General features: G+C 46.1%; 38 protein-coding genes (1 of these 38 cut by a window edge). 21 read left to right on the forward strand and 17 right to left on the reverse strand.

Going from position 1 to position 41,033, the window contains the following annotated elements; all coding sequences use genetic code 11:
- On the forward strand, positions 1-359 hold the final stretch of the coding sequence (locus tag AZI87_RS00345; protein ID WP_063204476.1) for an alkaline phosphatase D family protein. 703 nt of this gene lie to the left of the window's left edge; the window shows 359 of its 1,062 coding nt (coding positions 704-1,062); the start codon falls outside the window, past its left edge; the stop codon is at positions 357-359.
- Here the strand turns inward: AZI87_RS00345 and AZI87_RS00350 are convergent, their stop codons facing one another.
- The 3 genes from AZI87_RS00350 to AZI87_RS00360 all read right to left on the reverse strand — a co-directional run bounded on the left by AZI87_RS00350 (position 360) and on the right by AZI87_RS00360 (position 2,770).
- Positions 360-944 carry an alpha/beta hydrolase gene (locus AZI87_RS00350; RefSeq protein WP_063204477.1) on the reverse strand — a complete coding sequence of 195 codons (585 nt, stop codon included), beginning with the start codon at positions 942-944 and terminating at the stop codon, positions 360-362.
- A gap of 332 nt (positions 945-1,276) precedes the next feature.
- Positions 1,277-1,651 (reverse strand): group III truncated hemoglobin, encoded by a 375-nt coding sequence (locus AZI87_RS00355; protein WP_063204478.1) that lies wholly within the window; start codon positions 1,649-1,651, stop codon positions 1,277-1,279.
- Positions 1,652-1,810: 159 nt separating this feature from the next.
- Complete coding sequence (locus AZI87_RS00360; RefSeq protein WP_063204479.1) at positions 1,811-2,770, reverse strand: hydrogen peroxide-inducible genes activator; 960 nt, start codon at positions 2,768-2,770, stop codon at positions 1,811-1,813.
- A 200-nt stretch (positions 2,771-2,970) separates the two neighbouring features.
- On the opposite strand from AZI87_RS00360, the gene ahpC reads away from it, so the two are divergent.
- Complete coding sequence (gene ahpC / locus AZI87_RS00365; RefSeq protein ID WP_063204480.1) at positions 2,971-3,537, forward strand: alkyl hydroperoxide reductase subunit C; 567 nt, start codon at positions 2,971-2,973, stop codon at positions 3,535-3,537.
- A gap of 184 nt (positions 3,538-3,721) precedes the next feature.
- Positions 3,722-5,287, forward strand: coding sequence for an alkyl hydroperoxide reductase subunit F (ahpF, locus tag AZI87_RS00370; protein WP_063204481.1), 1,566 nt, complete (start codon positions 3,722-3,724; stop codon positions 5,285-5,287).
- Positions 5,288-5,341: 54 nt separating this feature from the next.
- Here ahpF and AZI87_RS00375 read toward each other — a convergent pair whose 3' ends face one another.
- The gene (locus tag AZI87_RS00375) at positions 5,342-5,698 is read right to left on the reverse strand and encodes a VOC family protein (protein ID WP_063204482.1); all 357 of its coding nucleotides are present in this window, start codon (positions 5,696-5,698) and stop codon (positions 5,342-5,344) included.
- 27 nt (positions 5,699-5,725) lie between these two features.
- On the opposite strand from AZI87_RS00375, the gene pepN reads away from it, so the two are divergent.
- Positions 5,726-8,344 carry an aminopeptidase N gene (gene pepN, locus AZI87_RS00380; RefSeq protein WP_063204483.1) on the forward strand — a complete coding sequence of 873 codons (2,619 nt, stop codon included), beginning with the start codon at positions 5,726-5,728 and terminating at the stop codon, positions 8,342-8,344.
- A 91-nt stretch (positions 8,345-8,435) separates the two neighbouring features.
- On the opposite strand, the gene folE is transcribed toward pepN, so the two are convergent.
- Both folE and AZI87_RS00390 read right to left on the reverse strand, forming a co-directional pair.
- Positions 8,436-9,152: a GTP cyclohydrolase I FolE gene (gene folE / locus AZI87_RS00385; protein WP_081112082.1), complete on the reverse strand. Its 717-nt coding sequence runs from the start codon at positions 9,150-9,152 to the stop codon at positions 8,436-8,438.
- Between the two features lie 62 nt (positions 9,153-9,214).
- Positions 9,215-9,886 carry a PilZ domain-containing protein gene (locus AZI87_RS00390; protein WP_063204484.1) on the reverse strand — a complete coding sequence of 224 codons (672 nt, stop codon included), beginning with the start codon at positions 9,884-9,886 and terminating at the stop codon, positions 9,215-9,217.
- A 128-nt stretch (positions 9,887-10,014) separates the two neighbouring features.
- Between AZI87_RS00390 and AZI87_RS00395 the strand changes: the two genes are divergently transcribed.
- A complete protein-coding gene (locus AZI87_RS00395; RefSeq protein ID WP_253696274.1) occupies positions 10,015-11,178 on the forward strand; it encodes a hypothetical protein in 1,164 nt (387 codons plus the stop codon).
- 8 nt (positions 11,179-11,186) lie between these two features.
- Complete coding sequence (locus AZI87_RS00400) at positions 11,187-11,843, forward strand: hypothetical protein (protein ID WP_063204485.1); 657 nt, start codon at positions 11,187-11,189, stop codon at positions 11,841-11,843.
- Positions 11,844-11,913: 70 nt separating this feature from the next.
- Here the strand turns inward: AZI87_RS00400 and AZI87_RS00405 are convergent, their stop codons facing one another.
- From AZI87_RS00405 to AZI87_RS00425, 5 genes are read right to left on the reverse strand one after another with little or no spacing between them, the layout of a single operon-like run.
- Positions 11,914-12,393 carry a YceI family protein gene (locus tag AZI87_RS00405; RefSeq protein ID WP_063204486.1) on the reverse strand — a complete coding sequence of 160 codons (480 nt, stop codon included), beginning with the start codon at positions 12,391-12,393 and terminating at the stop codon, positions 11,914-11,916.
- A gap of 45 nt (positions 12,394-12,438) precedes the next feature.
- Positions 12,439-13,458 carry a c-type cytochrome gene (locus AZI87_RS00410; protein WP_063204487.1) on the reverse strand — a complete coding sequence of 340 codons (1,020 nt, stop codon included), beginning with the start codon at positions 13,456-13,458 and terminating at the stop codon, positions 12,439-12,441.
- A 15-nt stretch (positions 13,459-13,473) separates the two neighbouring features.
- On the reverse strand, positions 13,474-14,184 hold the full coding sequence (locus tag AZI87_RS00415; protein ID WP_253696275.1) for a hypothetical protein: 711 nt from the start codon (positions 14,182-14,184) through the stop codon (positions 13,474-13,476).
- Between the two features lie 2 nt (positions 14,185-14,186).
- Positions 14,187-15,872 (reverse strand): DUF1501 domain-containing protein, encoded by a 1,686-nt coding sequence (locus AZI87_RS00420; RefSeq protein ID WP_063204488.1) that lies wholly within the window; start codon positions 15,870-15,872, stop codon positions 14,187-14,189.
- Positions 15,873-15,885: 13 nt separating this feature from the next.
- Entirely contained in the window at positions 15,886-17,439 is a 1,554-nt protein-coding gene (locus AZI87_RS00425; protein WP_063204489.1) for a hypothetical protein, read from the reverse strand.
- Positions 17,440-17,633: 194 nt separating this feature from the next.
- Between AZI87_RS00425 and AZI87_RS00430 the strand changes: the two genes are divergently transcribed.
- Both AZI87_RS00430 and AZI87_RS00435 read left to right on the forward strand, forming a co-directional pair.
- Positions 17,634-18,467: an outer membrane beta-barrel protein gene (locus AZI87_RS00430; protein ID WP_081112083.1), complete on the forward strand. Its 834-nt coding sequence runs from the start codon at positions 17,634-17,636 to the stop codon at positions 18,465-18,467.
- A gap of 11 nt (positions 18,468-18,478) precedes the next feature.
- Positions 18,479-20,149, forward strand: coding sequence for a BNR-4 repeat-containing protein (locus AZI87_RS00435; protein ID WP_063204490.1), 1,671 nt, complete (start codon positions 18,479-18,481; stop codon positions 20,147-20,149).
- Between the two features lie 7 nt (positions 20,150-20,156).
- On the opposite strand, the gene AZI87_RS00440 is transcribed toward AZI87_RS00435, so the two are convergent.
- A complete protein-coding gene (locus AZI87_RS00440; RefSeq protein WP_155722466.1) occupies positions 20,157-20,798 on the reverse strand; it encodes a hypothetical protein in 642 nt (213 codons plus the stop codon).
- Between the two features lie 237 nt (positions 20,799-21,035).
- Between AZI87_RS00440 and AZI87_RS00445 the strand changes: the two genes are divergently transcribed.
- The 3 genes from AZI87_RS00445 to AZI87_RS00455 all read left to right on the forward strand — a co-directional run bounded on the left by AZI87_RS00445 (position 21,036) and on the right by AZI87_RS00455 (position 24,310).
- Entirely contained in the window at positions 21,036-21,839 is an 804-nt protein-coding gene (locus AZI87_RS00445) for a S1 family peptidase (RefSeq protein WP_063204492.1), read from the forward strand.
- Between the two features lie 243 nt (positions 21,840-22,082).
- Positions 22,083-23,798 carry a DUF2785 domain-containing protein gene (locus AZI87_RS00450; RefSeq protein ID WP_063204493.1) on the forward strand — a complete coding sequence of 572 codons (1,716 nt, stop codon included), beginning with the start codon at positions 22,083-22,085 and terminating at the stop codon, positions 23,796-23,798.
- Complete coding sequence (locus tag AZI87_RS00455) at positions 23,795-24,310, forward strand: hypothetical protein (protein WP_063204494.1); 516 nt, start codon at positions 23,795-23,797, stop codon at positions 24,308-24,310. The genes AZI87_RS00450 and AZI87_RS00455 overlap by 4 nt, the downstream gene beginning before the upstream one ends.
- 64 nt (positions 24,311-24,374) lie before the next feature.
- On the opposite strand, the gene AZI87_RS00460 is transcribed toward AZI87_RS00455, so the two are convergent.
- Positions 24,375-25,880: a flavin monoamine oxidase family protein gene (locus tag AZI87_RS00460; RefSeq protein WP_253696279.1), complete on the reverse strand. Its 1,506-nt coding sequence runs from the start codon at positions 25,878-25,880 to the stop codon at positions 24,375-24,377.
- 31 nt (positions 25,881-25,911) lie between these two features.
- Between AZI87_RS00460 and AZI87_RS00465 the strand changes: the two genes are divergently transcribed.
- From AZI87_RS00465 to mgtE, 4 genes are all read left to right on the forward strand, one after another.
- Positions 25,912-26,541, forward strand: coding sequence for a 2OG-Fe(II) oxygenase (locus AZI87_RS00465; RefSeq protein ID WP_155722467.1), 630 nt, complete (start codon positions 25,912-25,914; stop codon positions 26,539-26,541).
- Positions 26,538-28,319 carry an ABC transporter ATP-binding protein gene (locus tag AZI87_RS00470; protein WP_063204497.1) on the forward strand — a complete coding sequence of 594 codons (1,782 nt, stop codon included), beginning with the start codon at positions 26,538-26,540 and terminating at the stop codon, positions 28,317-28,319. The genes AZI87_RS00465 and AZI87_RS00470 overlap by 4 nt, the downstream gene beginning before the upstream one ends.
- The gene (locus tag AZI87_RS00475; RefSeq protein WP_253696281.1) at positions 28,312-30,189 is read left to right on the forward strand and encodes an ABC transporter ATP-binding protein; all 1,878 of its coding nucleotides are present in this window, start codon (positions 28,312-28,314) and stop codon (positions 30,187-30,189) included. The genes AZI87_RS00470 and AZI87_RS00475 overlap by 8 nt, the downstream gene beginning before the upstream one ends.
- Before the next feature lie 77 nt (positions 30,190-30,266).
- Entirely contained in the window at positions 30,267-31,607 is a 1,341-nt protein-coding gene (gene mgtE / locus AZI87_RS00480; protein ID WP_063204498.1) for a magnesium transporter, read from the forward strand.
- A gap of 76 nt (positions 31,608-31,683) precedes the next feature.
- Here mgtE and AZI87_RS00485 read toward each other — a convergent pair whose 3' ends face one another.
- Positions 31,684-33,555 carry a S8 family serine peptidase gene (locus tag AZI87_RS00485; RefSeq protein ID WP_063204499.1) on the reverse strand — a complete coding sequence of 624 codons (1,872 nt, stop codon included), beginning with the start codon at positions 33,553-33,555 and terminating at the stop codon, positions 31,684-31,686.
- Between the two features lie 155 nt (positions 33,556-33,710).
- On the opposite strand from AZI87_RS00485, the gene AZI87_RS00490 reads away from it, so the two are divergent.
- Entirely contained in the window at positions 33,711-34,319 is a 609-nt protein-coding gene (locus tag AZI87_RS00490) for a DUF502 domain-containing protein (RefSeq protein WP_063204500.1), read from the forward strand.
- Positions 34,319-35,734 carry a hypothetical protein gene (locus AZI87_RS00495; RefSeq protein WP_063204501.1) on the forward strand — a complete coding sequence of 472 codons (1,416 nt, stop codon included), beginning with the start codon at positions 34,319-34,321 and terminating at the stop codon, positions 35,732-35,734. Before AZI87_RS00490 ends, AZI87_RS00495 begins: the two co-directional genes overlap by 1 nt.
- Before the next feature lie 6 nt (positions 35,735-35,740).
- Here AZI87_RS00495 and AZI87_RS18320 read toward each other — a convergent pair whose 3' ends face one another.
- Both AZI87_RS18320 and AZI87_RS00500 read right to left on the reverse strand, forming a co-directional pair.
- Positions 35,741-35,869, reverse strand: a complete 129-nt coding sequence (locus AZI87_RS18320; protein WP_301335605.1) for a hypothetical protein — start codon at positions 35,867-35,869, stop codon at positions 35,741-35,743.
- A gap of 126 nt (positions 35,870-35,995) precedes the next feature.
- On the reverse strand, positions 35,996-37,537 hold the full coding sequence (locus AZI87_RS00500; RefSeq protein ID WP_063204502.1) for a leucyl aminopeptidase family protein: 1,542 nt from the start codon (positions 37,535-37,537) through the stop codon (positions 35,996-35,998).
- Positions 37,538-37,593: 56 nt separating this feature from the next.
- On the opposite strand from AZI87_RS00500, the gene AZI87_RS00505 reads away from it, so the two are divergent.
- The 4 genes from AZI87_RS00505 to AZI87_RS00520 all read left to right on the forward strand — a co-directional run bounded on the left by AZI87_RS00505 (position 37,594) and on the right by AZI87_RS00520 (position 40,024).
- Positions 37,594-38,625 (forward strand): endonuclease/exonuclease/phosphatase family protein, encoded by a 1,032-nt coding sequence (locus AZI87_RS00505; RefSeq protein ID WP_063204503.1) that lies wholly within the window; start codon positions 37,594-37,596, stop codon positions 38,623-38,625.
- Between the two features lie 81 nt (positions 38,626-38,706).
- Positions 38,707-39,096, forward strand: a complete 390-nt coding sequence (gene apaG / locus AZI87_RS00510) for a Co2+/Mg2+ efflux protein ApaG (RefSeq protein ID WP_081112164.1) — start codon at positions 38,707-38,709, stop codon at positions 39,094-39,096.
- A gap of 81 nt (positions 39,097-39,177) precedes the next feature.
- Positions 39,178-39,486: a hypothetical protein gene (locus tag AZI87_RS00515; RefSeq protein WP_063204504.1), complete on the forward strand. Its 309-nt coding sequence runs from the start codon at positions 39,178-39,180 to the stop codon at positions 39,484-39,486.
- On the forward strand, positions 39,458-40,024 hold the full coding sequence (locus tag AZI87_RS00520) for a GNAT family N-acetyltransferase (RefSeq protein ID WP_063204505.1): 567 nt from the start codon (positions 39,458-39,460) through the stop codon (positions 40,022-40,024). Before AZI87_RS00515 ends, AZI87_RS00520 begins: the two co-directional genes overlap by 29 nt.
- Here AZI87_RS00520 and AZI87_RS00525 read toward each other — a convergent pair.
- The gene (locus tag AZI87_RS00525) at positions 40,021-40,911 is read right to left on the reverse strand and encodes a hypothetical protein (RefSeq protein ID WP_172795495.1); all 891 of its coding nucleotides are present in this window, start codon (positions 40,909-40,911) and stop codon (positions 40,021-40,023) included. The two genes, AZI87_RS00520 and AZI87_RS00525, sit on opposite strands and share 4 nt — an antisense overlap.
- Positions 40,912-41,033 lie beyond the last annotated feature (122 nt).

Below are 41,033 nucleotides of genomic sequence, written 5' to 3' on the forward strand. Positions count from 1 at the left end.
TGATCGCCAATGATCCGAAATACGAAAAATGGGGCAACTTCCCGAAAGAGCGTCAGCGCTTCTTTGATTTACTCAAGTCCACGCGGGCGAAGAATGTGATTTTATTAAGTGGCGATCGTCATATTGCTTCGATCTCTAAAATGGACCTAAAGAATTACGGTTCTCTCTATGAGATCACTTCAAGCTCAATCAATCGTGCAAATAAGTACGGCGACGCCGACTCTCACTACGTCGGACCGGTGTACAGCAAGGAAAACTTTGGTTTGGCTGACATCGATTGGAAAAAGAAGCTCGTCACCGTCGATATTCGCGGCTTCAATAACGAAGTTGTTAACTCCGTGAAAATCAAACTTCGTTAATTATTTGTCCGCGCGACTCCAATCCACTAACGGTGGATTGGGGTTTTCGGCGAACTTGCCGTTAAACAGAGTTCTTGCCCACATCACGGTTTCATCGATCGCTGAATCCAAGTGAGTTTCATCCACGACGACTGTCGGAATGTCCAAATCTTGCGCTTTGTTCTGAGCATCATCGTAAGGCCCTTGAATCATCACTAAGCCTTTACAGACATTGGATTCGCGACAGACTTGCGCCATGTATTCAGCCCCGACGCTGACCCCGACGCCGATGATTTTTTCTGGATTGATCGTGCCATGAGTTTGCATAAATCTTAAAGCCGCATGAATGTCTTCGGTGCGCTTGGATGGGGACTCCCAGGATTGCGCGGCACCTTCGTCTTCAGAGTAGTAGCTATGATCCATCACCAGGCAGGCGAAACCTTCTTCGCTCACTTCGCGTGCGATATAATGCGTGATTTGGTTCGTGGCTCCTGTCATTGAACCTTCAAATAACAATCCCACTAAATGCTCGGATGAATTTTTTGGTAGATAAAGACAGCCTTCCAACAAACGTCCTTGCGAAGCATAGGTGATGGTGAGTTTCATAGCGGACCTCCCCCGTTTCTATAAGGATAGAAAATCCTGTCCTTATTCGGAAATGAGGGTTTGTTTGGTTGAGGAAAAACAAAGGTTGTTGTGTTGCAAGACAATCGGGTCGCGTACAACAGGGACGATTTCACTGCCACGGTGGCAGTAAGCGATTGCGTCAAGAACAACTTTCAGATCAATCCGGAAGAATTACTTTAAGACATTTATTTTTGGGTCATTTTTTGGGCACTGATAACTAATAACTAAATTCTTAATGGCTTACGAAGTAACTTAAAAAATTCAGTGAATTAAATTCGATCAATCAACTCGACACCAACTCAATTAAATTTCTAGTTGTCCATCAAACTCAGATTAATCATAAAATTTCGCGCAATCCGCAATGCCCGCGACTTCGCCTCTGACGCTTTCAAGCCCACGAAGTTTTCATCCACAGTTTGCGTGAATAGGCGCAGCCATTGTTCAAAGTGTCCCTGTTGCAAATTCAACTTCATATGTGGAGGAAAAGGTCTGCCGCGATAGGTGTCTTCTCCCAATAACAAGTCCGCCCAGAAGTTGTAAAGCTTCGGCAGATGTTCTTCCCAATCTACTTTTGCTACGTCGGTGAATATCGGGCCGATATAAGGGTCTTGACGCACCTTTGAGTAAAACTCGTCGACTAACAACTTGATGTCTTCACGGTTCTCGATGGGTTTTCTTGTTTTCATAATATCTTTCTTTTGCTTTCGTGAAATTACTTCTCCACGAACTCTTCAAGTGCTTTGTCGCCAGCTCATTTCAACGACCTCAGCTACATTGTCGCGAACTTTATCACTATAAAAATATTCCAACCCCTCAACCGCCTCCGAGAAGAAGAATCTGGTACCTTAAGCGATGGGAAGGACGTCGAGATCTTTTTGGCGGATCTTGCGCAACTCTTCCGGAATACTTTTTAGAATTGCTTCGCCTAAAGCTTCAATCAATTCATTTTTGTAGTGCTCGCGGCGATACACCAAGCCGATTTCGCGGGCTGGGATCGGTCGTTCAAATTGCACTAAGTGACTTCGATCGCCAATGTGTTCGGCGGCTAGGTACGGAAGCAAAGTGTAGCCTCCATACAGATCGACGAGGTTCTTCAGCGTTTCTAAACTTCCGCTTTCGAATTTATAACGTCGACCCCCGCCTTTATTTTTTCTGACTGAACATAGATCCAATACTTGATTGCGCAAGCAATGACCCTCTTCGAGTAACCAAATATCTTCCATGCTGAGACTTTGATATTTGATCTTTTTCATCTGCGCATACTCGTGATTCTTTTCGCACAAGACAGAAAAAGGCTCATAGTACAAAGGGTACTCAAACATCTTTGCCATCTTCGTCGGTGTTGCCAAAATTCCCACATCAATTTCATCAGCATTCAAGGCTTCTAAAATCTGATCGGTTTGCAGTTCTTTGATGTTCAGCTCTACCTCGGGAAAAAGCTCTTCGCAAACCGGCAGCAGGCGCGGCAATAAATATGGAGCCACGGTGGGTATGACACCGACCACCAAACTTCCCTGCTTCGCCCCTTTTTTTTCGTGCTGAATCAGACTTTCGATTTTACGCGCCTCAAACAGGACTGTTTGCATTTGAGATATTAGCTTTTTTCCCATCTGTGTCAGAAGAACTGGTTTCTTCGAGCGATCGAAGATAACGACGCCCAAATCCTCTTCTAATTTCTGGATCTGCATACTCAACGTTGGTTGAGTCACAAAACAAGCCTCTGCCGCCTTCGCAAAATGCCCGTATTTATGCACGGCCATGACGTATTCGAGCTGCGTCAAAGAAAAGTTCGTTTTTGGCGTCATAAACTGCTCCTTTATGAGGCAATTCTATCAAGATAGAGAAAATCTATCAATGGATATTTATAATCGATTTCACCAAAAGGGGTTGATCCTCTATTCTGATCGACGAAAGATGTTCACTAACAGAAAGCTGCTAGTGGACCTCATAATTTTTTAGGCTCACGAGCCAATATAAAACAACCATTTTATTCGAAGGAGAATAAATGCTTACTCTAATCAACACGCAAGTGCCTGAATTCAAAGTTCAAGCTTATCATCACAATGATTTCAAAACTGTGACTCACAACGACCTTAAAGGTAAATGGTCTATCTTCTTCTTCTATCCAGCAGACTTCACATTCGTGTGCCCAACTGAATTGGGTGACATGGCTGATAAATATGCTGATTTCCAAAAATTGGGCGTAGAAGTTTACGGTGTTTCTACAGACACTCACTTCACACACAAAGCATGGCATGATGCTTCTGACACAATCAAAAAAATCAAATACCCAATGTTGGCAGACCCGACATTCCAATTGACTCGCGCTTTTGGTGTACACATTGAAGAAGAAGGTCTTGCTTACCGCGGTACTTTCCTTGTGAACCCTGCTGGTAAAATCGTACTAGCTGAAGTTCAAGACAACGGTATCGGCCGTAATGCTGATGAGTTGTTCCGTAAAGTACAAGCAGCTCAATACATCGCTGCAAACCCAGGCGAAGTATGCCCAGCTAAATGGACTCCAGGTAAATCTACTTTGAAACCAGGTCTAGACCTAGTTGGTAAAATCTAATTTAGGTTTTCGTTTTCTTCCCCGCTGGCAACGGCGGGGACACTTTTCCACCGGAACTTCTTGCACGGAAAAGTGTTTTTATAAGTGCCAAATTCAAGGCGCAAGAAGGAAGCTGTACGCCCGTACAGCGACGACGCGGCAACGAAGAAGTTGGCATTTATAAAAACACTTTTGGAGGTTTGAAATGTTGGATTCTTCCCTTTTAGAACAACTCAAATCAGTCTTCGCATCTCTCGAAAATACAGTCGAACTTGTCGTTGAAAACAGCACTCACGACGACAATAAAGATCTTCTTGAAATGTTGAATGAAGTCGCGAGCACTTCAGATAAAATCACAGTTCGCAATAGCGGCGGTATTTCGCCGATGCCTCAGTTTCATATTGCTTACAAAGACAAACCGACGGGCATCGTGTTTAAAGGCATTCCTGGTGGTCACGAATTCACTTCGTTAATCCTGGCAATCCTAAACACCGATGGAAAAGGAAAAGCCCTAGACAGCTTGATCGCGAGCCGTGTGAAACGCTTGAAAAAGAACATCACGATTCAGTCTTACATCTCTTTGACTTGTGAGAACTGTCCGGACGTGGTTCAAGCCTTGAATCAGTTCGCGCTTGTTCACGGAAGCATGCGCCACGAAATCATTGATGGCGGCTACGTTCAAGACGACGTTCAAGCTTTGGGCATTCAAGGTGTCCCAAGTCTGGTTGCGAATTCAAAGATGTTCCACTCAGGCCGTATTCAACTTTTGGATCTATTAACGAAACTTGAAAGCACATTCGGCGTGGACGATTCAGCTCCCGTTGAAGAGCCTGTGAACAAAAACTTAGGTCACTTCGATACTTTGGTTATCGGCGGTGGACCTGCGGGCGCATCGGCGGCGATTTACACAGTTCGTAAGGGCTTAAGTGTCGCCATGATCACGGAAAAAATCGGCGGTCAGGTGCAAGAGACCAAAGGCATTGAGAATTTGATCTCTGTGGTTTACACGGAAGGTCCTCAATTGGCAGCGCAGTTGAATCAACACGTTGCTAGCTACCCAATTAAACTTTTTGAAAACCGTCGAGTTAAGAAAATTCACACGAAAGACGGCATCAAAGCTATCGAACTTGAAAGTGGCGAACACCTGACAGCAGACGCGGTGATCGTGACAACTGGTGCGAAGTGGCGTGAACTGAACGTCGAAGGTGAAAAAGACTATCTGGGTCGTGGCGTTGCTTACTGCCCTCACTGTGATGGTCCTTTCTACAAAGGCAAAAAGGTGGCCGTTATCGGCGGTGGAAACTCTGGTGTCGAAGCGGCAATTGACCTTGCGGGGATCGTTCGTGAAGTCGTGGTCTTTGAATACAATGATCAATTGAAAGCGGATAAGATCTTGGTGGATAAACTTAAATCTTTGCCAAATGCTTCGATCATCACAAGCGCAAAAACTCAGAAAGTGATTGGCGACGGCCAAAAGGTCACGCAACTGGAGTACGTCGATCGCAGTTTAGATAAAACTGAAAAGATTGATCTTGATGGTGTCTTCGTTCAAATCGGTTTAGTTCCCAACAGTCAGTTCTTGAAGGACACGGTGAACTTAAGCAAGTTCGGTGAAATCATCGTCGATGAAAAAGGTCGCACCTCAGAAGCAGGCATCTATGCTGCCGGAGACGTGACAACAACTCCGTACAAGCAGATCGTGATCGCTATGGGTGAAGGTGCTAAAGCTGCCCTTGCCGCTTTCGAAGATCGTATGTACAAACACAATTAATCGAAATAAAAAAGGGACCTCGAAGGTCCCTTTTTTATTTAATTTGAAGCTGGTTTATATCTCACAAAGTTCGATCGAATGACCATCGGGATCCAAGACAATCGCCTTCTTTCCGTCCGGCATCTCTGTTGGGTCCAAAATACACATGCTGCCTGGAATTTTCATCAGCTCACCGACGGTGCGTTCTAAATCTGTAATTCGAAAACCTAATTGCAGGCTTGGAATTTGAGCTTTTTGAGCGTTTCTGATGGAATACAAAGAAAATTCGACTCCATTGTGAAGGGCGCGATGAACTTCACTTCCCTTATCAACTTTTGACGCTGTAAATTGAAAGCCGATTATTCCATAGAATCCCAGCATGTCTTGTAGATGCGGGGTGTTTATTGTGATAGAAGTGATTAACAAACTCATCGTCTCTATTATCTGAATCGAGGGCTTATGAAACAAGAAAAAATTTATCTTAAAGACTATAAAGGACCCGCTTTTTCTGTGGATTCAATAAACCTCGACTTCGTCATCAATGAAGACTTTTGTCGAGTTATCGCCAAAAGCAAGATGAACAGAACCGAAGAAGGCGCGGAGCTGCGTTTAAACGGCGTTGAGCTGAAACTGGTTTCCGTAAAAATTGACGGAACACCTCTTAAGGCCGATCAATACCAAATCACGGAAGAAGAACTGATCATCCCTTCGACTCCGAAAAAATTTGAACTTGAAATTGAGACTGAGTTGCAACCACAGCACAACACGTCTTTGGAAGGCCTCTATAAATCCAACGGCATTTTCTGCACTCAGTGTGAAGCTCAAGGCTTTAGAAAAATCACTTACTTCTTAGACCGTCCGGATGTCATGACTTCGTACTCTGTAACTATCGAAGCGGATAAAAAGAAATACCCTGTTTTACTTTCAAACGGCGATCGCATCAAAATTGAAGACTTAGGAAACGGTCGTCACAAAGCTTTCTGGCGTGATCCACATAAAAAGCCTTGTTACTTGTTTGCTTTAGTCGCTGGAGATCTTGGTGTTATTCGTGACACCTTCACGACGTCTTCCGGTCGTAAAGTGAATTTAGAAGTCTATGCCGTGCATGGAAAACAAGAACGCTGCTGGCATGCTATGGAGTCTTTGAAAAAATCCATGAAATGGGACGAAGAGACCTTCGGTCTTGAATATGATCTTAATGACTACATGATCGTCGCAATTGATGATTTCAATGCCGGCGCGATGGAAAACAAAGGTCTTAATATCTTTAACTCTCGCTTAGTTCTGGCCGATTCCAATTCAGCAACAGACGTGGATTTCCACAGCATTGAATCGGTTGTCGCGCATGAATACTTCCACAACTGGACAGGCAATCGTGTGACTTTGCGTGACTGGTTCCAACTTTCTTTAAAAGAAGGTTTGACGGTTTTCCGTGACCAAGAATTTTCTGCCGACATGACGGATCGCGGAGTGCAAAGAATCGAAGACGTCGATGCTCTTCGCACGGGTCAATTCGCTGAAGATGCGGGCCCTAATGCCCACCCCGTCCGTCCTGAATCTTGTATGGCGGTCGATAATTTCTTCACCATGACGATCTATGAAAAAGGATCTGAAGTGATCCGTATGATGCAAACGATTGTGGGAAGAAAAGGTTTCCGTAAAGGCATGGATGAATACTTCAAACGTCATGACGGTCAAGCCGTGACGACGGAAGACTTCGCCGCCGCCATTGCAGAGCCGAATGGTAAAGACTTCACACAGTTTAAGCGTTGGTACAATCAATCTGGGACACCAGTGGTTCACGTGACCGAAGCCTATGACCAAAACAAAGGTGAATACACGCTGTCATTGGAGCAATCGTGCCCGCCGACTCCAAATCAACCGCATAAAGAGCCTTTCCACATACCATTGATGATGGGCCTTTTAGACAAAAACGGTAAAGAGCTTGCTTTAAACTGCGACAAAATCCAGGTCAATACAGATGGAAAAAATCTGATTGAACTTAAAGAGCGCAAAGAAACTTTCGTGTTTAAAGGTCTGAAAGAACGCCCTGTTCTTTCTATCCTTCGTGAGTTCTCTGCACCGATCAATTTGCGTTGGGAAGCCAGCGAAGATGATTTGTACTTCCTTATGGAAAAAGACACGGACTCTTTCAACCGTCGCGAGATGGCGCAGAAATTGGGCTTGAATCTTCTTCACAACTTGATTGCTCGTCACCGTGAAGGCGCTCCGTTAACTATCGACAATCGATATTTAAAAGCTCTCAGTGCGACGATTCGTGATGCCGATATGGATCCAAGCTTCAAGGCAAAGATGCTTCAAATCCCAAGCCATGCTATCTTGGCGCAAGAAGAGGAAGTTTTAGACTCTGAAGCCTTCCACAACGCGCGCACGACCTTGCGCACGGCGATTGCGCGTGAAAACCGCACGCAGCTTTTGGATATCTATCACAAATACCACGGTGCCGATCCGAAAAGCCATGACCCGAAAGTCTTCGGCCATCGTGCTTTGAAAAATCAAGCCCTGCACTATTTAGCTGAGCTTCACGATCCAGAAATTTTGACGATCGCGAATAAGCAGTACTGGGAAGCACAAAACATGACGGACCGTATGACGGCGTTGATGATTCTTGCGGATACAGAATCTGAATTCCGCGATAAGGCTTTGAGTGACTTCTATAACAACTGGAAAAATGACTCTGTTGTTATCAATAAGTGGTTCACAGCCCAAGCTACGACCACAAGGAAGCAGACTTTGGAAGATGTGAAGGCTTTGACGAAACATCCGGCTTTCAATATCACAAATCCCAACAACGTGTATTCGTTGCTAAGAGCTTTCGGTGCGAACATCGTGCGTTTCAATGACCCTAAAACGGACGCTTACGAATTCTACGCGGATAAGATTCTTGAAATCGACGCGAAGAACCCGCAAGTCGCCGCTCGCTTGTGCGCGGCTTTCAACTTTGTCAAAAAGTTAGATCCGGTGATGAAAGAAAAAGCTATCAAGCAAATCAAACGCATGGTGGCGGTTGAAACTCTTTCGAAAAACTCTCGCGAGCTTTTACAGTCTTCCATCTAAGAAACAGGCGGCCTTGGGCCGCTGAGGTCTTTAAAATAAAAAAGCAGAAAGGAACCCTTTCTGCTTTTTTATTTCCAATATTATTATTCAATTATTTCGTACGACAGTGCTGCAAGAACTCTTCACGCGTTTCCATACGGGTCTTAAAGTGACCACGCAGATCCGCTGTGGCAGTGGCACTACCTGTGTCTTCAATACCTCTCATCACCACACAGTAGTGCTTGGCATTGATGTGCACCGCTACGTGCTCCGTTCCCAAGATGTATTGCAGACAGTCCGTGATTTGCTTCGTCAGGCGCTCTTGCACCTGCGGGCGGCGGCCGAAGTACTGAACGATGCGATTGATCTTAGAAAGACCGATCACTTTTTTATTTGGAATATACGCGACAGTAGCAAAGCCATCGATCGGCAAAAAGTGATGCTCACAGAAAGAAAGACAGCTGATGTTTTGAACCACGATCATCTGATCGTAATTCATTTTGTTTTCAATAACCGTCATCTTCGGAAACTTTTTAGGGTCTAAACCACTAAAAACCTCGTTCACGTACATTTTAGCCACACGACGTGGTGTCTCGCGAAGACTGTCGTCGGAAAGATCCAGTCCCAAAGTTTCCATGATATCGACGAATTTTTCGGTGATCTTTTCAATCTTTTCTTCGTTTGAAAGACCATTATGGATCATCGGCGTCGGACGCACATTATCCAGGATCTGCTTTACGGCGATCGCAACCTCATGCGGTGAAGCGGGGTCTACGGGAGGCAGTTTCTTAGAGATTTTTGCCGACTTTTTCTTTGTTGTTTTAGACATGATTCTACCCTTAGATGAAAACGCCTTTATGCCCTAAAAAACTGGGGTGAGAAAGCTTAAAGCTAAACTTTCTGTAAATTTTGACTGTTTAACCACTGACGAAGCATCTCTTTATCTGAAGACGAGGTGCCTTCAAAGTGAACGCGGACATGATCGGCTTTCACATCAATGACTTTTGCAGAGCATTGAATATCGTTGATATCGGTGAACTGCAACGCGAGCTTGTCTCCGGCCTTGTAAGAAACCCCACCAGGTACCGCGATACGCGCCCCCGTATAAGAAAGATCTAAAGTTTGCGTCTCGATTCCATTCAACATCACGGGCGTCGTAATAGAAAAGCGCTCGCCTGTAGGTGCGAACCAATTTTGACGTCGATCCAGGTAAGGATAGCGGAAAAAATACGATACGGTTCCCACAATAAAAAGAACCAATAAACAATCTAGAAGCTTCGCTGTGCTGATCAAAGGATCCACATGCTCCATGTCACGAATCAGACCGTAACCCGTGTTTAAGACGAAAAGAGCGCAAAGAACGATCCCTAGAAGCCACGAGGATTTGTGACGAATCATCAAACTGACACCGGCACCGAAGATCAACAACCATCCCACCCAGCTAAAAATCTGAGTTCCTGTTCGCTGATACATGAGGATGTCCAACACGGGTGTGAGAATTAAGACGGCCGCAGCCATCTGCACTGTTCGAGGACGTTCTAAGGTGGTTGCTTTTGTTTCCATACAGGGTTTCTTATCGGAAAACAGAGCTTGAAGTTAAATCAATGTACCAAATTGAGACGGAACACACAGTGCGTTCAGAGGCAGATTTTTATTGATTCCCTCGACGCGTCCAATAGAATTTTCCCATCGTGATACATTATAAAATTACCTCCGCATTGATCGTATTGGCTTCCTTATTCACCTTTAAACAGGCCCAGGCTTATCCTGACTTTATTGGATATGCCTACTCTTCGTGCATTACCTGCCATTACAACGGCCTTGGTGGAGGCGCCCTGAATGACTATGGTCGCGCTTTGTATGCCACAGAGATCACGGCTCGTGATATTTACCCTAAGAACGTCGATGAGGAAGAAATTGCAGCTCAATCAGGATTCTTAGGAAAAAAATCACTTCCTTGGTGGGTGCGTCCCGGAATTAAATACCGCGGCCTGTGGTTGAAGATGGATCCAGGATCGCAAGCGACTTCCGAGCGATTCATCAACATGCAAAATGATGTGAATCTGACTTTCTTCTTCGACAAGAAACAGAAATACACTTTGGTAACAACACCTTCTTATACGGGCATCGAACCCTACTACGGGAAAACCAACACGTGGTTCATGAAGGAATACTATCTTCGCTACAAACAAAGCAACAACCTGTGGTGGTACGTCGGACAAATGGATAAAGCCTTCGGTCTGCGTAACGTGGATCACACCGCCGTCAATCGTCGCGTAATTACTTTAGGTCAATTCGACCAATCCCAAGGTGTTATCGCTCACTTTACCTACCCCGATTGGGACATCGCTGCGAACGTGTTCTTCGGAAACGGCGCTCAGGAAGAACCTGAAAAGCAAAAAGGTTACTCAATCACCGGCGAATACCAGGTTTTTGAAAAATTCAAAATCGGCGGCTCTTTCTTGAGTTCCGAAAGTGAACAGAGCAAATGGAATCTTTTGGCCTTCACCACGCGCATGGGTCTTTCCAAAGGTTCGGCGATCATGGCCGAAGCTGGATTTAAAGAGCGGACGAATAAACTATCTGGCGCCGATGCGATGTTAGGAACTTATGCTCTGGTTGAAACGCTTGTGAATGTGCGCCGTGGATACAATATTTTGTCGGTCGTAGAGCACAGCAAAGAGGACATCAAAAAATCCTCGCCGGAAGTGATGAAGTGGAGCTTAGGCGCGTTGATGTTCCCATTACCTCGCCTTGAACTTCGCGCCATGGCCACAAATGCCAAAGTCTACGCAGATCAAACAGGTTCGCAAGATGCCTGGGCTCTGCAAGGTCAAGTTCACGTTTCTTATTAGGAGAGGTCATGAAAAAGTTTATTTTATTTTTCTTAGTAAGCTCGTTGTTGTCGACCTCTTTTGCTCAAGAAGAAGCGTCATCTGACGAAGAGGCCGCTGCGACTACGGAAGAGACTGCAGAAGCGGCCCCCGCCCCCTCAAGCACCGTGAAGGCGAAAAAAGTGACTTCGCGTGAAACTTGGGGTGTTAACGTCGCAGCCTTGCAGTGGAATGAAAAATTAAAACTGCAGCAAGGGCTCACGAGCGAAAGTGATAATGCCAATTACAACGGTATGATCGTCACGATTCAAAAAGAAGTGACCTACTACCGCTGGGGTTGGAACTTTGGCGCGTTCATCGGAGCCGGTCGTGCCAATGGTGGCGGAGACAACTCTTTGGATTACTCTGAAGGCAAAGTGGCGTTCACAGTTTACGGTGTCTCCCCTCGCGCGTTTTATCGTTTCTCGGGCAGAATCAATGCAGGGATTTCAGTGCTCGCTTTTATGAAGAACGCGGATTGGCCGGCAGCTTCCGGTCAAACTATTGACTCTGGTCGCAATATGAACGTGATGCCGATGGCGGATCTTAACATTCGTTTGTTTCAAAAGTGGGATTTCTATCAAGGCTTAGGGCCTTTGGCGGAAGGATCCACAATGTGGAAAGTCGGAGCCACATACCGATTCTAAAAAGGCTTTAAGAGAATTAAAAAAGGCGCAGTCGATAAACTGCGCCTTTTTATTTTGTGATGTCGAAAATCTATTTCACAGGAACAGCGACATGAAGAGTCACTTCATCTTCAACGCCAACACCCATGTAGTTGATATCGCTGATTCCAAAGTCAGACAAAGTCAGTTTGAAATTCGCTTTCAAAGTTTTGCCTTCTACTTTGTATGTGCCTTCAACGTCTTTTTCTACGCCCTTGATTTTGATTTTGCCTTTACCTTTACCGCCTTTACCCGTTGCTGACACTAGAACAGCCTCTGGGAAAGCTTTTGTATCCAGGTGCTTTTGCGTGTGCTTGTCACGAAGCTCAACACCGGTTTTTAGCGTGCGAAGATCAACGATGATATTTTCCGCAGAAACTTCGTCACCCTTCACTGTCGCTTGGCCTTTTACAGAGCCGGTCTTCGCTTTGAAATCCCCCATCGGATTTAGAATCACATCTACAGTGACACTTTGAGCAAAAGCTGCGCATGATAAACTTGTTGTTAAAAACAAAGTTGCTAAAAACTTCATTAGAAAAATCCCCCTAAGTTCAGTGATTGTTTTAGTTCAATTAAATTATTTAATGCTATTGATCCAGTCAGCGATGGCCTGCACTTCCGCCGCAGAAATGCTTCCGCCTGAAGGCATGCTTTTCGCCCCACCGCCCGAAGATCCTTTAAGTACGTTGTACAACGTCGAGCCCTCGGCATTGCCTTTGACTACCCAACCATTAGAAAGCGCTTTATTCTCGGTAAGGTTCACCAGGTTCGGAGCATTACCGCCCGACTTATGACAGCTCACGCACTTCGCATCGTAAATTGCTTTTGCGATGATAAACTTAGGATTCACTTCGTCTTCACCCGTTGAAGATCCCGGAGCTGTCAGACTTGGATCCCAAATCACATTCGCAATCATATTGTTGTTCGCGACATAGCGAGACATGACGTTGAGTTCTTGATTCGTCAACTTACCTTCTTTGTAATAGCTATCGCCACCAAAGACCATGTACTCATAAACCTGTCCGCCTACTGGAGCAGCGGACACACTCTTAGCGACCACCGAAAAGTCTCCGGGTGCGATCGAGGATTTCTGCACAGTTCCCGTTTGCAAAATACCGTTAATCATTAAAGAAATTTCTCCGGCCTTCATACCGAAATTGGCACCAAGGACCATTTGATCCCCACTCGCCGGAAGATTTGATTCAATGTATTCCGTCCACGTGCCCGCACCACCGCTGCTGGAACGAACCGCACGAACTTTGCCGCTGGCAACGTTGATATAAGTCTCTTCGTTCGCGGCACCCGATGACACGGTGATAATTTTTCCTGTGGCTTTTCGGTCTACGGCGACGATCACAGACCATTGATCTGCAACCCAGAAACCTTTATTCACGAAATTAGGATTGCCCGGCTTCGACCAAGCATTCAAAGATTCGGAATCCAAAAGAGCAGGGATCGTCTTTGAGTCGAGCTCAAAGATACCTTGTTCATAGATCACTTGATCCTGCAAAGCAAAGTCACTGCAATTCTGAAATGCCACTACCAAACCGGTCATGGCCCCGACTGCAATAATGCTTTTTTTAACCCCCACGAACATTCTTCCCCCGAAAACCTATTGTAATTGCCAACCTGGCGATTCGCAAACTTGAAGAGCCAAAGCTCGCCATCTTTCAAGTGGCGTCTCGTTCTTGGCCAACAAAGCCCGGTCCAAATCTAATAAAGAGTTCACAATCAGCTCCGAAGCTTCATCTCCCCGATAAAACAAAGCGTAGACCTGACGTATCGTATCGGCTGTTGGCGCCGTCGCTCGATTGGTTAGCTTTTCTAAAATCGCATTCACACCTTGGTCCATACCGAGCACGTTCTCGCAGAACTGCACACGGAAAGACTCCCGAACGGTGTTGTCATCGGTCGTGATCGGAAGATTGGAGTTAGAGATATCTCCACCACAATCGCGACCTGAATAAGAACCATAAGGATTACAACCTAAGCCGTACTGAGCTCCGCGATTGATGATCCATTGATTGATCAGGGCTTCTAAATTGGGAACTGGAGTCGCTGAACTCGTGAATATTTCGCGCATTAAATCGGCGACGTATTCCCGATTCACTACCAAAGTTTTTTGTGTAGGCAACAGGACTTCTTTTTGCGCCGGATGCGATTGATCCGTTGAACCTTCCATACCCATGGAAAGATTCATCGAAGCCATATCCAAAGTTTCAAAACCACCCATGCCCATCTGCCCACAGTTTTGATACATCTGAGTCAGGACTAAACCGGTGATCGCTAAAGTAAAGATTTTTGTTTTTTGCGACTTCAACATCTTTACCCCACAATCTTTGCTGTTTTCATAACACGCAGGCTGTTGCCTGAAAGTTCAACCAAGGGCGCTGCCAAGTTTTCGTAAGGATTTTTTGGCACACGTAAAAGAGCTGCCACCGTTGAAGCTGCCATCGTCGGTGTGGGGCGACCCGCTTGATTGTAACCATCAATTGCGGCTCCAATACCTTGAGTCCCCGTGTAACCGCCGCCATGACCACCTTTAATGATGTTGCCGACGACATAAGGACCATTCGAGAAAGCGCCCGTGTAGACACTGGTGACCATTTGATTGAAACCATGGTCACTGCCCGTTCCATTAGCGCGGGCACTGCGATTGAATTCAGAAATAATTTGCACAACAGTTTCAGACCATAGATCTGTGTTGTTCACTTTTGTTTTCTTCAATTGATCAATCAACTCTAAAAGACCTGCCGCCAACGCGCGATAGTAAGCCGTCGTCAAAAGCACGGCCGGGATAGCGCCAGTTTCATGCATGTCTTTAATACCCGTATGCGCCATCGTGACACCGTTTGCGGCATCACGCAAAGTCACGTTGTTCAAGTCACCGACTTGAATGTTGAGTGAACTGACCAGACCTTCTTTTAAAACATACTCCGCTAAGGCCAAACCTTCGCTCAAACCACCTGATTCAGTCATTGTTGAAACGGCACTTCTCATATCAAAATCGGGATGCACTGTAAGACCACGATTTCCGTCAGCCACGTGCACACGCCAGAAATTTCCTTGGTCCGAAATCAAAGGAATATCACTGATACCGACAAGACCTGATTGGCGCATGCTGGATTCAATGATGCTTTTGTATCTATTCACGGCACTTGTCCAATATCCATCGATATTGCCGATGCCTTTTTTCATAAGGTCTGAAGCATTAGAAAGATTTTTTGCGAGAACTGTCGAGCCCGCGAAATCGGACTGAGCATAAGCACGTAAGCGCGCTTGCGCTAAATCGAAGGCATCACGGTTGCGAGTCTTTAAGTCACGACCTTTTACACGGCCCCCTTGAGGACCACCAAAGCCTTCAAGCAAGGAATGCAAAGGACTGCCGGTAAGTTTATTGAGCGCCTTACCTTTAAGAGACATGTAGTTCCCGTAAGCTCCACGGTTCGGCCACTCCACCGCCTCAAAAGTTTTTGAAGAATAGTCGGCCGCTAGACCCATCACTGAAGAAACACCACCCACAGGTGCTTGCTGAACCGTCGCATTGAACGGATGGCCGTCAAAGCCCGTACCGAAGCCGCGAATTACCAGCATGTGTTTAAGAAGATCTGTTAAAGGACGTTGTCCCGCACTGCTATTCACCGTGTGCGAAAACATGTGAGGAACTAAAACACCATTATAATTAAACGAACTGTATTCAACACCCGTGACTCTGCCACCCGAGCTCACGTATTTCGTCGCCACCATCGGATTAAAATCCAATTGTGTGTCGGAAGGATTGGTTCTCATCCAAGCGTCAAAAGTATAACGAAGAGGTCCCCCTGCCATCAAAATATTGATGTAGTTACGAGCTCCCGCTGTGCCGTTGGCCTCAGCTTGGGCTTCATGAATAAAGCCTGTGCTTAACACATTCAGCAGACGCTCAAGCGGAGTCGGAATTAAAGCTGTCGCACCGATAACGGCGCCACCAGCCATAAAACCCCTGCGTGAAAAATTATTATCGTCCCCCATTGTGTCCCCCGGTTTACTGCTCTCGGAAATTCGCTTCTTTATAGTACTTCGACGACATGATTCGTTTGATCATGCGACGAACGGATTGAGAATCGCGAAGCTCTGCCCCCAAAGCTTCCACGAACTCGCGGTCTGCTATAGATTCGCTGGATAATTTTCTGTTCAATTCTGCGTTGGCAGGATTTGAACGGTCGTAAAGAGCGACTTGGATACCTGTGAAATACTCGAAGTATCTTTTTGCCGCACAATTATAATAGTCCGGCGTATTTGCCATCGCCTCGCCCAACTGCGCAACTCCATTCACAGGTTTATCAATCAAAGTTCCTGTCATTGATCTAAAGAACAAGCGACCCGTTGGTTGTTGACGATGGAAGTTCGCCACAGGCTCTGAAGGCCAACCAGCGACGGAAGACAAATCAGGTTTATAAGTCACCATGTGCAATGCGGTTTTAGAATGTGTGCGAGATCCTTCACTCATGACGAAGTAATCAGAACCTGCCATCACCACATTGCGAGTCGTGTAGGCCATAGGATCTAAAGTCGCATGGCACATCACACAGCTTGCAGAGTTTCTAAATGGTGCAGAAGAATTTCCAACCACCATTGTGCGAATATCCGATTCACGCAGCGCCGGCAACTCTTGGCAAAGGAAAGAGTTCATATTGGTTTGCGACCAGCGACGAGCAACTTTCGTTGTTCCATTCGCCTCAAGACCACGGCCATGCCCATAGTTCAAAAGAATATAAATGGGTGTTCCTAAAACACCACCGCCCAATGTGGCGTTTAGATTGAACGAGTGATTCAATCCTTGCTGCTCATTTCCACGACGATCGGCACCAAGTGGCTGCAAGCTGACGTTTGGAATCATCACGCTCTCGCTTTTAATACGAATCCCCACTAATTCACCGACTTCAATTTTAGGTAAATGCAGGAACATGGAATTTGTCGTATCCGAATTTCCGTTAAAACCACCCGTCAATGCACGGAAGTTAAAAAGGTTTTCGTTAAAGCCCGCGTGATTGCCGTAAAGGCGACGCGCTGGAAAATTCACATTCCAGCCGATTTGACTGCGAACAGCCGCGTTTTCCTCTCGTTGAGCGTGCACACCCCAACCCAAAGTCAGAACGTCTTTGTACTCAGCCCCACGAGCAAACATGGCGCGAGTCAAAGCTAGACCTGGCTCTGTGGAGTCATAGATATCCATAGTCCCACGAGCCAACTCCTCGTTGTATTCTTGGATTTGTTCCACGGAGTTTGCAGAGAACCATGTACGATGAAAATTATAGAAGTTATTAAGAACGGCTCTAGCTTCTTTATCGTTGCGATTGATCAATGGACCCGAAGCATCTAGCTCGGCCTTATCCAAAAGACTGTTGCAGGCATCCAAGGCTTTCACCTTCCCTGCTTTGATCTGGATCATCGTAGCGTGTTTAAGAGGTACGGGCTTACCCGTTAGCTGAGTATAGCAACGATTAAAGAGCGCCGCCTCAGACAAAGTCTGAGCCGATGACGAAACTGACGCCAACAGCACCATAACTGTACCAGTAATAAAATGTGTCACGGTCATTCCCCCGAATTCTTCCGCTCCCTAATAGTATCGGATGGTTAAGGTAAAAGACGACCTCGCTTCTTAAATTGAGACATAAATAATTTGAATACGTGTTCCGCGGAGGAAACCTAAGTAAATTTATCCGGATTTTAGAGGTAACAGAGGGTCCGGTTTTCCTTTAGTTTCATTTTGATTCTGACGATAGTATCACTATGAAAATCATCATTACAGCACTGCTATTATCAGCCCTTGTTTCACCAGCTTATGCGATTCGCACCCTCAGTGTAAAAAAAGACCGCGTCCTTCTAGATCTTGAAGGAGAATCTGTTCAAGCCGGTGAAAAATTGGGAGTTCGTGATGGTGATGGTAAAGCGCGCGCCCTTCTTGAAATCAAACAAGTCAAAAACAACCGAGCAGTCGCCGCGATCCTTAAAGGTTCAATGAGTCCTGACTTTTCCATCGAAAAGCTTTCTCGTGGCGCAAAGTCTTCGCAAACTGCGAGCCGTGCGCCAAAATCTCAATCTGCTTGGGGATTGACTGCGGGTTACGCCATGAATACGATGACTGTAAAACCAACGGGCACTTCAAGCATCTCTCTTTCTGGAAATAGCTTTAATCTTTCGGGCTTCTATCAAATGCAACTAGACGGCAATATCAGTGCGCGCATTTTGGGTGGTTATGAATCCTTGCAAGCTTCTGGAACTTCCTCTGCGGCTTCATGTACGGGCAGCTCAGACTGTAAGGTCGAAATTGGCTACTTGGGTGTTGAAGCCTTGGTTCGTTATACTTTCTTAAAAACGAAGACTATGGAATTCAACGCCGCCGCGGGTTTAGGATTCCTTTTTGCCATGAATAAAAGCAGTAACGTTCTAGACACCAGCAAAATTTCCACAAATCAAACCATCGTGGTGTCTGCAGGAATGGACTATCATCTTAACCGCAACAATTTTATTCCGGTTCAACTTGATTACGCTATGTACCCGGACAACAACACATCTTCCGCAAAACAAATCATCCTTCGCGCGGGATATGGATTTAACTTTTAGTTAGGTTGATAATGAAAAAACTGGTTTGTGCAGCGCTTGCTCTGACAGCGATGGTGGTTTCTTTTAAACTGCTTCGCCCCAGTTCGTCCCTTGAAGGCTCGGGCTCTTTTTCATCTTTGAATAAAAACAAATATGCTCCCTTAAAGCTTCCTGCTTTTCCTAAAACCGGATTGAATCAATTCAATTCTCCCGCGGAAGTCGCGAATTTTTTAGAAAGTTATCACGAGCGCAAAGTTTTTGCCTGGGAGCCAGGTTATCCCATTTACATCCCCGCCTTTGACAGTTTCAATCGACCTTATTTTCGAAGTCACGAGCGCAGCCAGACGGCACCACTCGCCAGCGGATTTAAAAAATATCAACACGGCGTTTGGATGGACTTGCCCTTTGATATTTCCGCAGTGAAAAAACATTTTCCGAATTCCACCGTGGATGAGATCGCTTCCATGAACCGACAAGATCTGATCTGGGATCCGAAGATGGCGGTCTTTGATAAAGACGACATTCTTTACAGCGTCGTCCGTATCAAAACCAAAGACTCAGCGAACAAACACTATGTTCTGATGTACTCAAAGGATCACGGGAGCACTTGGAAAAGTCAGGTTCTTCTAAGCTCTTCAACACTACCTGAATGGTACGACCTTGAAAGACCTTACACTTCAAAACCTCTGCCGGGTCCGCCGGCTTTCTTGTACTTTCAAGCTAGCGGCAAAGTCTCTGGTTACGAAAGTGGATTTGAATACTGGCAAGGAACTGTTGGAACCTTGACGCTGCAAACGACTTCATTTGATAAAAACGGAGAGCTGGTCGCTGACACTCCCCTCACCCTAAGCACAACAGCACAGCCCATCGGTTATCGCAGTGGCAGTGCCGTTAAACTTCTGCGCGCCGGAGATAAATATTTTGTCGTCTGGCTAGAAGCCACTTTGGATCACAAGTTAGAAAAAAATCAAAGAGGTCGCCCTACGAATACGGTGCCCGATAAAAATGGCAATCCCTATTCAGGAATTTGGGTTGCAGAGTATGACGTCAAATCCGGATTGATCAGGAAAAAAGAAATTCTTAAAACCTGGCCTTTGAATGACAACCACAATCAGCCCGGCATTGTGCGCTCAAGCCAAGGAATCTTGCACGTTATTGGCGGATCGCATGGTGGCCACTTCACATATACCTCGTCGACAAAATCGGACTCTATCGATACCTGGTCCGCACCGCAATTTGTGAACACGACGGACAGTGGGTATAGCGCGAACTTCAATATTCCTGGTGTTTCTGGCGGTAGCCAAACTTATGTCTCTTTCATCATCGACAGCAAAGACAAGCTTCATGTGGCCTATCGCCTGTGGGCTTACGATAAGTCCCTTTTTGACTTTGAATATTTCGGAGCACTGGCCTACCAAACGGCGGAGCTTACAAGCGAATCGAATCTTTACAAATGGAGTGCTCCAAAGATTTTGGTCTACCCGAATGCGCAAGAATACACGCATTTCTATCAAGTGATGACCATTGATCGTCGCGATCATCTTTACTTAGAGTACAGTCAGATGCGTCCCTATGCGCCTTACTATTTCAAGACTCCATCCGGAGAGGCTATTAACACCTCGGCCATGCAGAACTCCGCCTTACTGAAAACCAGTGACGGCGGACACTCTTGGCATTTGGTGGAGGACGAGGATTTTCGCTAATTAATTTCTAGCGCACATTTCGACAGTTGCGAAGTTCGACGGATCTGTATCCGATCTTTTGCTGACACTTTCTTTGCACTTGAGCGTGTGCGCGCACAGCACTTACGGCTTCTGCCGCAAGATTCGTGAAGTAATTTACTTGGTACGCGTTCGCGCGTCCCCAGCATTCACACTCGACCATCACAAAGTTCTGAGGTGGTGTTACCTGTGACATCGTCACCTCATCAAAGCCATTCAAACCACAGCGGTGCGAGTAATCACATCGCACTTGCACTAGAAATTTATCTTTGATTTTCGAAACACTCACCGACAAAGAAAGCGTTGCTAAGTCGGTTAAAAATGGCGGAAGCATTGGATACTCCACTGTGGATCCCAATGGCACAATAACTTCATGAGGGAAACCGGCAAATGAAGAAGAGCAATTCACGGTGCCAACCGCCGACACCGGCACCTTAACTTGGTCGCCCATCACCTCTAGGGAAATAGTCCGCGACGATTTTGGATAGATATAGTTCTGAGTTCCTTCATAGGTGCAAGCGGCCCCATACTGCGGGTACTCACTGCGTGCCACTACTTCCATATTTCCCTGAACCACTTCAGCAAAGGTGACTGTTGGTAACAAAAATAGAATCGTTAGAATCGCTTTCATAAAACCCCCGGGGCCGATCACTATCCCAAATCCTGAGGACTTTTCAACCAAGATGCCCAGGGTCATTGCGAGGCACATGAAATTTGCTCCCTCTAACACCGCTAGGTTCGAGTTGAGGGACAAAGAAGTGTCAATTTTTTGTCCTACGAGAGAATGTTTTCACCTCACACGAAAGAACTTACCACCACGTCAAAATTTGATAAATGTGGGCGGTTCTTTTCGAATCAAGGAGTCTTTATGTTTAAAAAGCTATCTCTTACTTTGGCCGTCGCATTAACATTAAGCGCCTGTGCCGAGACCGCTCAGCAAGCGCAAGTGGAATTAAGTGGCCAACAAAAAGGTGTCATTGGTGGCGATAAAGTAGAAGCAAATAGCCGCATCAGCCGTTCGACCGTCGGTCTTTATGACGAAAATGCTAAAGCCCTTTGCACTGGAACTTTGATTGCACCAAATCTTGTTTTAACAGCTGCACACTGTATCGATCCCACATCGGATAAAATGGTGGTTTTATTCGGTCAGGAATTTAAAAATGCTGACGCTTCTCAACTTCGTCGCGTCGTTAAAAAAGTTCAGCACAAATTCTATGGTGAGATGAAGGCAGAAGACATGTACGACATCGCCATGCTTCGTTTTGAAGGTACGGCTCCCGCGGGTTATGCTCCGGCTCCCCTTCTTTCGGACTTCTCTGGCATCAGAAAAAACACAGAAGTCGTTGTTGCAGGCTTTGGTTTGAACTGGGCTTGGGGAGTTAAAAAAGGGGCTGGCACTCTGCGCACAACCACTTTGAAAGTGAAGTCTCCCATGAACGGCTCTACCGAAATCATGTTGGATCAATCACTTCGCCGTGGTATTTGCAGCGGTGACTCTGGTGGCCCTGCTTATCTTGATGTGAACGGTCAGTTGTATCTCTTGGGTGTTGCAAGTCGCGGCGATTCTTTGCCGATTCCGTTGACTCCGGATTGTTTTATTCTTTCCGTTTTCACTCGTGTTGATGCCCATGCCGACTGGATCAATGAAACAGCTCTTGAGTTGTTGAAATAATCTTTCTTTAAGTTCCTAAATCTAAGTAAAAACCCCGAAAGCAATTTCGGGGTTTTTTATTGTGATCTCGCTAGTATATACCTCTCGGAACAGACTGCCCTTTTGGGGCCCCTGTCTCAATTTTAGACAGGTGTCGAAAAGCTCTCCTCCATCGTATTGGAGCTAAGGCCTATAAAGCATTGGAACTTTCATTGCACCAGGCCCCTTTGGATCATAGCCCCTACACGAACGAGGTTTAACTATATGGTACGTCGGCTTCAAACATCGCGCATGTTGATTCCCCTGCTACTGTCGTTGCAAGGCTTTAATGCCTTGGCTGCGGACTTGAGTCCTCAGATTGCGAACAAGCACCTCTTGCCTAAAGCAGTGCAAGTGCAAGTCACGCAACGTGGAATGAAGTACTTTGATAACCGTTTGAGCGATCTATTAGGAAACCTCGGTGTGAAGCTCGATGAAGGTTATTTCCCGGCGATGAGCTATACTTTTGAAAAGCCCATCAACCCTGATGATTTTAAAGACTCCAATCCTGAAATGGTAAAAATGTATGCACAAGTTCGCGACCTTCTGACTCAATGGTTGGTTGGCTTTTCAATGGACGAACACCGCCCTACGATTGAGATCGGCGAGTCCGGCTATATCGCCAACTTTTCTCGTTTCGGCTTGGTGACCGATGAAGCCCTGATGAAAGCACTGGGAAAGCGCGACGGCGCGGTTTTGGCTATCGAACTTGAAGTCAAAAAGCTTTCTATTGCCACTCACTCTGTGAAAGCTTGGGATATGAACAATGAATTTCTGGGTCAAGTGGGCCTGGAAGATGTTTCCATCACTGCAGGTGACGACACGACTCCTTTGAAAATTCGTCTTCCCTTCTACATTCGCTCCAACGCCAATGGAGGGTTGGATTTTGAAGCCTTAGAGATTGACAACAATCTTTCCGAAGCTCCCATTGCTTACCAATACAAAAAATTAATCGTCCCGCAAATCGCGGTTGAAATTAACGGAAAAAAGTTTCAGCTCAACACCGCTCAACTTGATGCGATGTTGATGGAGCAGGCGCCGGTCATCCTTCAAAAAGTCCGTGAAAGCCTGGGTGACTTTGCTCGTAAGCAATTGCCCGAACTTTTGAATCAAAAAGCCAAAGAATTTTTAAGTGGCTCTTTGGAGCAGGTTCAAGACATGGTTCCACCTGGAACCGAAGAATACGACCGCCGCCCTAACTTTAAATGGGGTTTAAAACTTCAGAATATCAATTTGAAAAAATCTTTGAATATTGAGCTGACGGCTTACGTTGAGGATCCAATCAATCCTCAAAGTCGCCCGGTGGCATCCAACGGCCCTCGCGGTCTTCCCCAAGTCAATTTGCTGCCGCAGGAAAACTACGACCTTGCTTTGACGCTGGATCGCGCTTTGATCAACCGTGTTTTGCAGTTAAGTTACGAACGTAAAAACTTTGAGACCATCCGCCAATCCAACGGCACCGTATTGAAGCTAAAGGCGGCGCCAACGATTGACTATGTAAAAACTCCAGCCGGCGCGGTCTTAAAGCCACAGGAGGCTTTCGTAAAACTGCATGTTTCAGTTGAAAATGAACCGGGTCATATCGCTCTTAAAGATAAAATCGTGATTGATTTCGACATCATTGCAAAATTACGCCAGTTGAGCGATAAGTCCGGCATGCAGCTGCAGTTGCATTCCATCGATGTGGACTCTTTGGTTATGGACAACAAATACCTTTCACTTGTGGGTAAGTTGATGCCAGGCAAAGTGCGCGAAGGTGTGAAAGAACGACTGCGTGAGCAAAGTGCAGGCTGGAAAACTGTGGATGAAGTCATCCCGGGAAGTTTGCCTCTTCCACCTGTGATTTTAGGAATTAAATTGGATATCAATCGCGTTGCTGTCGATCCAAACGGTCACATCGTCATGTATCTAGACTACGCGAAAACAGGAGCTAAAAAATGAGATCTCTAAAACTCATCGTCATCAATGCGCTAACTCTGATCATCGGTCTGGGTTTGATGAGTGGTTCTGTTTCCCAAAGAAGTGCGGAAGCCGCTCGTTTTGAAAACATCCCTTCACTTCAAGTCAATCGCTTGGGGAATTTGCGTGGGCAGTACCTGACAGTTCTTTACGCTGTCGGTTCCCGTCCGTTTATTTCTACGGACTCTTCGCAAATCACGATCTCTCAAGTGAAAGAGTCACGCACGGTTTATATCTCTGCGGACTCGATGTCTTTGCCTTCGGTGCAAGTTGAAAAAGAAGGTTTCCGTCCTTCTTACAACATCATCGTCTTTGTTGTTTCTCCTCAGCCGAACTATAGCTGGGTGAACGCGGATGGTTCAGCACCTCAAGGTATGAGTATCACAAACAACCGCATGAGCTCTTTGATCAATGCGATCAACAAAACAGATGTTGATAGTTTTGTCGCCGCTCAAGGCGAAGCGGGAACTCTGCAAGTAAATCTTGTGAAATAAAATTTCCGAAAAACACAGGGCGATGGTGAAAACCATCGCCCTTTTTTATTTGGAATACTGATTCTTAAACTTGAATTTCCGAGGCAGCACGAATGCCGCTGTCCAGGGCTCCGTGCAAAGTTCCCGCAAATCGAACGCTCGTGTGCTCGCCAGCAAACTGAAACCTTCCACCATACTCGGGTTCAGCGGCCACACCTTTAAATCGCATATACTGACCAGGTTTAAAGACCGCCATGGATCCTAAAGCCCATTTACGTTGCTGCCAGTTAGCAACTTCTGAAGCACCTTCTGAAATCACTGGAAGATCATTATAGAAAATATCCAGATCCTTCAACGCTTCCCCGGTCGCGGCGGCCCCGGCTTTGGCTCCGGAAGCTCCGGCACGCTGGAAAGTTAACAGACCTTGAGTCCCCTTCTGCGCTCGTCCCGAGTCCCATATTTTTTGAGTTACAAAATCTCCCGTAAAGTTTCCGACATTGGCAGGCACATTCCCACGACGATCACGCCAGAACGGAGAAGCAAACCCCAACGTGCCTTTCGCGTGTGTCGCATAGGCCTGCGACATGATGTTTTCTTTTTTCGCTTGAGAGAAATTTAAATTCTGAACGCCGTTGACCTCGCGCAGTTTTGAAAAAGGCAAAGTGCAGATCACATGTCTTGTCGTGAAAGTTTCTTTTCCTTCCGGCGTTTGGAAAGTAAGTTCAAAGGCTCCATCATCTTCCACGATTTCCGTTAAAGGACTGTTCAGCTTCACCACGTAATCGGGTATCACACCAGCAACCCGCGCTGACAGTGTTTGCATCAGATTTGAGAGTCCCCCATCCATGCGATACACCGCTCGCCCCGCTAAAAGCGAACTTCCTTCCGCATCGAGAGTCGACAAGAAATGAAGAGCCGACTGGTCTTTCGCATCGACACCGAAACGGCTGACCGCTTGAGCTTCGATCAGTTGGAGCACCAACGGATCCACTTCACTTTTCCAACTATCCAACAGATCCGCTAAGGACAAAGAGTCATAATAGGCCGCTCGTTCAAACTGAAAAGAATTTCGATATGTCAGGATGACATCTTGTTCACGATACAATTCGCTACGAATACGACGGAAAGGATTTTGCAAAGTTTTAAGACGTGCAGCGATGTCTTTCACTTTATAAACTTTTTTGTCGAACGAAAAAAGATGAGCTTCAAGTCCCGTCGCGGCCTTCACTTCGCTTGTCGGAATATTAAGCTCTTTTGCCAAGTCAAAGACGCGAGTGTGTGAGCTATCAAAAAACTCGGCACCTAATTCCGCAACGGGCCCTCCTTGCGGAAAGACGGTCACGGACTGAACACGCCCACCGACTCGTGAGGAGGCCTCGAAAATACGGAATGGAATTTTGCGTTTTTTAAGTTCAAAGGCGGCAGAAAGTCCCGCCGCACCCGCCCCCAGGATGACGACTTCATTTTTAAAATTTCTTTTATCGCCCATAAAATAGCGATCTAAGCTTGTGCAGCTGCTAAGTGCCATAGCTGACGTGCCTAGAGCAGAAACTTTTAAAAATTCACGGCGAGTAAAAGAACTTTTTGCCATCAACCCCTCACATGCATAGAATGGCAACACTTTGGCACAGAATCAAATCAATCTCATAAATCTAGAAAGAATGTTTGATGATTTAGCACAGAATAACTGGGCGGCTTCATCCACAGTTTTCACTCGAGAATTCTGCCAAAATCTTGCCCACGAGTGTCAAAAACTTCACTCGGAAGGAGCCTTTCAAAAAGCCTCGATCGGACGCGGAGTCACAAAAACAGTTCACACAGAAATCCGTGGTGATTTCACTCTGTGGATCGAAGAGGACGCCGCGACTCCTTTGCAGAAAGCTTTTCTGTCAAATCTGCAGTTGCTTTTACAAAAGCTTAATCAGGATTTTTACTTAGGACTGAAAAGATATGAAACGCATTTTGCTCTCTACCCACCGGGGGCGGGCTATGATAAGCATATCGATAATCATCGAGGTAGCGGAGCAAGAAAGATCACTTTCATTCTGTACCTCAATGAAAGCTGGCAAAAGGGAGACGGTGGTGAATTGAGTCTCTATCAGCCTGATCAGGAAAATGTTCTGATCACTCAGATCGAGCCTCTGCTTGGCACCCTTGTTCTTTTCCGCAGTGACCTCTTCCCTCATCAAGTCGAGAAGAGCTTTCAACCACGCCTGAGTATCACAGGATGGTTTAGGGACGATGCATCATGAAGTCACTCTTTTATCAGGTCGTATTCACTCGTTTCTACGCGCGAGTTTTGATTCTTATCACGTCTCTTTTAGGCGCGGTGTTTGGATTGTTAGGTCCCTTCTTTCAAAAGGAATTCATTGATCAACTGACGGGACAACAAGGGCATTTGCACCTTGTGGATTTCTCAAATCCCCTGACCTATGTTCTAGGTGCATTCTTCTGCGTCTTGATTGCACAGGCGTTTTCGCAACTGACGAACTATCTAAGCATCCGCGAGTCTTTGCATATGCAAAAGGTTTTTGCACAAAGACTTTATGAAAAAACCTTGCACCTGCGAGTCGACACAATGAGTGGCAAACCTGTGGGTGAAATCGTTTCTTTATATGCAACGGACGTGCAAGGGGCGACGGTGTTCTTAGATCAAACCTTGCCTGCCGGAGCCTCGACTCTTTTTCCATTGATCCTGGCTCCATTTGCGATCTCGATTCTGTTTGATGTTCCTATTTGGCCGACCGTCCTTTTGATGTTCGCGATTGCAACACTGAACACCTTCATGGCGTTTCGCCAATCGAAGTTCTTTTTTAACTTTAAGCAATTAGCAGCAGAGCGTATCGGACTTGTGAATGAATGGATTCAAAATATTCGCACCATCCGCATTCTGGGATGGATTCGTCACTTTGAAGCCAACATTTTTGTAAAACGTGAAATTGAAACTCGCAATCGTGTCTTGATGGTGACCAATGGTCAGATCATGAACTCGATTTCTTCATCGATCACCTTTTTCTTAAACGTCGTCGCCTTAGGTTCCTTGGTGCTTTATACAAAACACCAAATGACAAGTGGCGAGCTTTTAGCGCTTCTTTGGATTGTCGGAGTTTTCTTAACTCGTCCTTTCCGCCAAATGCCCTGGTTCTTCACCTTCGCTTTTGATTCTTGGACATCGCTCAAACGTCTGGAAGATTTTCTTTCCACCAGAAACAATGAAACTAGTGGTGAAAAAGAACTTTCAAACCAAGAACGAAAACGCGAAGAGAAATTTGCGCTGCAAGTTCGCAATTTAAATCTGTCGATCAGTGGAAAACGCATTTTAAAGAACATCAATTTGGATGTGAAACACGGAGAGTTCGTCGCCATCGTAGGCGAAGTGGGTGCCGGAAAATCCATGCTTCTACTTTCCCTGTTGCGTGAAACCGGAGCCAGTTTTGAGACTTATCACTTCGGCGAAAAAAATGCTCTAGAGATGACCTTAGACGAAGTGCGTGCCCAATATGCGTACGTGCCTCAAGAAGGTTTCATCATGAACGCGACATTACGTGAAAACGTGGCCTTTGTTTATGACATCGAACCCGAGCGCGATCCGATGATCGAAGAGTCTTTAAAACTTGCGCAGTTTGATTTAAACACGGAACGCGTTGAAAAAGGTTTAGCGACTGAAATTGGCGAACGCGGTGTGAATCTTTCCGGAGGTCAAAGACAGCGCGTGGGACTGGCGCGCGTTCACTTTCATAAGGCCCCGGTTTTACTCTTGGATGACTGTTTGAGTGCCGTTGACGTTGACACCGAACAAAAACTTTTTGAACAACTTTTATTAGGGGCTTGGGCAGAGCGCACGCGCCTTCTGGTCACTCACCGCTTGAGTGCGCTTCACCAAGTGGACCGTATTTTATTTATGGAAGAGGGGCAGATTGTAGATTCGGGAACTTTTGAAGAACTTTTGGGAAGGAATCAGAAATTCCGTGAATACACGACAACCGTAGCCAAAGAAGCCACGCAAAAGACAGAGGTGAGTCATGTCTAAGAAAAAAGTGACAAACCCCAGCGTGAAAGCGAAATACCTTTCTGACGGTGAAGTCCGCAAGGAAGGTGGTTATAGCCAAAGCCTGTACGAGACCTTGCGTTTCTCCTACGGTCCTTTTCTTTCGCGCATCCTGGTTTGCCTTTTCATCGGCTTTATCGGGCGCGGTCTGCTTTTAGCCAACACCAACGTCATTGGTTATTGGGTAGATAATCTTGTTGGTAAAGAAACGCCTTTGAGCGGTTTCACCTCAGTGCAGTTTATTGTTCTTTTAGGGGTCATGGCGGCAAGTGGCTTTGTGATGACTTTGATATTCCGTGTGGGATTTTCAAGATTGTCAGCCAAAGCGATCTCGAGCTTTTACGATGAGGTGACTTTAAGAACGTCGCGCCTGCCGATGAGTTTTTTTGATAACACTCCCGCAGGACGTATCATCACCCGCTTTTCCAGTGATTACGGCAATATCTTCAGATTGTTCGGTGGCCCCTTGGCCGAATTTATATCCATCATTTTTGATCTTAGCATGATGGTGATTTTAATCACGGTGGCTAATCCCATTTATCTGGTGTTCGTTCTTTTCATTGGTGTGATGAACTTCTTGGTTTATAAACTCAACCAACAAAAACTGCGCACCTCGCGCCGTGAACTTTCAGCCAGCCGGTCACCAAGTATTGCGCACTTTGCTGAAACCACTCAAGGGGCAAGCACCATTCGCTCTTTCCGTCGTCAGAAATCCTTTGCTGAGCGCTTTGAGCGCCTGGACCGCTACTTCCTGACGCAAAAAATGAATACGACGAAACATCTGATCAGCTTTTCATTTCAAATGAACAGCCTGACGGCACTGCTGCTTTTAGTGACTGGTGTCTCTGCGTATTTCATGGTGGAAAAAGGTTGGGCCACCGTGGGTTCTGTCGGTGTGGCATTCAGCTTTATCGCGCTTTCAGGGAACACCGTTCAAATGTTCTTTGAGTGGTTGACACAATTTGAAGAGGCGATGATCGGTGTCGAGCGCCTGGACCAATACATGCGCATGCAGATTGAAAACGGAAGCCACCTGCCCGCCTCGGCGAAGTTTGCCACAGGACACCCGGTGTACTCCGAGTCTGTTGAAAAATATCTGCACAATCGTCGTTTAACAGAAGATCGCAGTGCCTCAGTTCAAGTGAAGGATGTCTGGTTTAGATATCGTGAGGACTTACCTTGGGTTCTTAAAGGCGTGAATTTTGAAGTTAAAGCCGGTGAACGCTTAGGTATCGTGGGTCGCACAGGCTCTGGGAAGTCCAGTTTGATTCAAGCCCTGTTCTATCTTTATCCCATCGATAAGGGCCATATCTCTATTAACGAGCATCTTCCAAAATTCAATCAAGATGCCACGGGTGTCGACCTGAATCTTTATCGTCAATCCATGGCGTTTATTGCTCAGGAGCCGATTTTATTCCAAGGGACTTTAAGGTTTAATCTCGATATCAAAGACTCTTTGCCCGATGAGCGCTTGATCCAAGTGATCGAGCAAGTGGGTCTGGGCGATTGGTTGAAGTCACACCCTGAAGGCCTGATGATGAGGATTGAAGAACGCGGTAAGAATCTATCTTTGGGTGAACGCCAATTATTATGTATGGCTCGCTGTCTTTTGCAGGAATCTCCGATCGTGATCATGGATGAGGCGACAAGTTCTGTGGATCCACAATCGGAAGAGATTTTAGTGAAAGCGACGGAAGAATTTTTCTCGGACCGAACACAATTGATCATTGCCCACCGTCTTTCGACTTTAGCGAAGTGTGATCGCATATTATGGTTGCAGAATGGCGAGATCGTCGCCCTGGGACCGACAGAAGAAGTGCTTCCTCGCTTTAAAAAAGCAGAACTGGTCTAAAAAATAAGTTTGCGGCTTCCGATGAAAAGGGGTATTTGTCGGACACAGATTTATTTTGCAACTAGCGGAGCGCGGTGATGGAAGACAACAACCAAGCACACGACGAAATCCAGGAACAAGACTCTCTGATGAGTCTGACTGACACGTGGTCAGCATTGAGCCCCGATGAACGTCGTGAAAAGTTCAAAGAACTGCCGCGCACCGAAGCTGAAGAGTTGTTTCTAAGCCTTAAGACCCATGACCAGGCCGAACTGATCATGGAAGCGGCTCCCCTTGAAAAACGGTCTTGGATTCGCTTGCTGGCTCCAGATGACGTGGCCGATTTGATCCAGGAAATGGGTTCTGATTACCGTGATGAACTTCTAGCTCTTTTAGACCCACAAACAAAACGTGAAGTGACAGCCCTTCTGGCGTATGCGGAAGATGCGGCCGGGGGTCTGATGAGCTCTCGTTTCGTCCGTCTTCGCCCCGACATGACGGTCGATGAAGCCATCACCTACATTCGTATTCAGGCAAAAACTCACGTTGAGACGATTTATTACGCGTATGTTTTGGATTCAGATCAAAAACTTTTGGGCGTGGTCTCTTTCCGCGAGTTGTTTTCAGCCACTCCAGGAAAACGCATTTCTGAAATCATGCACACCGATGTTCTTAAAGTCCCGGTCGAGATGGACCAGGAACAAATCGGTCGTATTTTCTCTCAACAAGATCTGATGGCCGTTCCGGTTGTTGATGAAAACGGCATCATGAAAGGTATCGTTACGTTCGATGACGTGGCGACAGCCATTCAAGAAGAAGCGACAGAGGATATCCATAAGCTCGGGGGGGTTGAAACCCTGGACGCGCCTTATTTAAAAATCTCGATGTTAGAGATGATTAAAAAACGCGGCGGTTGGCTTTTGATTCTCTTCTTAGGTGAAATGTTCACAGCCACAGCCATGGCTTATTACGAAGATGAGCTGGCAAAGGCCGTTGTTCTTTCGATGTTCATTCCTTTGATTATTTCCTCGGGCGGTAACTCAGGTTCCCAAGCCTCCACTCTGGTGATTCGTGCGATCGCTCTAGGCGAGGTGCGCGGTCGTGACTGGTGGCGTGTTCTAGGGCGCGAAGTGCTGACAGGTTTAACACTCGGTTTGCTTCTAGGGGCCATTGGTTTTATTCGTATTCTTCTTTGGCCAAACCGCGAAAGCCTTTACACGGCTCACTACATGCTTGTCGCTGCAACCGTAGCTGCCAGCGTCGTCGGTGTTGTTCTATGGGGCACGATCTCGGGATCCATGTTGCCATTCATTCTTAAGAAGGTCGGATTTGACCCCGCTTCCGCCTCGGCTCCGGCGGTTGCGACTCTTGTCGACGTGACGGGACTGGTGATTTACTTCACAGCGGCCAGCCTGTTCTTAACGGGCGTGCTCCTATAAAGAATTGATATTTTAAAAACAAAAAGGCTTCGTGGTTGCACGAAGCCTTTTTTGTTTCTTGAACTAAATTCTTATACTAAGTCTTGATCAGACCTGACGTCCAATCGCGGATCATAGCCAGTGTTCCCTGTTTCGCATTCGCGAATTGCACACCGTAGGCTTGGTTTTTCTCGCTCCACACGACTTGCCCTTGCACCTCGATGACCTCGTGACCATCGGGACTTTGGATTCGCATCGTGACGATACCGCCCTTGTCCAGAGCTGCATCGGCATTGAACGACAAACCACCTTCAGAGATCGTGTTCACGTTACCCACGAGTTCGCGGTCCCCGACCATCACGCGGATTTCTGAACTCATTTTAAATCGATCATACTTACGTTTATTTTTCGGATCACGAGCACGCAAGACTTGCCAGAAAGCCAGTGGCGCCATCAAAAGACCGATCACGACGGCCATCGCTCCCGCGCCACCACCTTGACCAGAGCCCGGGCCATTGTGTGTGACGGCTTTCACCAGGCCACAACCCGCACCGCCTCCACCAGGAGAAGAAGACGCTTGTTCGGTCAGATAATAAGGCTTGTAATCAGGTTGCATTGAAGAAGTAGTCGCCATTTGCTGCGACGTACGGATCATTTCATAAGCATCAATACGCGCACTCGTATAAACAAGATTATTCAAATAGCTGTTTGCCGCACTTGTTCCCAAGATCAGCTGTTTCATCTGGTAACCAGATAAAGACGGTGCTTCACGGAAAGCCAATGCTGCGACACCGGCCACAAACGGAGCCGCCATACTTGTTCCTGACATTTTCATTGTCGTGTTACCAGGAACTGTACTTTCAATATATTCACCCGGACTTGCAATATGAACCGTCGAAGCACCATAGTTTGAAAATCCAGAGAGATCATCAAAACGCGTCGAAGAGGCTATCGAGATGTTACTTGGAACATCATAGTTCGCCGGATACATCGGAGAAGCATCGTTGTTATTTCCGTAGTTACCAGCAGCCGAAACAACCAGCACACGGCGGTCGTAAGCGTATGTGATCGCATCGTGAAGCGCGCGGCTGTAGTTACCACCACCCCAAGAGTTATTGATCACACGCGCCCCATTATTAATAGCGTAATAAATGGCACGAATGGCATTAGAAGTGGAACCCGATCCGTTTGAACCTAGGAACTTCAAAGGCATGATCTGGATTTTGGATTCTTGCAATGGACGAGCAAAAATATTTTGTCCCGTACCGACGACAATCCCCGCCACGTGAGTGCCGTGATCATCGTCATCCATAAAGTTGTTGTTGTTCGTAATAAAATTCCAGCCATTGATATCGTCGACATAACCATTTTGGTCGTCGTCAACACCAGGAGTACCAGCCGCTTCCACCGGGTTCACCCACAAAGCACCTGTTCCACCTGAGTCATAAGACTTAAAGACATCATGGTATCTATCAAGACCTGTGTCCACGACAGCCACGACGACTTTGCCATTTTGAGCACTCAAAGGTGTGATGAGAGGCCACGCACTGGCGATCCCTGTTGAAGCATTGGACTGCGAATAGACATTTGAATCCGTCGCTGCAAAACTGCTATTTGCGAATTGCTCATAGGTCAAACGCTCTACAGGTTCGTTCGGAGTGATTTCTGTTTTGTCTAAAATATAGTTCGGTTCAATATACTCGACATCAGGGTCATTTTTTAGGGCCTCAAAGTTGGCTTTTTCCTCGGTACCTGACTTCATCGTGACTTGCATGATGTCGAGCCCCGGGAAACTGGCCTTCATCGAAGCCTTACCTAGAAGCTTCGTTTGGGCGATCGCAGCCCCCCCTGAAGAAGCCTTAAACTTAATAAGATACTCCCCAGGAACCACCTTAGGTTCGTTCTGCGCAAATGCCGCAGAGCTCAGAAGACTGTAAGAAATAAATAGACCGCCTAGAATCCGTTTCACCGGTTCTCCTTTGACCCTTTTCTTGTCGGTCGGAAGTCGAGGGTTGTTTAGAGAAAAAGCTGTCTCATTGTGAGAATGCGCAAGGTCTTGAAGAGCCTCGACTTAGCTGATATTTAATTTGAACCGATACGCGAACAAAGACGGGACATCCAGCTATGAAACAACTTCAGAAAATCTTCTTGCAAGGTCTTGTGACTTTCTTACCGATAGCGCTGACGATCTACATCATCTACGCCGGTATTGCTATTGTCGACAGCTTCTTAGGAGATGCTCTTCGCCAAGTTCTTCCGATTTACATTCCAGGTTTGGGTTTCCTGCTGACGGTGATTCTGATTTTCCTATTGGGATTGATGCTGAACAACCTTCTTGCTGGTGGTATCTTTTCAAAGATGGAACAGCGCCTGACGCAAGTTCCATTTATCAAAGCCATTTACTCTCCCCTGCGCGATTTGATGAATCTGTTTTCTAAAGGTGGAGGCCCCGGCGGCTTACAAAAAGTGGTCTTGGTCGATCTGGGCGACACCGGCATTCGTGCCCTAGGCTTAGTCACTCGTGAAAATTTCCGCGACGTTCCTGCTATTGAACAAAACGCCGATGATCGCATCGCCGTTTATATTCCGATGAGCTATGGTTTAGGGGGATTCACATTGATGGTTCCTCGCTCTCGCATGACTCCACTGGATATGCCGATTGAAAAAGCGATGAGCCTTGCCATCACCGGTTGGGTGAAAGCAGATAGCAAGCCCGAAGGAGAAAAGAAATAATGTCTGAAGCTCCGGCGGTAGAAACCACTTTAGGTAAAGCACTGAAGATCAATAAAGACCTGACTCGCTATGGGGCTTTTGCCGAAATCGGCGCCGGTCAAGAAGTCGCTCGTCATTTCTTTCAAGCTGGAAAAGCTTCGCAAACTATTGCCAAGACGATCTCTGCTTACGACATGATTGTCAGTGATGATATCTATGGTCGTGAAGCCAACGGACGTTACGTCTGTGAATCTCGGCTGCAAAAAATGTTGGGTCACGAGTATGATCTTCTAGTGGACCGCCTGGCCGACACTCGCGGTAAAAACACGTGCTTTTTTTCTTTCGCGAACACCGTCGCTACAGCATCTTCGGGAAGCAATAAACAGTCTCACGGCTGGATGGGCGTGCGCTTTCAAACAGAGCCCAATGGTCCATCGAACGATATCATTTTGCACGTTCGTATGTTGGATCGTCACCGACTGCAACAACAGGAAGCCTTGGGCGTCTTAGGTGTAAATCTTTTGAATTGTGCATTTTATGGTCTCGATAAAGTGACAGAGTTCATTCCTCACTTGGTCGAAGGACTTAAAGAGGGTCAGATCATCATCGATGTCATTAAATTCAATGGCCCTGCTTTAAAACACTTCGATGTGCGCTTGATGAACTTAGAGCTTGTACGTCGCAAGCTTGCGGAAGCTATTTTGTTCTCTCCGCAAAATGAGATCTTAAATGTCTCTGACGCTATTTATGGAAAGTCTTTATTGATTCAACGAGGCACATTCCGCCCCGTCACCTCCACTCATCTTGATGTCTTCCAAAAGGGCCTTACCCAGATGAAGGGCGATGTCCGCCAGAGCGAAGGCAAAGATCTGGATGTACTTCCGATGATGGAACTCACTATGCACAACTTGCAAATGGATGGCCATCTTAACGAAAAAGACTTCCTAGACCGCGTTGAAACTTTGACGAGCTTGGGCTTTCACGTTCTGATTTCGAACTTCTTCTTATTCTACAACTTAAAAAGATTCATCCGTCGCTACAATCCGCACTTCATGGCATTGGTCGTCGGCGCTTCTCACTTGGAAAAGCTTTTCACTGAAGATCACTATAAAAACCTAGAAGGTGGACTGCTAGAAGGACTTGGAAAATTGCTTGAGCAGAAAACCAAGGTCTATATTTATCCGCACAAGACATCCCAAGTGTGTTTAACGACGAAGAGTTTTTTTCCGGCTCCTCACCTGCGCCATATCTATGCTTACTTTACAGAAAACAAACAGATCGTGGATATTTCTGGCTGTGATGAAACGGCAGACTATCTGCACTCGATTGATGTTATGAAGATGATCGAAGATGGCAATGCCGCTTGGGAAAATCTTGTGCCTGCCAGCGTTCGTGACCTTATCAAAGCAAAGCAGCTTTTCGGCTATAAAAAGTAAGATGTCTTAATTGAGGCCTTTTTTACGACGGGCTTTGTGGTCATAGATCACGTAGCCCAGGATGATCATCGACGAGATGAAGACAATCCCAAAGATGATCTCAATATTGTAGATAAAATCAAGAAGCCTAAACATCAAAGAGTTGATCGGCTTATACGTATTTTAAGTAAACCTCACAAATGCTATAAAGACCAATTCCTAACAAATTGTAATCATGTGCTCCAATGAAAAAGCCCCTTCTTCAGGGGCTTTTTGGTAATTCTACTCTTGGGTCCTGTTCTGCAAAAATTCAATCAAACACTGAACAGGTTGTCCGCTTCCTCCGCTGGAGGTCAAAGCTCCTTGAGCTTTGTCAGACCAAGCGTACACATCTAAGTGAGCCCATTTTTTCCCACGCACGAATTTTTGCAGGAACAAGGCCGCTGTGATCGCACCTCCAAAACCGCCGCCCGAATTTTTGAAATCCGCAAACGGTGATGATAAATCACCAAAGTATTTATCAAACAAAGGCATGCGCCAGTTCAAATCACCCGCTCTTTGCCCGGCACGAGTGATTGCATTTGCGAGCTCGTCATCATTTGAGAAAAGACCCGCAATCTCTGCACCCAATCCAACTTTAATGGCTCCCGTCAAAGTGGCCACGTCGATCACGTATTCAGGTTCGTCAGCACCTTTCACGGTGCAAGCTACATCTAGAACATCGGCAAGAACCAAGCGCCCTTCGGCATCTGTGTTGTCGATTTCAACACGAAGTCCGTTGCGAGCGGTGATGACATCACTTGGACGGAAGGATTTTCCGTCCACCGCATTTTCAGCCAAAGCCAAATAGAAATCCACTGGACCTGGGTAAGCACTTTCTGCCACCCACAAAGCCAAACCAATCACACTCGCGGCCCCACCCATATCTTTTTTCATCAAGCGCATGGCAGAGGAAGGTTTAATATCCAAGCCCCCCGTATCGAAAGTGATTCCTTTACCGACAAAGGCGATAGGCTTTAATTTGGATTTTTTAGCCGGACGGTATTTAAGGTGAACCATGCAAGGGCCGTGTTCAGCACCTTGCCCCACACCCACATGGAGACCCATTTTTTCTTGAACCAATTTTTTCGTATCCCAGATCGCCACTTTCAAAGTGGATGGGAACGAAAGTTTTTTTGCCGCGATTTCGGCAAAAGACTCTGGATTCAAATCATTCGGTGGCAAATTCACCAAGTGTCGAGCCAAGTTCACCGCGCGTGCACGGATCATCGCCTCTTTTACGGTATTCTTATCAAAGCTTCCCAAGGTTTTTCTTAAAGAGACCTTTGGAAGATCAGCCAACTGCTTGCCGTCAACGAACTGACGGAAGTTATAAGTCGCCATATCCATACCGACTAAAGCGCCCAAATCTTGATCTTCTTCAGTTCCATGGAACTCAATTTGAACAGCGCTTAAGTGATGTGCTTTAAAGTGAGCGACTAAAGAACCAAATTGATCGCGAGCCCATGTGTAGCCAGATTCATCAATCAAACCGTCGTGGCCAACTGAGTTCTTCTTGCGAGAGCGAAGAATCCAAACCGGTCCCTGCTGCCCTACAAAATACACGAGGTCTTTCTCGTTTTGTTTCAAAGAAGACGCCTGCCAGTCCAAAGCATGCTGCTTAACCCACGAAGTAAATTTCGCCGTATCATCGACGCCCAAGAAATAGACAAAGCCTGTCAATTCATTCTTTACTTTAAGTTCTTTGCCGATGTCGAAAGTTTCAATCCAAGAACGGAATTGAAGCTTATTCGATGTTTTTGAAGGGGTGGATTTCTTAGCCACTGTATTTCCTCACTTTTAGTTTGTGATTACGACGAAAAATTCCGTAAAATCATAATATGACGTGGACTGAGACCACAAATTTAAAATTATGCTTACTCAATGCAGAGAACCTCTTTTTGATGTTCGACGGAACACCAGGGAAAGAGGTTCTGGATTTGAAAGAGACTCAGTGGCAGCGTCTTTCCACTTCGGTTTACGAAAATAAATCACTTAAGAAGACCGAAGACATCGCCAAAGCTTTGAAAGAGATCAACGCCGACATCGTTATGCTGTGCGAAGTCGGAGGTTTTGAGTCCTTAAAAAACTTCAACCTTCTCTTTATGGATGAGGCGTATTCGCCTTGTTTGATTGAAGGAAACTCGGAACGCAATATCGATGTGGGTTTTTTAATACGCAAAAACTCTCCGTTTTACTTTGATCTTCAGTCCAATAAAAACCGCCCGATCAATTATCTTTATCCGCACGAAAGACAAAGCCTGCAACACGGCTACCCGGTCAAAGGCGGAAAGGTCACCACCAGCCATCGCTTTTCTCGCGACGTTGCAGAGTTACGCCTTTTTAAAAATGATAAAGAAAAGCCGTTTTTAATTATCTTGCTCGCCCATTTAAAATCCCGTTTGGATCCCGAGCGCATCGACCCGAACGGCTTTGAACGCCGCCAAGCCGAGCTTCGCACTTTGTTAGAAATTTACCGCGAACTGGAAATCGTTCACCCCGACGTCCCTATTTTAGTGGCCGGAGATTTCAACGGGAACGCAAGCCTTATTAATACGGATGAGGAGTTCAAAGACATCTATACGCAAACTCCGCTGAAGGATATTTTTGAAGTGATGGGCTTGCCAACCGAAGCCCGCGCGACGTTTTATCAAGTTCGCAACGGCCAACGCGTGGAAGGCCGCCAGATCGATTTTGCTTTTCTTTCGCCGACCTTACAGAAGTTGATCAAGCCCGGATCGGCCCATGTTCATAAGTTCAAGGACGAGTTTGGAATGGAAAGAGACGTGCCAAGAACTATGGACGCAAAATCCCATTTTCCTTCAGATCACAATCCCATTGTGTTTGAAATCGAGAACCTCATTCTCAAATAACTGTATTTTCGCACTACATTGCAGATCTAAAAGGTTCGCCCATTGACCTTTTTCGGGGACGAATTTATCCTTTATTTCACTATGGCAATGCAAAAAACAACAACTCCTGATTTTCAGATCTCCGCGAAAGTGGTTTACGTGCCCTCAGAATCACGTCCTGAGCAGGGTTATCACTTTTTCGCGTATAAAATCGCGATCACGAACAAAGGCGCAGTTCCTGCCCAATTGATGAGCCGCCACTGGGTCATCACCGATTCTTCCGGCAAAAAAGAAGAAGTTCGTGGCCCCGGCGTTGTCGGCGTGCAGCCAAAAATCCAACCCGGTCAAACTTTCGAGTACGACAGCGCCTGCCCACTCAACGCGTCAACAGGCAGCATGCAAGGTCGATATTACTTCGTAGCCGAAAATGGAGAGAGCTTCAGCGTCGAAATCCCTGAGTTCTTCCTTATTGCTCCTCACGCTCTTCACTAAAAAACAGGTCCAGTTTTTCAATAAAACGCTAGAACTTGAAAACCAAGCCGTGCTAAACCCTTTTTCGATTTAGGGGGCGTTATGGCTTGGTTTAAAAATCTAAAAGAACTTTTGGGATTTGATAAAGCTCCACACTGCCTTTGCATGGTGGTCTCTGAACAAGAAGGTGCTGAAATCTGGGTCGAGGGTAAAAAAACTAACTACCGCACTCCGAAAGCCATCGCGATTCCTAAGAAAAAAGATGTGAATATCACCATTAAGATGGTGGGCCACCACGATCACCATGCGACAGTTCGCAGTGAACACACTTTATCCTATTACTATTGCAACTTGGATCGTGTGCCACTTAGACTGATCAAGAATGAAATCCATAGATCTGCCTCTTTATAAAAAAACCAAGCGCTTAGTCATCCGTCCTTTAGAGGACTACGATTACGAAAACTGGGCGCAAGCTTACTCGTCTCTTCTTCCCCCACAAAATGAATGGGATGAAACCAACTGGGACGAAAGCGAACTCACGAAAAAGAAATTCAAAGATCTTCTAAAAGAACAACACAAACAAAGACAGTCGGATGAGTTTTACTCTTTCGGTATCTTCCGCAAAGACGACGGCGTTCTTTTAGGCCGAGTCACACTGATGGATATCTCACGCGGCATTTTTCAAAACGCCTACTTGGGATATCAAATCTTCAATGTGTATTGGGGCAACGGCTATGCGCAAGAGGCCTGCAAAGCCGCGATGCAGTTGGCATTTAAAAATCTAAAACTTCATCGCATTGAGGCCGGGATTTCGCTGACGAATAAAAGATCCATCAAAACCGCCAAAGCTTTGGGTTTACGCAAAGAAGGTGTGAGCAAACGTCGCTTGCACGTGAATGGCAAGTGGACCGATATGGAAATCTGGGCGCTGACGAAGGAAGAGTTTTAATTCTTCCTTCTATTGGTATCGATCGACCAGAAGACATTTTCTTTAAATTCAGAAGTATACACACGAATGGAAATCAAGATGAAAGGGCGAGGGTTTTCATCTTCTTTTTTAAACACTCGCGAGAAAAAACTTTTTACTTTCTTCCAAAGATTTCGAAACAAGCTTGAGAAACTTAGGTTTAAACTTGCGGCCTCTAAAGGGATTGAGTGAAAAGCAGATCCCGTCGTGGCCCATTTTTTCTGCTCAGGGTCTTTCTTGTACTTGATAATATTACCAATGAATATCGACCAATCATCTTTTAAGTCCGTGGCCCGACCCGCTTCACCTTTAAGAAACGTGGCAAGAAAATCCACCAAACCAAACGTGGCACCATCCTTGTTAGAACCATCACGATGCTCCAAACGTGGAGGCATATCTCGCAAAATTTTTTCAAAGCTTTGCCCTTTGGTGTCCTCGTCATACATGTACCAGAATCCACTTTTTTTGATTTCCACCAAATTAGAAAAATCTCGGAAAGGCCGAGTCGAATCTATTTCTAGCGGTGATTCTATCCGAAACGGCTTCTGCCATTCGTAAAGAGCTTTCTGATTGATAGTAGAAAGACTATTTTCCTTCACCGTCTGCTTCACTTGAAAAAGATAAGCCCGCTTTTCATTGAGCCTATTATCCCGATCACCAGGATCTCCATACTCAAAATCCAAATGAAACATCACATCCGCAAGCTCAACAACATCCCCGCCCCGAGGTGCAACTCGAGGACTGTTATGCAAATGCCCCACCCCAATAACAAACTTAGCATTGCGCCCAAGCAGATGCGCCATCGTAGCATCAAGCTCCGCCAAAAAATCCGCCCCCAACAACCGACGCAAATACTCAAGCTCACCCATACCAGCCACCCCACTAATCAAATTAAAGTTTGCCAACCCCCACGAAGCAACATCAATCCAAAAAAACCCGACTACGAAAACGAACAAAGCCCAGAACGCCGACCTTCCGCTCCGCTAATTTC

The sequence above is a fragment of the Bdellovibrio bacteriovorus genome (assembly GCF_001592745.1).
In the GTDB taxonomy this organism is placed as follows: domain Bacteria; phylum Bdellovibrionota; class Bdellovibrionia; order Bdellovibrionales; family Bdellovibrionaceae; genus Bdellovibrio; species Bdellovibrio bacteriovorus_B.

Coding starts and splice junctions, on each gene's coding strand:
- AZI87_RS00350 (WP_063204477.1), bottom strand. CDS start 944: ATGAAACTCACCATCACCTATGCTTCGCAAGGACGTTTGTTGGAAGGC.
- AZI87_RS00355 (WP_063204478.1), bottom strand. CDS start 1,651: ATGAAAACAAGAAAACCCATCGAGAACCGTGAAGACATCAAGTTGTTA.
- AZI87_RS00360 (WP_063204479.1), bottom strand. CDS start 2,770: ATGACGCCAAAAACGAACTTTTCTTTGACGCAGCTCGAATACGTCATG.
- ahpC (WP_063204480.1), top strand. CDS start 2,971: ATGCTTACTCTAATCAACACGCAAGTGCCTGAATTCAAAGTTCAAGCT.
- ahpF (WP_063204481.1), top strand. CDS start 3,722: ATGTTGGATTCTTCCCTTTTAGAACAACTCAAATCAGTCTTCGCATCT.
- AZI87_RS00375 (WP_063204482.1), bottom strand. CDS start 5,698: ATGAGTTTGTTAATCACTTCTATCACAATAAACACCCCGCATCTACAA.
- pepN (WP_063204483.1), top strand. CDS start 5,726: ATGAAACAAGAAAAAATTTATCTTAAAGACTATAAAGGACCCGCTTTT.
- folE (WP_081112082.1), bottom strand. CDS start 9,152: ATGTCTAAAACAACAAAGAAAAAGTCGGCAAAAATCTCTAAGAAACTG.
- AZI87_RS00390 (WP_063204484.1), bottom strand. CDS start 9,886: ATGGAAACAAAAGCAACCACCTTAGAACGTCCTCGAACAGTGCAGATG.
- AZI87_RS00400 (WP_063204485.1), top strand. CDS start 11,187: ATGAAAAAGTTTATTTTATTTTTCTTAGTAAGCTCGTTGTTGTCGACC.
- AZI87_RS00405 (WP_063204486.1), bottom strand. CDS start 12,393: ATGAAGTTTTTAGCAACTTTGTTTTTAACAACAAGTTTATCATGCGCA.
- AZI87_RS00410 (WP_063204487.1), bottom strand. CDS start 13,458: ATGTTCGTGGGGGTTAAAAAAAGCATTATTGCAGTCGGGGCCATGACC.
- AZI87_RS00415 (WP_253696275.1), bottom strand. CDS start 14,184: ATGTTGAAGTCGCAAAAAACAAAAATCTTTACTTTAGCGATCACCGGT.
- AZI87_RS00420 (WP_063204488.1), bottom strand. CDS start 15,872: ATGGGGGACGATAATAATTTTTCACGCAGGGGTTTTATGGCTGGTGGC.
- AZI87_RS00425 (WP_063204489.1), bottom strand. CDS start 17,439: ATGACCGTGACACATTTTATTACTGGTACAGTTATGGTGCTGTTGGCG.
- AZI87_RS00430 (WP_081112083.1), top strand. CDS start 17,634: ATGAAAATCATCATTACAGCACTGCTATTATCAGCCCTTGTTTCACCA.
- AZI87_RS00435 (WP_063204490.1), top strand. CDS start 18,479: ATGAAAAAACTGGTTTGTGCAGCGCTTGCTCTGACAGCGATGGTGGTT.
- AZI87_RS00440 (WP_155722466.1), bottom strand. CDS start 20,798: ATGAAAGCGATTCTAACGATTCTATTTTTGTTACCAACAGTCACCTTT.
- AZI87_RS00445 (WP_063204492.1), top strand. CDS start 21,036: ATGTTTAAAAAGCTATCTCTTACTTTGGCCGTCGCATTAACATTAAGC.
- AZI87_RS00450 (WP_063204493.1), top strand. CDS start 22,083: ATGGTACGTCGGCTTCAAACATCGCGCATGTTGATTCCCCTGCTACTG.
- AZI87_RS00455 (WP_063204494.1), top strand. CDS start 23,795: ATGAGATCTCTAAAACTCATCGTCATCAATGCGCTAACTCTGATCATC.
- AZI87_RS00460 (WP_253696279.1), bottom strand. CDS start 25,880: ATGGCAAAAAGTTCTTTTACTCGCCGTGAATTTTTAAAAGTTTCTGCT.
- AZI87_RS00470 (WP_063204497.1), top strand. CDS start 26,538: ATGAAGTCACTCTTTTATCAGGTCGTATTCACTCGTTTCTACGCGCGA.
- AZI87_RS00475 (WP_253696281.1), top strand. CDS start 28,312: ATGTCTAAGAAAAAAGTGACAAACCCCAGCGTGAAAGCGAAATACCTT.
- mgtE (WP_063204498.1), top strand. CDS start 30,267: ATGGAAGACAACAACCAAGCACACGACGAAATCCAGGAACAAGACTCT.
- AZI87_RS00490 (WP_063204500.1), top strand. CDS start 33,711: ATGAAACAACTTCAGAAAATCTTCTTGCAAGGTCTTGTGACTTTCTTA.
- AZI87_RS00495 (WP_063204501.1), top strand. CDS start 34,319: ATGTCTGAAGCTCCGGCGGTAGAAACCACTTTAGGTAAAGCACTGAAG.
- AZI87_RS18320 (WP_301335605.1), bottom strand. CDS start 35,869: ATGTTTAGGCTTCTTGATTTTATCTACAATATTGAGATCATCTTTGGG.
- AZI87_RS00505 (WP_063204503.1), top strand. CDS start 37,594: ATGACGTGGACTGAGACCACAAATTTAAAATTATGCTTACTCAATGCA.
- apaG (WP_081112164.1), top strand. CDS start 38,707: ATGGCAATGCAAAAAACAACAACTCCTGATTTTCAGATCTCCGCGAAA.
- AZI87_RS00515 (WP_063204504.1), top strand. CDS start 39,178: ATGGCTTGGTTTAAAAATCTAAAAGAACTTTTGGGATTTGATAAAGCT.
- AZI87_RS00520 (WP_063204505.1), top strand. CDS start 39,458: ATGAAATCCATAGATCTGCCTCTTTATAAAAAAACCAAGCGCTTAGTC.
- AZI87_RS00525 (WP_172795495.1), bottom strand. CDS start 40,911: ATGGGTGAGCTTGAGTATTTGCGTCGGTTGTTGGGGGCGGATTTTTTG.